The 57,455-nt window shown below is 70.6% G+C and carries 47 protein-coding genes (1 of these 47 only partly in view); 26 read left to right on the forward strand and 21 right to left on the reverse strand.

Annotated elements, in window-relative coordinates:
• Positions 1–41 precede the first annotated feature (41 nt).
• Positions 42–416 (reverse strand): VOC family protein, encoded by a 375-nt coding sequence (locus ACIBVN_RS25650; RefSeq protein WP_397140400.1) that lies wholly within the window; start codon positions 414–416, stop codon positions 42–44.
• Between the two features lie 77 nt (positions 417–493).
• Here ACIBVN_RS25650 and ACIBVN_RS25655 point away from each other — a divergent pair, with 77 nt between their 5' ends.
• The gene (locus ACIBVN_RS25655; protein WP_397140402.1) at positions 494–1,057 is read left to right on the forward strand and encodes a thioredoxin family protein; all 564 of its coding nucleotides are present in this window, start codon (positions 494–496) and stop codon (positions 1,055–1,057) included.
• 65 nt (positions 1,058–1,122) lie between these two features.
• Here the strand turns inward: ACIBVN_RS25655 and ACIBVN_RS25660 are convergent, their stop codons facing one another.
• Entirely contained in the window at positions 1,123–1,440 is a 318-nt protein-coding gene (locus ACIBVN_RS25660) for a hypothetical protein (protein ID WP_397140404.1), read from the reverse strand.
• A 139-nt stretch (positions 1,441–1,579) separates the two neighbouring features.
• Between ACIBVN_RS25660 and ACIBVN_RS25665 the strand changes: the two genes are divergently transcribed.
• Positions 1,580–2,074 (forward strand): beta-class carbonic anhydrase, encoded by a 495-nt coding sequence (locus ACIBVN_RS25665; protein ID WP_397140406.1) that lies wholly within the window; start codon positions 1,580–1,582, stop codon positions 2,072–2,074.
• Between the two features lie 298 nt (positions 2,075–2,372).
• Here ACIBVN_RS25665 and ACIBVN_RS25670 read toward each other — a convergent pair whose 3' ends face one another.
• Complete coding sequence (locus tag ACIBVN_RS25670) at positions 2,373–4,439, reverse strand: type IIA DNA topoisomerase subunit B (RefSeq protein WP_397140408.1); 2,067 nt, start codon at positions 4,437–4,439, stop codon at positions 2,373–2,375.
• 248 nt (positions 4,440–4,687) lie between these two features.
• Between ACIBVN_RS25670 and ACIBVN_RS25675 the strand changes: the two genes are divergently transcribed.
• Positions 4,688–4,918, forward strand: a complete 231-nt coding sequence (locus ACIBVN_RS25675) for a hypothetical protein (RefSeq protein ID WP_043614520.1) — start codon at positions 4,688–4,690, stop codon at positions 4,916–4,918.
• Between the two features lie 181 nt (positions 4,919–5,099).
• Here the strand turns inward: ACIBVN_RS25675 and ACIBVN_RS25680 are convergent, their stop codons facing one another.
• Positions 5,100–5,801, reverse strand: a complete 702-nt coding sequence (locus tag ACIBVN_RS25680; protein WP_397140410.1) for a GNAT family N-acetyltransferase — start codon at positions 5,799–5,801, stop codon at positions 5,100–5,102.
• Between the two features lie 72 nt (positions 5,802–5,873).
• On the opposite strand from ACIBVN_RS25680, the gene ACIBVN_RS25685 reads away from it, so the two are divergent.
• On the forward strand, positions 5,874–6,479 hold the full coding sequence (locus ACIBVN_RS25685) for a hypothetical protein (protein WP_397140412.1): 606 nt from the start codon (positions 5,874–5,876) through the stop codon (positions 6,477–6,479).
• Positions 6,476–7,054, forward strand: a complete 579-nt coding sequence (locus ACIBVN_RS25690) for a hypothetical protein (protein WP_397140414.1) — start codon at positions 6,476–6,478, stop codon at positions 7,052–7,054. The genes ACIBVN_RS25685 and ACIBVN_RS25690 overlap by 4 nt, the downstream gene beginning before the upstream one ends.
• 435 nt (positions 7,055–7,489) lie before the next feature.
• Here ACIBVN_RS25690 and ACIBVN_RS25695 read toward each other — a convergent pair whose 3' ends face one another.
• Positions 7,490–8,737 (reverse strand): hypothetical protein, encoded by a 1,248-nt coding sequence (locus ACIBVN_RS25695; RefSeq protein ID WP_397140416.1) that lies wholly within the window; start codon positions 8,735–8,737, stop codon positions 7,490–7,492.
• Between the two features lie 53 nt (positions 8,738–8,790).
• Here ACIBVN_RS25695 and ACIBVN_RS25700 point away from each other — a divergent pair, with 53 nt between their 5' ends.
• Positions 8,791–9,528 (forward strand): YaaA family protein, encoded by a 738-nt coding sequence (locus ACIBVN_RS25700; RefSeq protein ID WP_397140418.1) that lies wholly within the window; start codon positions 8,791–8,793, stop codon positions 9,526–9,528.
• Positions 9,529–9,837: 309 nt separating this feature from the next.
• On the opposite strand, the gene ACIBVN_RS25705 is transcribed toward ACIBVN_RS25700, so the two are convergent.
• The 3 genes from ACIBVN_RS25705 to ACIBVN_RS25715 all read right to left on the reverse strand — a co-directional run bounded on the left by ACIBVN_RS25705 (position 9,838) and on the right by ACIBVN_RS25715 (position 14,640).
• Positions 9,838–11,493: an RNA polymerase sigma factor gene (locus ACIBVN_RS25705; protein ID WP_397140420.1), complete on the reverse strand. Its 1,656-nt coding sequence runs from the start codon at positions 11,491–11,493 to the stop codon at positions 9,838–9,840.
• A gap of 242 nt (positions 11,494–11,735) precedes the next feature.
• Positions 11,736–13,829, reverse strand: coding sequence for a SpoIIE family protein phosphatase (locus tag ACIBVN_RS25710; RefSeq protein ID WP_397140422.1), 2,094 nt, complete (start codon positions 13,827–13,829; stop codon positions 11,736–11,738).
• 247 nt (positions 13,830–14,076) lie between these two features.
• On the reverse strand, positions 14,077–14,640 hold the full coding sequence (locus ACIBVN_RS25715) for an HhH-GPD-type base excision DNA repair protein (protein WP_397140424.1): 564 nt from the start codon (positions 14,638–14,640) through the stop codon (positions 14,077–14,079).
• A gap of 154 nt (positions 14,641–14,794) precedes the next feature.
• On the opposite strand from ACIBVN_RS25715, the gene ACIBVN_RS25720 reads away from it, so the two are divergent.
• The 5 genes from ACIBVN_RS25720 to ACIBVN_RS25740 all read left to right on the forward strand — a co-directional run bounded on the left by ACIBVN_RS25720 (position 14,795) and on the right by ACIBVN_RS25740 (position 19,001).
• Complete coding sequence (locus tag ACIBVN_RS25720) at positions 14,795–15,019, forward strand: hypothetical protein (protein ID WP_185078019.1); 225 nt, start codon at positions 14,795–14,797, stop codon at positions 15,017–15,019.
• Positions 15,020–15,193: 174 nt separating this feature from the next.
• Positions 15,194–16,684 carry a hypothetical protein gene (locus tag ACIBVN_RS25725; RefSeq protein WP_360709883.1) on the forward strand — a complete coding sequence of 497 codons (1,491 nt, stop codon included), beginning with the start codon at positions 15,194–15,196 and terminating at the stop codon, positions 16,682–16,684.
• A gap of 99 nt (positions 16,685–16,783) precedes the next feature.
• Complete coding sequence (locus ACIBVN_RS25730) at positions 16,784–17,539, forward strand: LamB/YcsF family protein (protein ID WP_397140426.1); 756 nt, start codon at positions 16,784–16,786, stop codon at positions 17,537–17,539.
• Complete coding sequence (locus tag ACIBVN_RS25735; protein WP_397140428.1) at positions 17,536–18,150, forward strand: allophanate hydrolase subunit 1; 615 nt, start codon at positions 17,536–17,538, stop codon at positions 18,148–18,150. Before ACIBVN_RS25730 ends, ACIBVN_RS25735 begins: the two co-directional genes overlap by 4 nt.
• Positions 18,147–19,001, forward strand: a complete 855-nt coding sequence (locus tag ACIBVN_RS25740; protein ID WP_397140430.1) for a biotin-dependent carboxyltransferase family protein — start codon at positions 18,147–18,149, stop codon at positions 18,999–19,001. Before ACIBVN_RS25735 ends, ACIBVN_RS25740 begins: the two co-directional genes overlap by 4 nt.
• Here ACIBVN_RS25740 and ACIBVN_RS25745 read toward each other — a convergent pair.
• Entirely contained in the window at positions 18,979–19,809 is an 831-nt protein-coding gene (locus tag ACIBVN_RS25745; protein WP_397140432.1) for a PhzF family phenazine biosynthesis protein, read from the reverse strand. The two genes, ACIBVN_RS25740 and ACIBVN_RS25745, sit on opposite strands and share 23 nt — an antisense overlap.
• 60 nt (positions 19,810–19,869) lie before the next feature.
• On the opposite strand from ACIBVN_RS25745, the gene sthA reads away from it, so the two are divergent.
• Positions 19,870–21,285, forward strand: coding sequence for a Si-specific NAD(P)(+) transhydrogenase (sthA, locus tag ACIBVN_RS25750; RefSeq protein WP_397140434.1), 1,416 nt, complete (start codon positions 19,870–19,872; stop codon positions 21,283–21,285).
• On the opposite strand, the gene ACIBVN_RS25755 is transcribed toward sthA, so the two are convergent.
• Genes ACIBVN_RS25755 through ACIBVN_RS25765 form a run of 3 tightly spaced genes read right to left on the reverse strand, consistent with a single transcriptional unit; the run spans position 21,286 to position 24,032 of the window.
• Positions 21,286–21,750: an RICIN domain-containing protein gene (locus tag ACIBVN_RS25755; RefSeq protein ID WP_397140436.1), complete on the reverse strand. Its 465-nt coding sequence runs from the start codon at positions 21,748–21,750 to the stop codon at positions 21,286–21,288. It abuts the gene before it with no gap.
• Positions 21,751–21,807: 57 nt separating this feature from the next.
• Positions 21,808–22,494 (reverse strand): DoxX family protein, encoded by a 687-nt coding sequence (locus ACIBVN_RS25760; protein WP_397140438.1) that lies wholly within the window; start codon positions 22,492–22,494, stop codon positions 21,808–21,810.
• A gap of 8 nt (positions 22,495–22,502) precedes the next feature.
• Complete coding sequence (locus ACIBVN_RS25765; protein ID WP_397140440.1) at positions 22,503–24,032, reverse strand: MFS transporter; 1,530 nt, start codon at positions 24,030–24,032, stop codon at positions 22,503–22,505.
• A 261-nt stretch (positions 24,033–24,293) separates the two neighbouring features.
• Here ACIBVN_RS25765 and ACIBVN_RS25770 point away from each other — a divergent pair, with 261 nt between their 5' ends.
• The 8 genes from ACIBVN_RS25770 (at position 24,294) to ACIBVN_RS25805 (ending at position 36,626) form a co-directional block, all read left to right on the forward strand.
• Positions 24,294–26,069: a hypothetical protein gene (locus ACIBVN_RS25770; RefSeq protein WP_397140442.1), complete on the forward strand. Its 1,776-nt coding sequence runs from the start codon at positions 24,294–24,296 to the stop codon at positions 26,067–26,069.
• Between the two features lie 11 nt (positions 26,070–26,080).
• Complete coding sequence (locus ACIBVN_RS25775) at positions 26,081–27,031, forward strand: haloalkane dehalogenase (protein WP_397140444.1); 951 nt, start codon at positions 26,081–26,083, stop codon at positions 27,029–27,031.
• 64 nt (positions 27,032–27,095) lie between these two features.
• On the forward strand, positions 27,096–29,447 hold the full coding sequence (locus tag ACIBVN_RS25780) for an AAA family ATPase (protein WP_397140446.1): 2,352 nt from the start codon (positions 27,096–27,098) through the stop codon (positions 29,445–29,447).
• Between the two features lie 205 nt (positions 29,448–29,652).
• Entirely contained in the window at positions 29,653–30,636 is a 984-nt protein-coding gene (locus tag ACIBVN_RS25785; RefSeq protein ID WP_397140448.1) for an ABC transporter permease, read from the forward strand.
• Positions 30,636–31,550 carry an ABC transporter permease gene (locus ACIBVN_RS25790; RefSeq protein ID WP_397140450.1) on the forward strand — a complete coding sequence of 305 codons (915 nt, stop codon included), beginning with the start codon at positions 30,636–30,638 and terminating at the stop codon, positions 31,548–31,550. Before ACIBVN_RS25785 ends, ACIBVN_RS25790 begins: the two co-directional genes overlap by 1 nt.
• Positions 31,547–33,559 carry a dipeptide ABC transporter ATP-binding protein gene (locus ACIBVN_RS25795; protein ID WP_397140452.1) on the forward strand — a complete coding sequence of 671 codons (2,013 nt, stop codon included), beginning with the start codon at positions 31,547–31,549 and terminating at the stop codon, positions 33,557–33,559. The genes ACIBVN_RS25790 and ACIBVN_RS25795 overlap by 4 nt, the downstream gene beginning before the upstream one ends.
• A gap of 30 nt (positions 33,560–33,589) precedes the next feature.
• Positions 33,590–35,284 carry an ABC transporter family substrate-binding protein gene (locus ACIBVN_RS25800; protein ID WP_397140454.1) on the forward strand — a complete coding sequence of 565 codons (1,695 nt, stop codon included), beginning with the start codon at positions 33,590–33,592 and terminating at the stop codon, positions 35,282–35,284.
• A gap of 55 nt (positions 35,285–35,339) precedes the next feature.
• Positions 35,340–36,626, forward strand: a complete 1,287-nt coding sequence (locus ACIBVN_RS25805; RefSeq protein ID WP_397140456.1) for a DNA glycosylase AlkZ-like family protein — start codon at positions 35,340–35,342, stop codon at positions 36,624–36,626.
• 240 nt (positions 36,627–36,866) lie between these two features.
• On the opposite strand, the gene ACIBVN_RS25810 is transcribed toward ACIBVN_RS25805, so the two are convergent.
• Positions 36,867–37,118, reverse strand: a complete 252-nt coding sequence (locus ACIBVN_RS25810; protein ID WP_397140458.1) for a hypothetical protein — start codon at positions 37,116–37,118, stop codon at positions 36,867–36,869.
• Between the two features lie 292 nt (positions 37,119–37,410).
• Between ACIBVN_RS25810 and ACIBVN_RS25815 the strand changes: the two genes are divergently transcribed.
• The 3 genes from ACIBVN_RS25815 to ACIBVN_RS25825 all read left to right on the forward strand — a co-directional run bounded on the left by ACIBVN_RS25815 (position 37,411) and on the right by ACIBVN_RS25825 (position 39,059).
• On the forward strand, positions 37,411–37,860 hold the full coding sequence (locus ACIBVN_RS25815) for a hypothetical protein (RefSeq protein ID WP_397140460.1): 450 nt from the start codon (positions 37,411–37,413) through the stop codon (positions 37,858–37,860).
• 285 nt (positions 37,861–38,145) lie between these two features.
• Entirely contained in the window at positions 38,146–38,589 is a 444-nt protein-coding gene (locus tag ACIBVN_RS25820; RefSeq protein ID WP_397140462.1) for a carboxymuconolactone decarboxylase family protein, read from the forward strand.
• A 302-nt stretch (positions 38,590–38,891) separates the two neighbouring features.
• A complete protein-coding gene (locus ACIBVN_RS25825; protein ID WP_397140464.1) occupies positions 38,892–39,059 on the forward strand; it encodes a hypothetical protein in 168 nt (55 codons plus the stop codon).
• 46 nt (positions 39,060–39,105) lie between these two features.
• On the opposite strand, the gene ACIBVN_RS25830 is transcribed toward ACIBVN_RS25825, so the two are convergent.
• The 3 genes from ACIBVN_RS25830 to ACIBVN_RS25840 all read right to left on the reverse strand — a co-directional run bounded on the left by ACIBVN_RS25830 (position 39,106) and on the right by ACIBVN_RS25840 (position 42,172).
• The gene (locus tag ACIBVN_RS25830; protein WP_397140466.1) at positions 39,106–39,726 is read right to left on the reverse strand and encodes a pyridoxamine 5'-phosphate oxidase family protein; all 621 of its coding nucleotides are present in this window, start codon (positions 39,724–39,726) and stop codon (positions 39,106–39,108) included.
• Between the two features lie 102 nt (positions 39,727–39,828).
• On the reverse strand, positions 39,829–40,881 hold the full coding sequence (locus tag ACIBVN_RS25835; RefSeq protein WP_397140468.1) for a PrsW family intramembrane metalloprotease: 1,053 nt from the start codon (positions 40,879–40,881) through the stop codon (positions 39,829–39,831).
• A 79-nt stretch (positions 40,882–40,960) separates the two neighbouring features.
• On the reverse strand, positions 40,961–42,172 hold the full coding sequence (locus ACIBVN_RS25840; protein ID WP_397140469.1) for an amidohydrolase: 1,212 nt from the start codon (positions 42,170–42,172) through the stop codon (positions 40,961–40,963).
• Between the two features lie 122 nt (positions 42,173–42,294).
• On the opposite strand from ACIBVN_RS25840, the gene ACIBVN_RS25845 reads away from it, so the two are divergent.
• The gene (locus ACIBVN_RS25845; RefSeq protein WP_397140471.1) at positions 42,295–42,762 is read left to right on the forward strand and encodes a PPOX class F420-dependent oxidoreductase; all 468 of its coding nucleotides are present in this window, start codon (positions 42,295–42,297) and stop codon (positions 42,760–42,762) included.
• On the opposite strand, the gene ACIBVN_RS25850 is transcribed toward ACIBVN_RS25845, so the two are convergent.
• The 3 genes from ACIBVN_RS25850 to ACIBVN_RS25860 form a co-directional block, all read right to left on the reverse strand.
• Positions 42,710–43,768 carry an MFS transporter gene (locus ACIBVN_RS25850; protein ID WP_397140473.1) on the reverse strand — a complete coding sequence of 353 codons (1,059 nt, stop codon included), beginning with the start codon at positions 43,766–43,768 and terminating at the stop codon, positions 42,710–42,712. The two genes, ACIBVN_RS25845 and ACIBVN_RS25850, sit on opposite strands and share 53 nt — an antisense overlap.
• 23 nt (positions 43,769–43,791) lie before the next feature.
• The gene (locus ACIBVN_RS25855) at positions 43,792–44,052 is read right to left on the reverse strand and encodes a hypothetical protein (RefSeq protein ID WP_397140475.1); all 261 of its coding nucleotides are present in this window, start codon (positions 44,050–44,052) and stop codon (positions 43,792–43,794) included.
• Positions 44,053–44,196: 144 nt separating this feature from the next.
• Positions 44,197–46,344, reverse strand: coding sequence for an MMPL family transporter (locus tag ACIBVN_RS25860; protein WP_397140477.1), 2,148 nt, complete (start codon positions 46,342–46,344; stop codon positions 44,197–44,199).
• A 190-nt stretch (positions 46,345–46,534) separates the two neighbouring features.
• On the opposite strand from ACIBVN_RS25860, the gene ACIBVN_RS25865 reads away from it, so the two are divergent.
• Positions 46,535–47,740: a sensor histidine kinase gene (locus ACIBVN_RS25865; protein WP_397140479.1), complete on the forward strand. Its 1,206-nt coding sequence runs from the start codon at positions 46,535–46,537 to the stop codon at positions 47,738–47,740.
• Complete coding sequence (locus tag ACIBVN_RS25870) at positions 47,737–48,384, forward strand: response regulator (RefSeq protein WP_397140481.1); 648 nt, start codon at positions 47,737–47,739, stop codon at positions 48,382–48,384. Before ACIBVN_RS25865 ends, ACIBVN_RS25870 begins: the two co-directional genes overlap by 4 nt.
• Here the strand turns inward: ACIBVN_RS25870 and ACIBVN_RS25875 are convergent.
• Both ACIBVN_RS25875 and ACIBVN_RS25880 read right to left on the reverse strand, forming a co-directional pair.
• Entirely contained in the window at positions 48,370–49,188 is an 819-nt protein-coding gene (locus tag ACIBVN_RS25875) for a glycerophosphodiester phosphodiesterase (protein ID WP_397140483.1), read from the reverse strand. The two genes, ACIBVN_RS25870 and ACIBVN_RS25875, sit on opposite strands and share 15 nt — an antisense overlap.
• A 172-nt stretch (positions 49,189–49,360) precedes the next feature.
• On the reverse strand, positions 49,361–57,455 hold the 3' portion of the coding sequence (locus ACIBVN_RS25880) for an amino acid adenylation domain-containing protein (RefSeq protein ID WP_397140485.1). The gene runs 1,436 nt beyond the window's last position; the window shows 8,095 of its 9,531 coding nt (coding positions 1,437–9,531); its start codon lies off the right edge, out of view; its stop codon occupies positions 49,361–49,363.

Here is a 57,455-nt window from a genome sequence, read left to right on the forward strand (position 1 = left end):
TACGCGGGCAGTCCCCTCGCGCCCGGGGAAGCCGGAAATTACTACCCGTCCTTGCAGAGGCAGAACGGGTGCCCCGCCGGATCCAGGAACACCCGGAAGGTGTCGTCCTCGCTCGGCTGGTGCTCGTGCTTGGTCGCGCCGATCTCGATCACCTGCTTCTCCGCCTCGTCCATGTCGGTGACCGTCACGTCGATGTGCAGTTGCTGGGGGCGTTCCGGATCCGGCCAGGTCGGCGACCGGAAGTCGGGCGCGAGCTGGAACGCCAGTCGCTTGGGAGACCCGCCGTCGCTCACCACCACCCACTCGTCATCCGCGGACGTGATGGGCCACCCCAGCAACCGGGAGTAGAACTCGGCCAGCCTCTTCGGGTCGGGACAGTCGAGCACGGTGGTACGGAACTCCGCGATGCCGCTCACTCATTTCACCTTTCACAGTCGTTTCTGCCGGGACGTCCTCAGACAAGATGGGACGTCCTCCGACAAGAATGGATGCCATGGCTGCCAACTCGTTCATGGTCCCACTGGGGACTCCAGCGCCCGCCTTCGATCTGACCGCCATCAACGGCGGCAGCGTCTCGCTCGAAGACCTCAAAGGCTCACCCGCCACCCTCGTGGTTTTCCTGTCCAACCACTGTCCGTACGTGCGGCACATCGAGAAGGGCCTCGGCGCCCTTGCCGCCGGCTACGGCGCCAGGCTGTCGATCGTCGCGATCTCCAGCAACGACAGCGTGAACTACCCGGACGACGACCCGACACACCTCGCGGAGCAGGCCGCTCGTGCCGGATTCACGTTTCCGTACCTGCTGGACGACACCCAGGAGGTGGCCAAGGCCTATCGGGCGGCGTGCACGCCGGACTTCTTCCTGTACGACGGGCAGCTCCAGCTCGTCTACCGGGGCGAGTTCGACGGCGCGAGGCCGGGCAACTCGGTGCCGGTGACCGGCGAGTCGTTGCGTGCGGCCATCGACGCCCTGCTCGACGGCCGGCCGGTGCCGGAGGAGCAGCAACCGTCGCTCGGCTGCGGCATCAAGTGGAAGCCGGGCAACGCGCCCGCCTGATCCACGGGCGGGCCGACCCGGGCCGGCCGCGCGATGGCCTGCGCTGCCGGCCCTGGCCGTGGCGGCTACGGGCTTGCGGCGGCGATGGCGGACGGGAGCGCGAGCAGCAGTTCGTGCGGCTCGCCGCCCTGCCAGTGGCGGATCAGCCGGTTGCCCGCCTCCCCTGGGTCGAAGCTCTCACAGCCCAGAGGCCCGAAGCAGCCCGCCTGGTCCAGCATGAGGATCAACGGGTCGTCATCGGGGAGGCGGGCGGCGTAGGCGGCGGTGTCGAGGAGGGCCAGGGCCGTCTTGGCGTTGCGGCCCCCGTCCTTGGCCTCCACGCGGTCGAGGCGGCGCCATGCCTGGGCACGGAGATACGCGGCGAGCGATTCGGACCTACTCACGACAAACCTTCTTCGATCACGTACAAAGGGCTACGACATCATCACGCAAAGTGACGCGCTTTCGTGGGATGTTTGCCAACTCTGGCCAGTCGCGACCCCGTTCACCACCAGCTATGAGGCACGGTGCATCATTTGTGGCATGAGTGCGTTCGACGACCTGTATGCCGCCAACGCGAAATTCGCCAAGAAGTTCGGCAACTCCGGGCTCACCGGCCGGGCCGCCCGCGGGCTGGCCGTGGTGACCTGCATGGACTCCCGCATCGACCCGCTCGGCCTGCTCGGCCTGAAAGCCGGCGACGCCAAGATCCTCCGTAACGCCGGCGCCCGGGTGACGGACGACGTCCTGCGTACCCTGGTGCTGGCCGTTTACCTGCTCGGGGTGGACCGCGTCCTCGTCATGCCCCATACGGACTGCGGCATGGCCAAGGTGACGGACTCCGACGTGCACGCCCTGACCCAGGAGCGCGGGGTGGACACTCGGAGCCTGGAGTTCCACACGGTGCCCGACCAGATCGAGGCGCTCCGCCACGACCTCACCCGCATCGCATCCACGCCGTTCCTGCCGGAGGGCATGCCGGTGGCGGGCGCCATCTACGACGTCCACACCGGGCGCCTGACGCCTGCGCCGTTCTGAGAGCACATTCCTGGTGCCCGGTTGTGCCGGTCGTACGGCACGACCGGGCACGCGAACCCCGCACACCGCCCTGTAGCGTCAGAGCCCCCACGACGACCTGCGGGGCTCCGCCCGGCTTCCCAGCCCAGACGACCGCCCGCAGAGCCCTACGGACGCCTCAGAGACGCGCCTGCGTGTCCGGCAAGCATCCCCACCCGATGCCCACACCCCGCAGCGGCCCTTCAGGAACGCCTTGAACCACCGACGCGTGGAGCGGCAGCCGAAACCGTCTGAAGAGACAGCCGCCGCTCAGCCCTCGCTAGGCGTCGATGTGGTCGCGGTCCACCTCGGCGGCGCTCTTGACGATGAACTCCCGCCGAGGCGCCACGTCGCTGCCCATCAGCAGGTTGAAGATGGCCTCGGCCTCCTGGACGTCCTCGATGCGGACCCGGCGCAGGATGCGGTGCCGCGGGTCCATGGTCGTCTCGGCCAGCTGGTCGGCGTCCATCTCGCCCAGACCCTTGTAACGCTGCACCGGGTCCTTCCACCGCTTGCCGCGCCGCTCGAGATCCCGCAGCACCTTCTGCAGCTCGGCGTCGGAGTAGCAGTAGATGTACTTCTCCTTGCCCCGCCCGGGGTTGGTCAGCTCGATGCGGTGCAGCGGCGGCACCGCGGCGAACACGCGCCCCGCCTCCACCATCGGCCGCATGTAGCGGTGGAAGAGCGTCAGGAGCAGGCAGCGGATGTGGGCGCCGTCCACGTCGGCGTCGGCCATCAGGATGATCTTGCCGTAGCGGGCGGCCTCGATGTCGAACGAGCGCCCGGACCCGGCCCCGACCACCTGGATGATGGCGGCGCACTCGGCGTTCTTGAGCATGTCGCTCACGGACGCCTTCTGCACGTTGAGGATCTTGCCGCGGATGGGCAGCAGCGCCTGGAACTCCGAGTCGCGAGCCAGCTTGGCCGTGCCGAGCGCGGAGTCACCCTCGACGATGAACAGCTCGCTGCGGTCCACCGCGTCGTTGCGGCAGTCGACCAGCTTGGCCGGGAGCGCGGAGTTTTCCAACGCGCTCTTGCGCCGCTGATTGTCGCGGTGCTCGCGGGCCGCGATGCGGGCCTTGGCGGCGGCGACGATCTTCTCGAGGACGGCGCGGAGCGGCTGCTTGTAGCCGCGCGGCGGGTTGGTGAACAGCTCCCTGAGCTCGCGGGAGACCACATGGGAGACGATGCGGGTGGCCGCCGAGGTGCCGAGCACCTCCTTGGTCTGGCCCTCGAACTGCGGCTCCGGCACCCGGACCGTGACCACGCCGGTCAGGCCCTCGGAGATGTCGTCCTTGGTGACGGGATCGTCGCCGTTCTTCAGCAGGCGGGTCTCGCGCAGCAGCTCGTTGATCGTGCGGACCAGGCCGCGCTCGAACCCGGTCAGGTGAGTGCCGCCCTTGGGGGTGGAGATCACGTTGACGAACGAGCGAACGGTCGACTCGTATCCCTTGCCCCAGCGGACCGCCACGTCGACGGTGAGCTCGCGCTGCACCTCGGTGGGCGTCATGTGGCCCTGGTCGTCGAGGACCGGCACGGTCTCGTGGAAGTGGCCCTCGCCCTGCAGGCGCAGCACGTCGCAGACGGGCTCGTCGCGGGCCAGGAACTCGGTGAACTCGGAGATGCCGCCGTCGAAGCGGAACTCCTCCTCGATGCGCTCCTCGTGCCTGCTGTCGTAGACGGCCAGGGTCAGGCCGGGCACCAGGAACGCGGTCTGCCGCAGCCGCACGTGGATCTCGTCGAGCGAGACCTCGGCGTCGGGCAGGAAGATCTGCTTGTCGGCCCAGAAGCGCACGCGCGTGCCGGTGGGGTTCTTGGGGCGCTTGTCGCCGATCCGGAGCCCGGACTTCTTCTTGAACTTCGCGCTGGGCCCGGGGCCGTCGAAGATGCCGGGGACGCCGCGGCGGAAGCTGATCTCGTGCACGCGGCCGTCACGGTCGACCTCCACGTCCACCCGCGAGGACAGGGCGTTGACCACGGAGGCGCCCACGCCGTGCAGGCCGCCGGAGGCGCCGTAGGAGCCGCCGCCGAACTTGCCGCCCGCGTGCAGCTTGGTGTAAACCAGCTCGACCCCGGCCAGTCCGGTCTTGGGCTCGATGTCGACGGGGATGCCCCGGCCGTTGTCGCGCACCTCGATCGAGCCGTCGGCGTAGAGCTCGACCTCGATCCGGTCGCAGTGACCCGCGAGCGCCTCGTCGACGCCGTTGTCCACGATCTCCCAGAGGCAGTGCATGAGCCCGCGACTGTCGGTGGACCCGATATACATGCCCGGGCGCTTGCGGACTGCTTCCAGGCCCTCAAGCACCGACAGGTGACGAGCCGTGTAACCCGCCTCCACTAGCGTCACTCCAGCTCCCCTGGTCTAGGCATCGAACACGTGTGCGTAGCCTACCGTTCTTCCCACACGCGCGCGTACAAGCTTGCCACGCCGTCACGTTTGCCGTTACCAACCGGCTGATCGTCATTACTTTGGGACACATTCCGCTCTGGGCGTAGAGACCGGGCGGTTGGGAACGTCCACGTCCGGTTAGATGTTGTTCCAAGTGACTGACGCCCAGATCCTCGCTTCGGCGGGGGTGACCCGAAAGGCGATACGTGACTGGAGCTCTCGCCCCCGTTAAGCCGCTGACGGCCCTCGACCGCTGCGACCGCTGCGGCGCCCAGGCCTACATTCGCGCGACCCTGCCCGTGGGTGGGGAGTTGCTGTTCTGCGCCCACCACGGGCGTCAGCACATCGCAGCGCTGCGCGAAAAGGGCGCCGACATCCTGGACGAGTCGGCTCGACTCAGCGAAACCCCTTCAATTGCCCCTAACGACGAGCGCTGACGCAGCGCTGGTCGTGCTGAGATAACCACATATCGCATTACACAGAACGGCGACCCCGGCCCGTCCGGGGCCGCCGTTCTGTGTTCAAGAACCCCCTTCGATGCCGCTGTGCCACAGCCCTGCGCGCCCGTGGCAGGGCCTCGTGCGCCGCTCAGGCCCCAGATGGTGACGGCGCCCCCAGTCAGCGGACCCGGTAGTGGTACCGGCCCGCGACCTCGAAGCCCGCGCCGCGATACAGCGCCTGCGCGGCCAGGTTGGGCGCGGTGGTGACCAGGTAGGCGGATCCGGCGTCCGCGTGCCGCACCAACGCCTGCAGGACCGCGCGGGCCAGCCCTCGACGGCGGGCCTCGGGCAGCGTGGCCATGCAGTAGATCCCGGCCGTGTCCCCCTGCGGGACGGCCCGGCCGACGGCGAGCGCCACGCCGTCTTCCTCGTACGCGCCGTACCAGGCCGGCACGCCGGTGCAGATGCGCTCCGCCGCCTCCAGACCGCTGCCGTACCGCCCGTCCACGGCCCACCACGTCCGGAGCCATCCCGGCCAGGGCCGATCCTCGATCCTGACCTCGTGCAGACCGGGAACGGGCGCGAGCGCGCCGGCGGCCATGACGACCGTCGGGTCGACCAGCTCATACCCTCTGGCCTCGAGCTCCTCGTCCAGCCCGGGCAGGGCCTGGGTCCCCACCGAGAAGACGCACCGCTGCCCGCGCTCGCGGTAGAACGCCTCGGCCGCCTCGATGGCCCCGTTCAGATCGGCAGGTCGCTCCAGGGCCAGCACCGAGTTGGCCCGTTTGGTCACGCCGCCGGCGTAACGCAGCACCCAGCCGTCGTGCCGCCGCTGTTCGTAGGCGGGCCAGGCCTCGTGGACGAGCAGGTCGAAGCGCATCGGAGGATTCTAGCCAAGCGAACACCGACAAACAGCATCAGACATCACACCGTGCACATTAGGATGCCCCGGGTGAACCCCTCATCGTCCGGAAAGCGGTGGCGGAGCCGCGCATGGGTCTGGTTCGCCGTCATCACCGGCGCGATCGTGCTGCCCTTCGTCATCTCCTGGCCGTTCGGCGGGCTGGCCGAGGCGAAGCACGAGCCGCCCCGGCTGAGTCTCGGCCAGACCGTGACCGGTCACCGGTTCCAGTTCACCCTCCGCAGGGCGTACTTCACCACCAAGAACCCGGAATACACCCAGGGTCCCCCGGGCCGCTACCTGGTCCTCGTCCTGGACGTCAAGAACGTCAGCAAGCAGCCGACCGACCTGCTCCAGGCGTTCATAGACCTGCAGGTGAAGGTCGACGGCAAGGAGCTCGGCGCTTTCAACGTCAACAGGTACCGGGCACTGCGCCAGGACGAGATCGGCACCCTGCTCAACCCGGGCCTGCCCGAGCAGGCGCGCTTCTCGTGGGAGGTGCCCGGCGAGGTGGGCGACCCGAAGAAGCTCACCATGTCGATCATGGACGAGGTGTACGAGCCGAGCTGGTCACTGCGCGGCTACAGCTCTGGCACCTCGCTCTGGTACAAGGACAAGGTCATGGGGACATTCGAGACCGTCCTGGAGCATGCGTGAGAAGGGTCACCTCAATAGTCACGGGAACACTGCTCCTGGCCGCCTTGGGAGGCCTCCAGCGGCTCGTCCCCGACGCCGATCGCATCTACGAGCCCATCGCCTCGACCGGCGGCCTCAGGCAGGACGTGGCCACCCAGCCGTACACCTTGCGCGTGGACGGCGTCGAGATCGGCCGCCGGCTGATGATCACGAACACCTCCAGCACGCCCGCGCGGGACACCCGCGGCCTGTGGGTGGTGCTGAGGACCACCGCCACCGCGACCAAGGAGCGGGTCGGGCTGGGTAAGGCGGTCCTCCGCGCACAGGACGGCACCGAGTACGGCGCCACCGACCGCTTCTTCGGCTTCGCCAACTCCAACCTGGAGGCCGGGATCCCGAGCTCGGGCCCGCTCGCTTTCGAGCTCCCGCCCGCGGCCCTCCCCGGCGCCGTCCTGGTCATCACCGCGCCCCCGTACCGCGGCGGCATCCAGCGGCTCAGCGGCGCGCTCGGCCCCGCCGTGCACGTCGACCTGGGCATCACCGCGGCTCAGGCCGCCGCGCCCGCCCCCACCGTGAACGTCGAGCAGGTGTCCTGATGAAGCAGCTCACCGCTACACGCCTGCGCTACGGCCTCGGCCTGGTCGTCGCGGCCGCGGCGCTGGTCGCGGTCCAGGTCGTGCCGAAGCTGGAGGACTACAAGCTGACCATGGGCGGCGACCCCGTCGAGGCAGCGCCGGGCGCCGCCGCCCGCTTCGGCGGCTCGCAGTGGCGCCTCATCAGCCTGGCGCCCAGCACCAGCGAGGACCCGCTGCCCAGCGGCACCCAGGCGGTGACCGCCGTCATCGGGGTCACCCCGGCCGACGAGGCCGCGGGCAAGGCCATGGCCAAGGGGTGCGAGGCGGCCGTGCGTGACGCCGCCGACCGGGTCTGGGATCGGCACGAACGCCTGCCGGGCGTGCCCGACGTGCAGAGCGTCTGCTTCCGCGTGGACAAGAAGTACCGGCCGCTCCCGGTGCGGCCGGGCGAAGAGATCAGGTGGCAGGCGTCCTTCGTGGTTCCGGCGGAAGCGGTCGGCTCTCTGCAGGTTGAGGTCCGTCTGAGTCGCGTGACCGGTTTCGTACGGCTGGCGCCGCCCCCAGCGCCAGGCCAAGCGCGGCCGCAAGCAGGCTGATCCTGAGCACCTCGTAGACCACCGTCACCAGGTACTGGATCGGGCCGTGCCAGAGGGTCCACCAGGCGGATTCGTGCGGCCCGACAAGCTGCAGCACACCGATGAACACCCACTTCCTGGCCACCTCCAGCACGAGGTAGCACAGGCACAAGGTCAGGTAGAAGATCGCACCCGCGCGCAGGGCCACGCGCAGCCCGTCGATCATGGGCAGGTACTTGCCGCGCAGGTCGCGCGAGACGAACTCGGCGACGTTGCGCACCGGTGCCGGCGCGGCCGTCCACATCCGGCCGGCCCGCTGCTCCACCCGGGTGCCGGCGACGGCGGCGTCGACGTCGCCCGCCTCGCGGCCGAACACCACCGCGGCGATGGTCAGCCACACCAGCGGCAGCAGGAGCGCGTCCTTCGGCTCGGGCAGCACGGTGCCGACCACGTCCAGGACCGGGGAGAGCGCGCTCGTGACGGCCTCACGTGCCCCGGTCCACACCGTCCTGGAGGTCACCCAGTCGACGCCACCCGAGATGAGCTCCTCGACGCTGATGACCGCGAAGAACATCCACATCGCCTCGAACACGGTAGTGGCCAGGGCCAGCCGCGCCTTGCGCACCCGCTCGTAGGCCTTCTCGAACGCGACCCTGACCAGGAAGGCCGCCACGGCGATCGCGCACGTCACGAGCAGCGGGTTGAACTCAAGATTCTTGATCTGCTGGACGCCGAAGAGTTCCTGGGACAGGACGCTGTACTGGCGGACGTCCTCGCCGAACAACCCCCACGCGCCGTAGAAGGCCAGGAACGGCAGCAGCGTGTGCGCGATGAGCCTGGGCAGCCGGTCCTCCTCCGGCTCGCCCTCCATGACGGCCGGCTGTTCGCGCTTGAGCGTCCTCAACATGGCGACGTACGCGGCCAGGGTGGCGAGCACGGCGAGGCTCATCACGGCGAACCCGAGATACTTCCTGGGCGCGTCCACGTCGCCCACGTAGGCGGCGACCACCAGCACGAGATCGTGAACGACCCGCCCGGCGGTGTAGAAGAACGCCAGCGGCAGGAAGTGCCGTGCGGCCAGCGTGAGCGTCTCCAGAGGCAGCCGCGCCGAGGGGGATGTCCATTTCATCCCGGCGGATGTTACCGGGTGGGGCCACGGTGGGCAGGCATATCCTGTGCGACGTGCTGATTTTGTTGCCGCCCTCGGAGGGCAAGGCGTCCGAGGGAGACGGTCCTCCGCTGGCGGAGCTGTCGTTCCCGGCTCTCGAGAGGCCGCGCAAGCGCGTGCTGAACGCCCTCGTACGGGCCTCCAAACGTCGTGACGCTCTGGACGTGCTCGGCCTGACGCCGGGTCTGGCAGGCGAGCTGGCCAAGAACGCGGAGCTGAAGACCGCTCCCACGCTGCCGGCTGCCGATCTCTATACCGGGGTCCTGTACGACAACCTCGGTTTGAGGAGCTTGGAAGGCGATGCGAGGAGGCGGGCGGAGGAGTCAGTGCTGATCTTCTCCGGGCTGTGGGGCGTGTTGCGGATCACCGATCGGGTCCCGCCCTATCGCCTGTCGATGGGCGTGAACCTGCCGCCGATCGGCGGGCTGGCCGCGTTCTGGCGGCCACAGCTGTCCAAGCAGCTGGACCGTGAGTCCGGGCTGGTGGTGGATCTGCGCTCGGCCACGTACGCGGGCGCCTGGCAGCCCGGCGATCGTTCGGTGACGGTACGGGTGTTCCGCGACGGCAAGGTCGTCAGCCACATGGCCAAGGCGACCCGGGGCGAGATCGCCCGCGCCCTCCTGCTGCAGGACACCACCCCGTCGACCCCGGACGAGCTGGCCAAGCTGCTGACCGACCTGGGCCACGCCGTCGACCTGGCGCCCCCCACGCGCCCCCGCCGCCCCTGGACGCTGGACGTGCACACCACCTGACGCACCGCACGGGGGCAGGGCACACAGGCAGGCCACAGAACACGCACAAGGTCTCACAACACGCATGAGGCCTCGCGGCAACGCACGGCATGCACGCGCGGCACGCACCATGCGCGCAGCACGCGATCTTGTGACATGTGCGACTGCTGGTCAAGAGGCCATTTGTGACAGTTACGACTCCTGAGGCCTCAGGATGCGACTTTTGTGACGGCTGCAACTCCCGGGCGCAGGGCACGGCGGAGGGCGGTCGAGGCGGAAAAGCCGCCGCCCCGCCCTGATGATCCGGGCGGGGCGGCGGGTGAAACCGGGTCAGTCCAAGTAGTCCCGAAGGACCTGGGAGCGCGACGGGTGGCGCAGCTTGGACATGGTCTTCGACTCGATCTGGCGGATGCGCTCGCGCGTCACCCCGTAGACCTTGCCGATCTCGTCCAGCGTCTTGGGCTGCCCATCGGTGAGACCGAAGCGCATCGAGACGACGCCCGCCTCCCGCTCCGACAACGTGTCGAGAACGGAGTGCAGCTGCTCCTGGAGCAGCGTGAAGCTGACGGCGTCGGCGGGAACGATGGCCTCGGAGTCCTCGATGAGGTCGCCGAACTCGCTGTCGCCCTCCTCACCCAGCGGGGTGTGAAGGGAGATGGGCTCACGGCCGTACTTCTGGACCTCGACGACCTTCTCGGGCGTCATGTCCAGCTCGCGGGCCAGCTCTTCCGGCGTCGGCTCGCGGCCGAGGTCCTGCAGCATCTGCCGCTGGACCCGGGCCAGCTTGTTGATCACTTCGACCATGTGGACCGGGATGCGGATGGTCCGCGCCTGGTCGGCCATGGCACGCGTGATCGCCTGCCGGATCCACCACGTGGCGTAGGTGGAGAACTTGTAGCCCTTGGTGTAGTCGAACTTCTCGACCGCCCTGATCAGGCCCAGGTTGCCTTCCTGGATCAGGTCGAGGAAGAGCATGCCGCGGCCGGTGTAGCGCTTGGCCAGCGAGACCACGAGCCGGAGGTTGGCCTCCAGCAGGTGGTTCTTGGCCCGGCGGCCGTCCTCGGCGATCCACTCCAGCTCGGCCTTGACGTCGACCGGCAGCCCCTCGGTCTCCCCGCCGCCGAGCTGCTCCTCGGCGAACAGGCCCGCCTCGATGCGCTTGGCGAGCTCGACCTCCTGCTCGGCGTTGAGCAGGGGGACCTTGCCGATCTGCTTGAGGTAGTCCTTGACCGGGTCGGCCGTGGCGCCGGCGGCGGCGACCTGCGCGACCGGGGCGTCATCGTCGTCGTCAGAGAGGATGAGGACCTCGTCCTCGCTCTTCGCTGACGCCGCGACTTCGGCGGGCTTGGGCTCCTCCTCGGAGTCGTCGTCGGAGTCGGAGTCACCCTCGTCGGAGTCACCCTCGGCGACGATCTCCTCGTCGTCGACGTCGATGTCCTCGAGGTCCTCCAGCTCGACGTCGCCGTCGAGCTCGATGTCCTCGTCGTCCTCCGCGTCGGACCTGGGCTCGGATGTCTTCGGCTTGGTCTCGGCAGGCCCAGCGCTCTTCGGCTCGGCCTTCTTGGCGGCGGCGGGAGCCGCGGCCTTCTTGGCCGCCGGAGCGGCCTTCTTGGCTGGGGCCGCCTTCTTGGCGGCCGGCTCGGCTTCAGCGGTGCCCACGACCGCGGTCACGGTCTCGGGCTGCTGCTCTTTGGCGGCCGCCGCCGTCTTGGTCTTGACGGGGGCGGCGGTGCGGCGCTTTGCTGGACCACGAGACTTCTTCGGCGCAGCCGAATCCGCGGCGGTCACCACCACGGTCACGCCCTCTTTGCTGAGGTTCCGCAAGAACGCGGCGGCGTGCGACATGGGGATGTCCGCCTCCTCGAAGGCCTGACGAACATCCTCAGACTCGAGGAAACCCTGCGAGCGCCCACGCTCGAGCAGTCGCTGAATGACGGGCTCGTTCAGCTCTTGTGGCTTCGAGCGAGTCGAACTTGCAGGCGACACGAACACCTCTCGAACGAACGCGTGGCGACAATGGACCCAGATGCCCGCTGGGGGGCTGTTGCCTCTCTCGGAGATCGGTGAGGCCGTGCGGACCGCTACGGACCTGCACAGCATTGTGGCACGACCCTGCGCTCCATACGGCCACCTCCCGGCGGTTGCCCTCCACCCTAGGCCGACCGAGACAGTAGTGCGTACGGAAGCCGGGCACTGATACCCGAAAGCAACCGTTATGACTGTTTCATTCAGTCACTCTTCGTGGCTGGCGGGACGTGAATAGCTAGCGCGGTAACGTCATCATCCTGTTCATATCCAGACAACATCCGGTCAACCAGGAAGTCCAGCAACATATGCGGACTACTCACGACCTCAGGCGGCGCTTCGGTCACAACACTGCAAAGCTCTGCCAAACCCGCGTCCAATCCGCGCTTCCTGTTCTCCACGAGGCCGTCGGAGTAGAGCACAGCGGTATGGCCGGGCGGCACCACGAACCGGAACTGCCTTCGGCTGGTGGGCCAGCCTAGCGGAGTGCCGGGCTCGCCGTCGCTCAGGATCGCCGTGCCCTGAGGCGAGACCAGGACGGGTGGCGGATGACCGGCCAGGGCCAGCGTGCCCTCGCCGGTGACCGGCTCGACCACCATGTACGCCAGGGTCGTGACCTGCTCTTCCTCCTCCGTGGCCTCGAAGACCCGGTCGAGACCCGTGAGCACGGCCGCGGGCGGCGGGTTGGTCAGCGCCAGCGCCCGCATGGCGTTGCGGATGCGACCCATGCCCGCGGCGGCCTTGACGCCCTTGCCCATGACGTCGCCGACGACCGCCGCGACACGCCCGTCCTGCAGCACGAACGCGTCGTACCAGTCGCCGCCGACCTGGACGTGGCGGCTGCCCGAGCGGAAGCGCTGGGCCAGCACCAGGCCCTTGACCACGGGCAGGCGGTCGGGCAGCAGGCTGCGCTGGAGCGTCTCGGCGGTGCGGTGCTCACGCTCGAACAGCGTGGCCCGCTCGACCGCCAGCGCGCACTGGCCGGCCAGCGCCTCCAGGAAGACGCCGTCCTCCTGGGAGATCTTCTGTGGCCTGGTGAAGGAGAACCGGAGCGCGCCCAAGGCCCGCCCCGCGGCCAGCAGCGGCAGGCCCACCCAGGCGCGCTCGTCGCCGTGGGTGAGGAAGTTGGCCAGGACCTCCTCGTCGTCGCCCGCCTCGAGCAGCTGGGCCTTCAGCGACTCGGGCGACTCGGCGAAGACCGGCCTGCGGCTGTTGACCGCCATGGTCATCACGTTGGAGTGGGACAGCGGGATCTCGTCGCCGGTGACCCCGGAGGCTTCGAGGATGCCCTCGCCGTTGATCAGCTTGAGCGCCGCGCGGTCGGGGTCGAGCAGCGCCACGGCCGAGCGGTCGGCGGCCAGGGCGGTGCGGCCGACGTCGATGATGACCTGCACGACCTGCTCCACGGTCAGGGCCTCGGCCAGCTGGGCGGTGGCGCCCTGGAGCCGGGCCGTGCGCAGGGCGGCGGCGCCGAGCTGGTCGGTCAGCCTGCCGCGCATCTCCTCGGCCTCGCGCTGCGGCGTGACGTCGGTGTTGGCGCCGACCCACTCGACGACCCTGCCGTGCCTGATGATCGGCACGGCCCGCACCTCGAAGTGGCGGTAGCCGCTGGCGCGGGTGCGCACGCGGTAGTTCCACTCGAACATGGTCCGCCCGCGCAGCGCCTCCTTCCAGGCCTCCTCGGTCTGCTGGCGCTCCTCGGGGTGGACGACCTCCAGCCAGCCGCTGGCGAGGTATTCCTCCAGGCCCTGGCCGGTGATGGCGCGCCACTGAGGCGCGTCCTCCACGACGGCGCCGGTGGGCGAGGTGATCCAGACCAGCTGCGACTGGGCCTCGACCAGCGAGCGGTAGCGCTCCTCGCTGCGGCGCAGCGCCTCCTCGGTCTGGCGGCCCTCGGTGATGTCCTGCCCGATCAGGGCGACCGCGCCCAGCTCGCCCGCCTCGTTGTGGACCGGCGAGAACGACAGCGACCAGTGCCTGGTGTCGCCCTCCGCCGACCGCACCCGCACGCGGCTCTCGGTGACCGGCGCGTCGCTCTCGACGACGGCCTGCACGGCGTGGCTGATGATCTGGCTGAGGTCGGCGGCCAGCACCTCGGCGGGCAGACTGCCGATCATCCGCTCGGCGGGCACGTTGACGACGTCGCTGAACACGTCGTTGACCCGCTTGATGCGGCCTTCGCCGTCGAAGAACGCGAAGGCGAACTCGGCCTCCGACAGCATGCCCTGGAACAGGGCGGAGTCTGAGATGTCCACATCCGACTCCCGGGGACGGGGAACGGAGGTCTCGGCGCTCATGGTCGGCACCTCCGTCGCGTGCCAGGGTCTCCCACGCGGCACATCTCCATAACTTTGTATCGGCGTAGCGCAGCTCCGGGCGACCGGATCCTGCAGTACATCATCGGCGATGGGCACGGGCGGACGGAAGCCCCCGCCGCGGCCCGGTCGCCTTTAGGGTCTACGCATCCTGTCAAAGTCGCTCCACGTTGCGCAGCAAGATCAGGTTACAGCGCCAGATTGCCGGAGGCCGAGTCCCGGCCGCCAACTACTTGGCCGCGCGCTTGGCCTCCTGCTTGGCGGCCCGCACGCGGGCCAGGCTGTCGGCGTCGACCACGTCGGCGACCGACCGGTGTGATCCCTCCTCGCCATAGAGTCCGGCCGCCTCACGCCAGCCTGGCGGTTGGACCCCCAACTGCTTCCCCAGCAATGCCAGAAAAATCTGGGCCTTCTGCTTGCCGTATCCCGGAAGGGCCATCAGTCGTTTCAACAACTCTTTGCCGTCGGCCGCCTCGGCCCACATCTTCTCCGGCTGACCGTCGTAGTGTTCGACGAGGTAGGCCGCGAGCTGCTGGATCCTGGCCGCCATGGACTTGGGGTAGCGGTGCACGGCCGGCTTGCCCGCCAGCAGCTCGGCGAACGCCTCCGGGTCGTACGAGGCGATCTCCCCCGCGGTGAGGTCGTGCCCCAGCCGCTCGGATATCGTATACGGCCCCGTGAACGCCCACTCCATCGGAATCTGCTGGTCGAGAAGCATGCCGACGAGCAGGGCGAGCGGACTGCGGCCGAGGAGCTCGTCCGCCTCGCTCCGCTGGGCGAGCTGGATGCGCATGGAGACAGCTTCGCATGAATGGGCCCCTGGTGAAGGGAACACAACCATCGCGGAGCCTTGACACGCGCCGGAGAAAAGGTGAAATGAGAGCGCAAGTCGCCCTGCAGGCATTCCTGGGGGTTTGCCCCTGGGTCTCCAGAGGAATCTCACATCTATGCTCGCTCTGGCCACACGGTTCCTACGGGAACCGGTCAGCCTCAGGCTGGCCGAAGAGTTCCTGACCGTGCCCGTGGACACGATCGACCGCTGCGTGGCCGACGTGTGCGCGTGTGCGCAGCATCTCGGCGTCTCGGCGACGCCGGAGATCGTGGAGCGCATCGCTCGCGAGCACCTGCTCGCGATCGTGAACTCAGCGCCTCCGCCCCGAAGTTCCCGGTAGACAAAGAAGGCCCGCAAGTTCAGTAAAGTCCCATCCAGAAGTCCCCGATAACATCGGGGTCACCAGGCCGAGTTCTACGCACCGTTTGCGCCTGGAATACGAGAGAGTGAGGGTGTGCGCCGACACCGACGAGAGCCCCGGGAGAGCACCCCGCCAGACGACGTGTTCAAGGAGATGGTGCAGGCGGCTCGTGAGCTGCTGGCCGTGCGCACTCCGCTCGACGCGGAGCTGATGGTCTCCGACATGATCGGCGCCTGGTGGGGCAGGCGGGTCAGGGGCGGCGACGTGGAGCAGGTGCTCGGGGAGGGCCTGGTCGACTACGCCGCCAAGGCCGGCACGCCGGCCTCGTTGACGTTGCTGATCTGCCTGGCCTACCTCGGCACGGCCCGCCAGGGCGCCAAGGCCGAGGGCGCGGCGCTGGCGATGATGGAGTCGGGAGTGGCCAGGCCCGGCTGGGCCGACCGGGTGGGCGCGGTGAAGCCAGCCGGGTGCTACGTCTCCCGCGACGCCTACGGCGACCAGGACACGGTCATCTGCACCTTCGCCTACCGCTGGAACGAGGACTCGCTCCCCGCCGACCGCCACGCGCTGGTCATGGTCGTCGACTACAACATGAGCGGCATGGCCCGTGACGCCTGGGTGTCCTCGCAGGTCGACAAGCTGCTGGAGCAGGCCAGGGCCGAGGCGGCGGGCAATCCGCTGCTGCTGTTCGAGGAGATCGAGCCCGACCAGGCAAGGGCGCTGCTGGAGTCGGCCATGAAGGCCACGCGGGAGCCGAAGACGCCGCCGCCCGTCAGCGACAGCTACAGCGCCTACCACGCCTTCGCCCGGGCCAGGCTCAAGGCGCTGCCGCCGGGGCGCAAGAGGCCGGCGCCGCTGCACACCGAGGCCCCGTACAGCAGGGAGCGGCGGGCCATGCTGGCGGCGGAGTTCCTGGCGTCCGACGCGGCCGAGCACCTGTCCGACCCCTCGGCGGCCTCGCGCTGCGCCGACCACATCATCGACTACGGCTGCGACCAGGACTTCAACCGGCCGCTGCGGGTCAGCCCGACCAAGTGCGAGACGTTCCTGCTCGACTGGCTGCCGCGCAAGGTCATGCTGAGCGTGGCCGAGCAGGAGGCCATGCCGCACGTGCTGTCGGCGTGGGTCCGCTTTGCCGCCGCCCGTACGGGCCTGCCCGAGCAGGGGCTCAAGGCCACGCTGGACGCGGTGTGGGAGGCGATCGGCAAGTTCCCCGAGGCCTACCGCGACCCGACGTCGTTCGGGCTCGACCGGCCGCTGCTGGAGCGGCTGCTGCCGGACGGCGACCTGTCGGCGCTGGCCAGGCGGGCCTTCGCGTTCCCGTTCCTGCAGGGCACGCACAACGGGATCGAGCTCGACAAGCTCAACCCGGCAGACGAGGCAGACCGGCGCACGCTGCTCGAGATCGACCACGGCGGCACGATCGACCAGGAGCACCTGGCGTGGCACGAGGAGATCGCCACCCGGCTGTGGGAGGGCGACCCGCCGCAGCTCTGGGAGGCCGCGCAGCGCCTGCTCGACCTCGGCCACGACCGGCACGACGTGCTCCACGTGCTGATCGAGATCGCCGAGCGGATCGGCGACGACCCGGACGAGCTGGCGGCCGCGCTCGACGACATCGCCGACATTCCCGACGAAATCTAGATCCACGACGACCTCGTACGGCGAGACAGGCCAGGTGGGGGGCGGGAAGTCAGCCATTGTTCGCCACATCGGACAGGCGCCGAGATAGCCTCTACTGCCATGGTGATCGACCTCAACGCGGACCTGGGCGAGGGCTTCGGGATCTGGCGGCTCGGCGACGACGTCGCGCTGCTCGACATCGTCACGAGCGCCAACGTGGCCTGCGGGTTCCACGCGGGCGACCCCGTGACGATCAGGCGCACGTGCGCGGCGGCCGTCGACCGCGGGGTGACGATCGGGGCGCAGGTGTCCTACCGCGACCTGGCGCACTTCGGGCGCCGGGAGATGGACGTCGAGCCGGAGGAGCTGTGCGCCGAGGTGCTCTACCAGATCGCGGCGGTCGACGGCATCGCCAGGGCGATGGGCGGCCGGGTCTCCTACGTCAAGCCGCACGGCGCGCTCTACAACCGGATCTGCCGTGACGCGGTGCAGGCGGCGGCGTTGATCGACGCGGTGGCCGACTACGACCCCTCGTTGCCGGTGCTCACGCTGCCGGGCTCGGCGGTGCACGCGGTGGCGGCGGCCGAGGGCGTCCCGACGGTGAGTGAGGCGTTCGCTGACCGGGCGTACACGCCCGAGGGCATGCTGGTGCCGCGCAGGGAGGCGGGCGCCGTCATTCACGACGCCGCCGCGGTGGCCGCCCGTGCCCGCCAGATGGCCGTGGAAGGCTCTGTGACGGCCGTTGACGGGAGTTCCGTACCTATTTCCGCTCGTTCCATCTGCGTCCACGGAGACACGCCTGACGCCGTCAGGCTGGCGCAAGGGGTGCGGGACACGTTGCTGGCGGCCGGAGTGGTCCTGCAGGCGTTCGCGTGATCCGTACGGCCGGGGAGCACGGGCTGCTCGTGGAGACCGGGTCCCTGGAGCTGTCGCACCGGCTCGACGCGGCGTTGCGGGCCGACCGGCCCGAAGGGGTGGTCGAGATCGTGCCGGGGCCCGAGACCGTGCTCGTGGTGGCTCCCGCCGCGGATCAGGGGCGGTTGCGGGCGCGGCTGGCGGACGTCGTCGAGCGAGAGCGCGGCAAGGGCGGTGTTCAGGCGGCCGAGGGGGCGGTCGTGACGATTCCCGTCGTCTATGACGGCGCGGATCTCGATTCCGTCGCGGCGCTGGCGGGGATCAGCGTGGACGAGGTGATCTCCCGGCATTCGGGGCGCGAGCTGGTGGTGGGGTGGCTGGGGTTCGCGCCCGGGTTCGCCTATCTGACCGGGCTCGATCCGGTGCTGGAGATGCCAAGGCTGGACACGCCGCGCACGTCGGTGCCCGCCGGGTCGGTGGCGGTGGCGGGGCCGTACTCGGCGGTCTACCCGACCGCCTCGCCGGGCGGGTGGCGGCTGCTCGGGCGCACGTCCGTGCGGGTGTGGGACGTGGCGGCCGAGCCACCCTCGCTGTTCAGGCCGGGCATGCGCGTGCGGTTCCAGGCGACATGATCGAGGTGCTGGCGCCCGGTCCGTACGCGACCGTCCAGGATCTGGGGCGGCCCGGTTTCGCCCATTTGGGGGTGCCCCGCTCTGGGGCGGCCGACGCGAGGAGTCTGCGGCTGGCCAACAGGCTCGTGGGCAACGCGGAGGGGCTGGCGGGCATCGAGCTGACGTTGGGCATGGCGCGGCTGCTGTTCCACGACGGCGCGTGGGTGGCGCTGGCGGGCGCGCCCGTGGACGCCAGCGCCACCCATGCGCCGTCGGCGGGGATGGGCGCGCCGTTCTGGGTGCCGCCGGGTGCGGAGCTGCGGCTCGGCATGCCCGCCTGGGGCCTGCGCACCTATCTGGCCGTGCGCGGCGGGATCGCGGTCGAGCCCGTGCTCGGCAGCCGGTCCACCGACTCGCTGTCCGGGCTCGGGCCCGAGCCGCTGCGGGCGGGCACGCTGCTGCCCGTCGGCCCGCCGGAAGGCGGGATCGCCGTCGATCTGGCGCCGCCGCCCGAGCCCCGGCCCGCCGTGCTCCGGGTGACGCCCGGGCCGCGTGACGACTGGTTCGCGCCGGACGCGCTGGGCGTGCTGTGCGCCCGGCCGTACACCGTGAGCCAGGACAGCAACCGCGTCGGGGTGCGCCTGAACGGCGCCGAGCTGGTCAGGGCCAGGGAGGGTGAGCTGCCGAGCGAGGGCATGGTCACCGGGGCGATCCAGGTGCCGCCGAGCGGGCAGCCGATCGTCTTCCTCGCCGACCACCCGCCGACCGGCGGCTATCCGGTGATCGGTGTCGTACGCGAGGCCGACCTGCCGGTCGCCGCCCAGCTGCGGCCGGGCGACGAGGTGCGGTTCACAGTTCGGCCTGGCCGGTGACGCAGGTCACGACTGAGCCGCTCACCCACACGTTCCCCTCCTCGTCGGTGGAGATGTGCACCCGTCCTGAACGGTCGAGCACCGTGCCCTGGCTCGCCACGTACGGGGCCTTGGCCCGGCCGGTGCGCAGCAGCCACTGCGCGAGCGAGGCGTTGAAGCTGCCGGTCACGGGGTCCTCGATGGTGGAGCCGTGCGCGTGCGTGAACGCCCGCACCTCGAAGTCGTACGGCGCCCCCTCGGGGTACGGGCCCGCCACGCCCAGGAAGCACGGGACGAGCCCGGGACGCAGCGCGAGCACCGACTCGGCGTCCGCCAGCAGCACCGCCACCCAGCCTGGGCCGTTGTCCGCCCACTCCGCGTCCACGATGTCCGCGCGCCCGATCCCAAGCGCGTCGGCGATCTTCTGGATGAGCGGCTCCTCCACGGGCCCGGACCTCAGCAGAGGCGGCGCCTGGAACGCCAGCCCGTCGCCGGTCCTGCGCACCCGCACCAGCCCGGCTCCGCACTCCTGGACGATCTCACCCTCCGTCCGCGGCACTCCCCCGGCCTCCAGCCAGGCGTGACAGGTGCCCAGGGTCGGGTGCCCCGCGAACGGCAGTTCCTCGGTCGCGGTGAAGATCCGCACGCGGTAGTCCGCCTCGGGCGTGCTCGGGGGCAGCAGGAAGGTGGTCTCTGCCAGGTTCGTCCATGAGGCGAACCGCTGCATCTCCTTGGGGGTCAAGCCCTCGCCGTCGAGCACGACCGCGAGCGCGTTTCCGTGGTACGGGGTGGCGGTGAAGACGTCCACCTCGGTAAATGGGCGCAACATACCTGGAGTCTCGCAGACAGGGTCTTTTCCCGTTGACACAGCGCCCCCAGACTGGACGGTGTGGCGGACTTCGATGTGGTGGTGCTGGGTTCCGGACCGGGCGGGCAGAAGGCCGCGATCGCGGCGGCCAAGCTCGGCAGGCGTGTCGCGGTGGTCGAGAAACGGCACATGATCGGCGGCGTGTGCATCAACACGGGCACGATCCCGTCGAAGACCCTGCGCGAGGCCGTCCTCTACCTCACAGGGCTCAACCAGCGGGAGCTGTACGGCGCGAGCTACCGCGTCAAGGACGAGATCACGGTCACCGACCTCGGGATGCGCACGCAGCACGTGATCGGCCGGGAGATCCAGGTGATCCGCAGCCAGCTCGCCCGCAACCACGTCACCGTGTTACAGGGCACCGGCCGCTTCCTGGACCCGCACACGATCGGGATCACCCACGAGGAGGGCAAGACCGAGGAGACGAAGATCTCCGCCGAGAAGATCGTGATCGCCACCGGCACGTCGCCCGCCCGTCCCGGCACAGTCGAGTTCGACGACAGGACGATCATCGACTCCGACGCGATCCTCCATCTCGACCGGATCCCCGAGACGCTCGTCGTGGTGGGGGCCGGGGTCATCGGCATCGAGTACGCCTCCATGTTCGCCGCGCTCGGCACCAAGGTCACGGTGGTGGAGCGGCGCGAGCGCATGCTGGAGTTCTGCGACCTGGAGATCGTGGAGGCGCTGAAGTACCACCTGCGCGACCTGGCCGTGACGTTCCGCTTCGGGGAGAACGTGGCCGCGGTCGAGCGCCGCCCGGGCGGGGCGCTGACTCTGCTGGAGAGCGGCAAGAAGATCCCCGCCGACTGCGTCATGTACTCCGCCGGGCGGCAGGGCAAGACCGCCGAGCTGTGCCTGGAGGCCGCAGGACTGGCCGCCGACGACCGCGGGCGGATCGCGGTGGACGCCAACTACGCCACCGAGGTGCCGCACATCTACGCCGTGGGCGACGTGATCGGCTTCCCCGCGCTGGCGGCCACCTCCATGGAGCAGGGCAGGCTGGCCGCGCAGCACGCGTGCGGGGAGCCGGTCGACGACATGCACGAGCTGCCGCCCATCGGGATCTACACCATTCCCGAGATCAGCTTCGTCGGCCGGTCGGAGGACGAGCTGACCCGGGACAAGGTGCCGTTCGAGGTGGGCATCTCGCGCTACCGCGAGCTGGCCAGGGGCCAGATCATCGGCGACTCGTACGGGATGCTCAAGCTGCTCGTCTCCCCCGAGGACCGGCGGCTGCTGGGCGTCCACGTGTTCGGTACGGGGGCGACGGAGCTCGTGCACATCGGGCAGACGGTCATGGGGTGCGGCGGGACGGTCGACTACCTGGTCAACGCCGTGTTCAACTATCCGACGCTGGCCGAGTCGTACAAGGTGGCCGCGCTGGACGCGATGAACAAGATGCGGGTGGTCGCCCGGCTCACCGCCGGCATGTGATCACGACAGCGTCCACTTCTGGTTGGCGGCGCCCGTGCAGGTCCAGATCTGCAGGCGGGTGCCGTCCGCGCTGGAGTTGCCGGTGACGTCGAGGCACTTGTTCGCGGCGGGGTCCGGAACTGTTCGGTGAGGAAGGGGTTCCTGTGTGCATGAGCTCGCTTGAGTAAGCACCTGGTTGACGTATTGGAATGGATCACCTACGCTTCGTAGCGATCTGGACGGCTGGCGCGGTGTCGGTTTCCGGGGCCCCTGTTCCACCGGAGCGATGGTCCGGGGCCTCCCCGGTTGCCTCTGACCGCGTCGGCACGACCAGGTCGCAAAGGGAACCCGCCGCTCCGGATCGGACCGCGCGCGGGACGTGCGTCGCCGCCCGGGGTTGTACGCGGGGGACCAGTGCGCCCAAGACCGTTCGGGGCGCGCCGCTGCACGGGATTCACTCCTGCTCAGTGTCGAGGAACGGTTCACCAGGTCCCTGCCCGAGATGGCAGGCGTGCCAGGGCGCAAGGGACGCCCCGGCCAAGGTCAGTCGGCGGCGGGGCGGCGGGTGCGGGGCGAGGGCTTCTTGCGGCCCGCCACCAGCGTGTCGCCCGGCGCGGGAGCAGGGCTCTCCGCCGCCGTGGCGTCCTTGTCCTTGCTCTGGGTGCGCGGCCGCGGGTGTGGGGCCGTGTCCTCCGTGGCCGATGCCGGGGGCTCCTCCGGGTCCTGGGCCGGCGGTTTGTCGGGCTCTCGGAGTGAGGCGATGACGCGGTCCGCCTCGGTGTCGGCGGCGAACTCGTTCGCGGCCTCCGACTCCCTCCGCCGGATCACCACCATGTGGTCCACCGACACCCGCCCCGCGCCCACCACGGCGAGCAGGAGGGAGGCGGCCCCGAGGAGGATGAGCTCGTTCATGCTGATCGGATTGAGCGGCGGCGCCACCAGGAAGACCGCCAGCGCCTCGGCGAACAGGATCAGCCCGGTGATCGAGACGGCCAGACCGGCGATCAGGAGCGCGCCGCCGATGAGCTCGGTGAGCATGGTGACCGTGGCCCACGCGCCGGGTGCGGGGGCGCCCTGCTCGAGGAACTTCGCTCCGGTGGCCTTCAGGCCGTCTTCCAGCTTGGTCCAGCCGTTGGCGAAGAAAATGCCGCCCACGCCGACGCGGGCGACTAAAGCAGCAAGATCACGGAGGGCCTGTTTCACGGTAGTTGTCTGCCCTAATCGGGACATGGCACACCTCAATCACGGCGGAGCAGCATGGCCACCGCGACGGCGGTCAGGCTGAGCAGGACGACGCTGACGACCACGGTCGTGTGCAGAGCGTTCACGAAGGCCCAGCGCGCGGCGTCCATGAGCGCGCCGCCCGCGCTGCCGCCGACCTGTTGGGCGACGTGCGCGGCACCCGCGAGCGACTGCCGGGCCTGGTCCATGCCGCTCGCGGACACCCCTGGCACGGAGGGCAGGCCGGGGGCGTACACGATCGTGGTGATGGTGCCGAGCACGGCCACGCCCAGCCCGGCGCCCAGCTCGTACGCGGTCTCCTCGATGGCCGCGGCCCCGCCCGCCTGGGACTCCGACGCCGACGACATGATCGTGTCGGAGGCGGCGAGCAGCGCCACCTGCACCCCGAACCCGATGCCCACGAAGCAGAGCGCCAGCATGACGGGATGGCCCTCGACCCCCCAGGTCAAGGTGGGGGTCATGGAGAGCGCGACGAGCCCGAGCCCCCCGCTCATCGTGGCCCGCATGCCGATCCTCGGCAGGATGTGGGCGGCGGCGAGCCCGCCGGAGATCGCCGAGATCACCAGCGGCAACATCCTGACCGCCGCGCGCAACGGCGAGTCGCCGAGCACGAGCTGCAGGTATTGGGCGAGCATGAGCTGCAGGCCCACCAGCGAGAACACACCGAGCAGCACACCGGCCACCCCGGTCGCGAACTCGCGCCGTCTGAACAGCTCGACCTCCAGCAGCGGCGCGCGCAAGCGCAGCTGGCGGCGTACGAACAGGCCCAGCAGGCCGAGACCGCCCAGGAACACCAGCACCGAGGCCCACAGCGGCATCAGGCTGCCCGCGCCCGCCTCCTTCAGCCCGAACGCCAGCGCCAGGATGCCGAACACGGACAGCACCGCGCTCACGCCGTCCCATGGGCGGCCCTTGCGTACGGGCGACTCGGGGAGCAGGCGTACGGCGGCGGGCAGCAGCACCAGCAGGATCGGCACGTTGATCAGGAAGACGGCGCCCCACCACATGCCGACGAGCACGCCGCCGATGAGCGGACCGACCGCCGCCCCGGCCGCCGCGACCGCGCTCCAGACGCCGAGCGCGATGGCGCGCTCACGCCTGTCGGTGAACACCTGGCGGATCAGCGAGAGCGTGGCCGGCATGATCATCGCTCCGCCCACACCGAGCAGCGCCCTGGCCAGGATGAGCGTCAGCGGCGTCGGGGCGAACGCGGCCCCGGCCGAGGCCAGGCCGAACAGCACGTAGCCGAACAGGACCAGCCGCTTGCGCCCGTACCGGTCGCCGAGCGTGCCGAACATGATCAGTAGTGGCGCGACCACCAGGGAATAGGTGTCGATGATCCACAGCAGCTCCACCGCGGAGGGCTCGAGCGCGGCGGTCAGCGCGGGCACCGCGATGTGCAGCACCGTGGCGTCGACCGTGATCAGCAACAAGCTCACGCACAGCAGCACGAGAATGGACCAACGGCGGTCCCGGTGGTCCTGATCGGCGGTCCGTATGAAAGGTGCGGCCTGTGTGACGGTCATGGGCCTCCTTGCAGGCCGATCCGTTGACAGGGCCCGCACGTGCTCTTGGTCGGTGGCGCGGGAAGCCCGGCTCGACACTCGCTCCTCCCGAGCTCCTCGGCCTCGACTCCCACCGCTCCGGCTTGCGTCGCAGCTTAGGGCATGTCAGGCACTAGTCATAGCGGTATCGGATGATCCGCCGGTGCCCGTAACCTCTCTAGAGAGATACAGCCATATGTCGGTATCTATCCAACATCGGGCCTGTCAGCCGATCATGGACTCGTGGGGACCGACGCAAGTGGCAGAAATGACAACATTTCCAACCGGTCCTCACGTGAATGGTGTGACGAGGCTCTTGCCAGGCTGAACGCCGGCCGCCCCGAGTCCGCACTCGACGCCGCCCGCCGCGCGGCCGACCTGGATCCGGGCGCGGAATGGGCGTACCGGCTCATCAGCCTCGCCCACGAACGGCTGGGCCGCGACGCCGACGCAGCGCCCGCCGCCGAGCGGGCCGTGGAGCTGGCCCGCGGCTCCTGGCCGGCCCGGCTGCGCCTGGCGGCGGTCCTGCGCCGCGTCCCCGGCCGTTGGCAGGAGGCGGTGGAGCACGCCACGCTCGCCGGGAAGTTCGCGCCCGAGGAGCCCGGCCCCGAGGTCATGCGGGGCGACCTGGCCCTGCTGCGCGGCGAGCACACCGGCGCCGAGCAGTCGTACCGGACCGCGCTCGCCATCGACCCCGGCCATCCCCAGGCGCGCGTGAACCTCGGCCTGTCCCTGCTGCGCTGGGACCGGCCCCGCCCGCACCACGATCCCGCCTGGCCGGTCGACCCGCGCGACACGGGCCGGGCCAGGCGGGCGCTGGAAGTCTGGTCCCGTCAGGCCCGCCTCCTGGTCGCCGCCGCCACGCTCGCGATCGCGGGGGCGGCGCTCCTCCTCGACTGGGGCGCGCAGGCGGTGCTCGGCGGGTTCGCGGTGCTGGTGCTGCTGGCGCCGCTGACGGTCAGGCAGGCACGGCGGGTGGCCGTCTGGTCGTACGTGCCCGCGATGCTCCGCGGGGACCCCTGGCTCGGCGCGGCGCTCGTGTCGACGGCGGTGTCGGTGCTCGCGTTCGCCGCCTGGCTGTTACTGGGTGCGATGCCGTCCGTGCCGTTCGCGTTCGATCCGGTATGGGCGGGGCTGGCGGGCATCGTGGTGCTGGGCTGGCCGGCGCTGGCGGCCGTACGGGCGCTGGCCGAGGCGTGGCGCGGCCACCCTCTCCTGGCGCTGGCCGAAACCGTCCATGCCCGGACGAACCAGGCGCTGGCACAAGCTGAGCGCACTGCCCGGAGGAACGCCGGCGTGCTGCTCTGGATCGTCCTCGCCCGGACCTGGTCCGTGCTGGTCCCGCTGGTGGGCGGGGCTCTCGCGGTGGAGCCGAGGGCGGCTGTCGCGGCGGTGGTGGTGCCGTACCCGATGATCCGCGGCTACCTGCGCGCCCGCCATCGCGACGACCGGTGGCTGCCGGTCGCCATGGCACTCGTCGTCCTGTCCGCCACGGCCTGCGCGGCGGGCGGCCTGCTGGGAGCGTGGCGGATCGAGCCGGCCGCGGCATGGGCGTGGCGTGCCGGGCTGGGCGCGATGGCGGCGGCAGCGGTGGTGTTCGCCGCGAGGGCCTCGCGCGCCTGGTGGCGGGGCGGGCCGGGTCCGTGGCGGGCATCCTTGATCATGTGCGACCTGCCCGTGGGCGCGGAGCCCTCCTTCGCGCTCGACCCGGAGGTGCGCCAGACCTTCTCGTACGCCCGCGGCATCGTCCTGTCCTTCGGCGACTCCCTCGGCCCCAGGGTCGCGGGCGCGGTCGCGTCCGTCACCTCGTCCGGCGAGCTCCGGGTGATCACGGAGACGGAGGCGTGGGACGCCATCGAGGCCGATCCCCGGGTGGCGGTGTTCGCGGCGGACCCGCTGCAGCGCAGGTTCTGGGTCGAGGTGCGCGGGATCGCCATGGCCGACTCGGACGTGCTGCGCGTCACCCCCAAGCAAGTGCTCGTTGGCGAGTTCCCCGGGCGGCACCAGCGACGCCAGTAGAATCTTGTTCTATGCGTACCTTGCGCACACCGGACGAGCGCTTCGCAAACCTGCCCGGCTTCCCGTACGAGCCCCGCTACGCCGAGGTCGCCGACGGCCTGCGCATGGCGTACGTCGAGGCGGGCCCCGCCGACGGCGAGCCCGTCGTGCTCCTGCACGGCGAGCCGACCTGGTCGTTCCTCTACCGGCACGTCATGGGCGAACTGGCCGCGGCCGGGCTGCGCGCGATAGCGGTGGACCTGGTCGGGTTCGGCCGCTCGGACAAGCCGGTCGACCAGGCCGAGCACACCTATGCCAGGCACGTCGAGTGGACCCGTGCGCTGCTGCTTGACGTGCTTCGCATGGATCCGCAGCGAAGCGAGGACATCCATCGAAGCTCGGCCAAAGAGCAGGGCCTGAGCTCCATCACCATGGTCGGCCAGGACTGGGGCGGTCTGATCGGGCTGCGGATCGCCGCCGAGCATCCCGCGAGCGTGGCCAGGATCGTGGCGGCCAACACGGGCTTGCCCACGGGTGACATTCCCATGCCCGAGGTGTGGCACCGGTTCAAGGAGGCCGTGCTCAAGGCCCCGGTGCTGGACATCGCCAGGCTGGTTCAGGCGGGCTGCAAGACGGAGCTGTCCGGGGAGATCCGCGCGGCGTACGACGCGCCGTTCCCCGACGAGTCGTACAAAGCGGGCCCCCGCGCCATGCCGGGCCTCGTCCCGATCACGCCCGACGACCCCGCCGCGCCCGCCAACCGTGCTGCCTGGCAGGTTCTCACGACGCTCGACCGGCCGTTCCTGGTGGCGTTCTCCGACGGCGACCCGATCACCGGCGGCATGGCGCCCATCCTGCTCAAATCGATCTCCGGCACGTCCGGCCTGCGGCATCCCGTGATCCGCGGCGCCGGGCACTTCTTGCAAGAGGACGCGGGCGCGGAGCTCGGGCGGCAGATCGCCGCTTTCGTGACCTCCACCTAGCGTGTCAGGAGCGCCCAATCGTCGGTCCGGTGCGGTATAACCGGGGGCGGACCGGGGAGGCGTGATGCAGGAGTCCGGCAGGGCCCAGGCCGCGGGGCGGGCCGCGGCGCGGGATCTGTTCGAGAAGGTTCGGCTGCGTTATTACCAGATTCCCCCGGCCGTGCGCCGGGTGCTCTACGTGGTCGTGCTGGTCGCCGCCATGGGCGTGGGCGCGGCACTCGGGTGGGACCTGCTCAAGACCTTCCCCGTCGTCCTGCTGCTGCTCGGCTTCATCGCGCTGACCATGCGCTTCCCCCGCGCCGCGGCCACCGTCCTGGTGGTCGCGGGGTGGGTCGTGCTGGCGCTGCCGCTCTTCTCCTGGCGCTTCCCCCCGGGCTCCGGCACGGTGCACCTGATGGTCGCCCTGGCCCTGCCCGTCGCCGCGGGCGCCCACCTCATCCGCTGGGTGACGCCGTGGGTCACCACGCTGCTGGCGCTCGTCCCCGCGGGCGTGCTCGCCGTGCCCTTCTCCTTCGTCGCCCCCGGCGTGGCAGTCTGGGTGGCGTACGCCGTGGCTGCCGCGGTGCTGGTCTACCGGTTCCTGCTGGCCCGCAAGGTGCGGGCGCAGCGTGCCGCGGCCGAGGAGCAGCAGGTACGCGTCAGGGTGCGCGAGGGCAGGCTCGAGCCGTCGCACGACAAGCCAGGCGGCCCGCCGCAGATCTCCGTCGAGGAGGCGCTCGGCGAGCTGGAGAGCATGGTGGGCCTGGCCCCGGTCAAGGAGCAGGTGCGTTCGATCGCCGCCTCCATCGAGGCGTCCAGGCTCCGCGCCGAGGCGGGCTACACCACCGAGCGGCCCACCAGGCACTTCGTCTTCGTCGGCCCGCCCGGCACCGGCAAGACCAGCGTGGCCCGCACGCTGGCCAAGATCTTCTACGCGTTCGGCCTGCTGGAGACCCCCTACGTGGTCGAGGCGCAGCGGGCCGACCTGGTGGGCGAGTTCCTGGGCGCGACGGCGATCAAGACCAACGAGCTGGTCGACCGGGCGCTCGGCGGCGTGCTCTTCATCGACGAGGCGTACGGGCTGGTCAACTCCTCCGACGGGCAGCCCGACAGGTTCGGCGCCGAGGCCGTGCAGACGCTGCTCAAGCGGGCCGAGGACGACCGGGAGCGGCTGATCATCATCCTGGCCGGCTACGAGCAGGAGATGAGCTCGTTCCTGTCCAGCAACCCCGGCCTGGCCAGCAGGTTCGCCACCCGGGTGCGGTTCCCCGGCTACTCCCCCGCCGAGCTGGTCCAGGTCACCGAGCTGCTCCAGCGGCGCAGGGGCGACACGATGGACGGCGAGACCGGGCGGGTGCTGCTCGGCTTGTTCGAGGACGTGCACCGGCGCGGACTGGTCGACGAGCTGGGCAACGCCAGGTTCGCACGCAGCCTGGTCGAGGCCGCCGCGCAGGCCCGCGACGTACGCGTGGTGGGCGCGGGCGGCACCCCGACCACGCAGGACCTGGTGACCACCACGACACCCGACGTGACCAAGGCGTTCGAGGAGCTGACCGCGCGTTTCCGCGGCTACGTCGCCACGCCCACGCTGGAGGAGGCGCTGGCCGACCTCGACAGGATGGCCGGCCTGGCGCCGGTCAAGCGCCAGGTGCACGCCATCGCGGCCCAGCTCCAGGTGGCGCGGATGCGGCAGGAGCGCGGGCTGCCCACGCCGCCGCAGATGCGGCACTTCGTGTTCGTCGGCCCGCCCGGCACCGGCAAGACCACGGTCGCCAGAGTCGTGGGCCGCATCTTCGCCGCGCTCGGCCTGCTGGCCAAGCCCGACGTCGTCGAGGCACACCGGGCCGACCTGGTCGGCCAGCACCTCGGCGCCACCGCGATCAAGACCAACGAGCTGGTCGACCGGGCGCTCGGCGGCGTGCTCTTCATCGACGAGGCCTACAGCCTGGTCAACCCCGGATACCAGGGCGGCGACGCGTTCGGCGCCGAGGCCGTGCAGACGCTGCTCAAACGGGCCGAGGACGACCGCGACCGCCTCGTGATCGTGCTGGCCGGCTACGAGCGTGAGATGGACTCGTTCCTGGCCACCAACCCGGGCCTGGCCAGCCGGTTCAACCAGCGCGTGGCCTTCCCCAGCTACTCACCGCGCGAGCTGTCCGAGATCGCGGTGCTCCTGGCGGAGAAGTCCGGCGACACCTTCGACGACGAGGCGCTGCGCGACCTCGACGAGGTGTTCGCCTGGGTGTGCGAGGAGCGGCTGATCGACGGCCTCGGCAACGGCCGCTTCGCCAGGTCGCTGTTCGAGCGCGCCGCCATGCGCCGCGACGTGCGGCTGGCCGCCCACGCCTCACGCGGCGGATCCGCCAGCTCGGCCGATCTGACGACGATCACCAGCGAGGACGTGCGCACCGCGGTGGACGAGCTCTCCGGACGTTGACCGTCTTCGGCGCGTGCCCGCATGACAGACGTCGACCGTCTTCGGCCAAGTGCCCGCATGACGGACGTTGACCGTCTTCGGCAAGTGCCTGCATGGCGGAGTCCCGGTCCGCGTCATGTTCCCCCACAGTGACGGGGCGATGTCGTAGAGTGAGCGGCGTCGGCGATGACCAAGCCGATGTGCGGTGCGCGGCGGAGGGGGAGCGATGGCGGGGTTCTTGGCCCGCAGGCTGCTCAACTACGTCGTGCTGGTCGTTGTGGCCGCCAGCCTCGCCTACCTTCTGGCGGCCACGGCCCTCGATCCCCGTTCCAACTACGCGGACCGCACCCCCAAGCCTCCGCCTGCCGTCGTGGACGCGCAGCTCACGGCGCTCAACCTCAACGACAAGACACCGCTGCTGCAGCGTTACGCCACGTGGGCGAGCGGGGTGCTGCACGGCGACTTCGGCAAGTCCGTCGGAGGCTCTCCGGTCAACGACGATCTCAAGCGGCGCATGGGTGTGACGTTCCGGCTGGTCATGCTGGGGCTGGTGTTCGGGAGCCTGTTCGGGGTGCTGGTGGGCGCCTTCGCGGCGGTCAGGCAGTACGGGTGGTTCGACCGGCTCTCGACAGGATTGTCCTTCGTGGTGCTCGCCGTGCCGGTCGTCGTGCTGGCCAACACGCTGATCCTGGTCGGCTCCTGGGCCAACGAGCACGTCTTCGGCCGCTCGGTGTTCCTGGTGAGCGGCGAATACAGCGTCGGGCTGGAGGCAGGGTTCTGGGGGCAGCTGCTCGACCGGCTGCAGCACCTGATCCTGCCGACGATCTCGCTGTCGCTGGGCCTCATCGCGGTCTTCAGCCGCTACCAGCGCAACATGATGCTCGACGTGTTCGGCGCCGACTTCGTCCGCACGGCCAGGGCCAAGGGGCTGAGCAGGCGCCAGGCGCTCATCAAGCACGCGCTGCGGACCGCGCTCATCCCGGTGGCGACGTATTTCGCGTTCACGTTCGGGGCGCTGCTGATGGGGGCCACGTTCACCGAGAAGATCTTCGGCTGGCACGGGCTCGGCGAGCAGCTGATCAACTCCATCTTCAGCAACGACGTCAACACCGTCGCGGCCATCTCCTTCCTGGCGGCAGTCGCCGTGCTGTGCGCCTCGCTCGCCTCCGACCTGCTGCAGGCCGCGCTCGACCCGAGGGTGCGGGCGTGATGACGCTTTCCGACGAGGAACTGGCCGAGGAACTGTCGGGCGGCGCGCTCGCCAGGGCGCCGTCCAGGGTGCGGGTGGTCTCCGGGCGCTTCTTCCGCTCCAGGCAGGGGCAGGTCGGGTTCGCGGTGCTGGCGCTGATGTTCCTGCTGGCCTTCGCCGGGCCGCTGTTCAGCCGGTGGACGTACACCGACAAGGACTTCACCGCGTTCATGCAGCCGCCGTCGGCCACCCATTGGTTCGGAACGCTCCAAACCGGGTCAGACGTGTACGCGGTGACGCTGCGCGGCATGCAGAAGTCCCTGGTCGTGGGGCTACTCGCGGCCCTGATCTCCACGGCGCTGGCGGCCGTGGTCGGGGCGTTCGGCGGCTACTTCCTGGGGTGGACGGACCGGGCGCTGAGCTGGGCGACGGATCTGCTGCTCGTGCTGCCCGGCTTCCTGATCCTGGCGATCATGTCGCCGCTGTTCGGCGCCGGGCAGTGGTGGCTGTTCGTGGTCATGCTGGCGCTGTTCCTGTGGATGGTCACCTCGAAGATCGTCAGGGGGATGACGATCTCGGTGAAGGAGCGGGAGTTCATCCAGGCCGCCCGCTACATGGGCGTCTCCCCCGTACGGATCATCTTCCGCCATGTGCTCCCCAACCTGTCGTCGCTGCTGATCGTGGACGCCACGCTCAACGTCAGCAGCGCCATCCTCACCGAGACCTCGCTCTCCTACTTCGGCTTCGGCATCCAGCCACCCGACGTGTCGTTCGGGACGCTCATCGCCGACGGGTCCAGGACGGCCGTCTACGCGCCGTGGACGTTCTGGTTCGTGGCGGGGCTGCTGGTGGTCACCGTGCTCGCGGTCAACCTCGTCGGCGACGCGCTGCGTGACGCGTTCGACCCCTCGGCCTCGCGGAAGGCGCGGCGGTGAGCCCGGTCCTCGAGGTCAGCGATCTGCACGTGTCGTTCGACGGCGTCCCGGCGGTGCGCGGGGTGAGCCTCGACGTACGGCCCGGCGAGGTCCTCGGCATCGTCGGCGAGTCCGGCTCGGGCAAGTCGATCACCTCGGCGGCCATCATGGGGCTGCTGCCACCGGGAGCGCGCGTCACCGGGTCCGTGCGGCTGCACGGCAAGGAGCTGATCGGGGCCTCTGACCGGCAGCTGACGTCCTTCCGCGGCAAGTCCATCTCGATGGTGTTCCAGGACCCGCTGTCCGCGCTGACCCCCGTCTACCGGGTGGGCGACCAGATCGCCGAGGCGGTGCGCGTGCACCAGCGGGTGAGCAAGGAGACGGCCCTGGTCAAGGCCGTCGAGCTGCTCGAGCTCGTGGGCATCCCGCATCCCGCCGAGCGGGCGCTGGCCTTCCCGCACGAGTTCTCCGGCGGCATGCGGCAGCGCGTCGTGATCGCGATGGCCATCGCCAACGACCCCGACGTGATCATCTGTGACGAGCCGACCACGGCGCTCGACGTGACCATCCAGGCGCAGGTGCTGGAGGTGCTGAAGAAGGCGCAGCGCAAGACCGGCGCCGCGATCATCATGATCACGCACGATCTCGGGGTGGTGGCGGGGTTCGCCGACCGGGTGCTGGTCATGTACGCCGGGCGGCCCGTCGAGGTGGGCGACGTGGACGACATCTTCTACGGGACGCGGATGCCGTACACGGTGGGGTTGCTCGGCTCGATCCCGCGCGTGGACCGGGGCGGGCGGCAGCCGCTGGCCCCCATCGAGGGCAGCCCGCCCGCTCCGCAGGCGCTGCCGCCGGGGTGCCCGTTCGCGCCGCGCTGCCCGATGAAGATCGACGCGTGTGACGAGCGGGAGCCGCCGCTGTTCGAGGTGGGGGCGGGACACCGGGCGGCCTGCATCCGCTGGTCCGAGGTACGGCCGCGCGTCCCCACCCCCGTCCACGCCGAGCCGGGGCGGCGGGTGCGCGACCAGCGCGCGGTGCTGGAGGTCCGCGACCTGGTCAAGGAATATCCGCTGCTCAAGGGGGCGGTGTTCAAGCGCAGGGTCGGCACCGTGCACGCGGTGGCCGGGGTCAGCTTCGACCTCCGGCAGGGCGAGACGCTGGGGCTGGTGGGCGAGTCGGGCAGCGGCAAGACGACCACGCTGACGCAGATCCTGGAGCTGGCCCCGCCCCAGAGCGGCCGGATCGTCGTGCTCGGACACGACACCGCGCGGCTCGGCGGCTCCGAGCGCAGGTCGATCAGGCGCGACATGCAGGTGGTGTTCCAGGATCCGCTGGCCTCGCTCGACCCGCGCATGACGGTGCACGACATCCTGGCCGAGCCGCTGCGCACACACGGCAAGCGGCGGCCCGGGCGGCGGATCGGCGAGCTGCTCGCCCTGGTCGGGCTGGACGCCTCACACGCCGCCCGCTACCCGCAGGACTTCTCCGGCGGCCAGCGGCAGCGCATCGGCATCGCCCGGGCGCTGGCGCTGGAGCCCCGGTTGCTGGTCCTCGACGAGCCGGTCTCGGCGCTGGACGTGTCGATCCAGGCCGGGGTGATCAACCTGCTGGGCTCGCTCAAGGCCCGGCTGGGGCTGTCCTATTTGTTCGTGGCGCACGACCTGGCCGTCGTGCGCTACATCGCCGACCGGGTGGCGGTGATGTACCTGGGCAGGATCGCCGAGATCGGCCAGGTGGACGCCGTCTTCGACGGTCCGGCACACCCGTACACGCAGGCTCTGCTGTCGGCGATCCCGCTGCCCGATCCGGTACGCGAGCGCGCACGGGAGCGGATCCTGCTCGAGGGCGACCTGCCCAGCCCGGCCAACCCTCCGACGGGCTGCAGGTTCCGCACCAGGTGCCCGAAGTTCCGCGCCGAGCTCACCGACGAGGAGCGGCGGCTCTGCGTGGACGTCGAGCCCGAGGTACGCCCGCTGGGCGAGGACCAGGGGGCGGCCTGCCATTACGCCGAAAGGCGCGAAGTCGTATAGACCTCGCTCAGACCAGGAGGAATTCGCTCGATGAAAGCATCACGTCTTGTCGTGGCCGTCGCTGTGGCGGGCTCGCTGTGCCTGGCGGGCTGCGGCAGAGGCCCGGGGGGCGGCCCAGGGGGCCAGGCGAGCGAGGGGGACGAGCGTACGATCAAGGCCTTCGACATCAACCTGCAGCCGCGCGACAAGGTCAAGGACGGCGGGACGCTGCGGTGGGGGATCAACGAGTTCCCCTCACAGTGGAACAGGAACCACGTGGACGGCAACCTGGCCGTGGCCGCCGCGGTCAGCAACGCGCTGCTGCCCTCGCCGTTCCTGTCCAACGAGAAGGCGGAGATCTCGGTCAACCACGACTACGTGCTCGAGGCCGAGGTCACCCGGCAGCAGCCCAAGCAGGTGATCACGTACCGGCTGAACCCCAAGGCCAAGTGGTCCGACGGCAAGCCGATCACGTGGGCGGACTATCAGGCGCAGTGGCACGCGCTGAACGGGCGGAACCCCGCCTTCCACATCGCCTCGCCCACCGGCTACCAGGACATCGAGAAGGTGGCGCGGGGCAAGGACGACTTCGAGGTGGTGGTGACGTTCGACAAGCCGTTCGGGGACTGGCAGGCGCTGTTCGGGCCGCTGCTGCCGGCTGCCACCAACCGCACGCCCGACACCTTCGACCACGCCTGGCTGAACAAGATCCCGGTGACGGCGGGGCCGTTCAAGTTCGGGGGGTTCGACCAGACGGCCAAGACGATCACTCTCGTGCGGGACGACTCCTGGTGGGGGAACCGGGCCAAGCTCGACAAGATCATCTATCGGGCGTCGGAGCAGGACTCGCTGGTCGGGGCGTTCAGCAACGGGGAGCTCGACATCATCGACGTGGGGCCGTCGGCTCCCGACTACACGCGGGCGAAGGGCACGCCGGGGGCGCAGGTCCGGCAGGCAGCCGGACCCGATTTCCGGCATTTCACCTTTAACGGGTCCAGCGAGCTGCTCAAGGACCAGAGCGTGCGCCAGGCCATCCAGCTCGGCATCAACCGCCAGGCCATCGCGCAGTCGGACCTCCAGGGCCTGGACTGGCCGATCGCCCTGCTGAACAACCACTTCTTCATGAACACCCAGGAGGGTTACCAGGACAACGCCGGGAAACTCGGCGTGTACGACCCCGCTCGCGCGCGGCAGCTCCTGGACGCCGCCGGATGGAAGCTGAGCGGCACGGTCAGGCAGAAGAACGGCAAGGTGCTCGATCTGCGGTTCGTGGTGCCCTCGGGGGTTCAGGTGAGCAAGCAGGAAGGGGAGCTGGCACAGAGCATGCTGGCCCAGATCGGCGTGAAGCTGACGATCAAGGCCGTGCCCAGCGACGACTTCTTCACCAAGTACGTCATCCCCGGCAACTTCGACATCACGCCCTTCGCGTACATCGGGACGCCGTTCCCCGTCTCCAGCAGCTACGGGATCTACGCGAACTCTCCCGACGGCAAGACGTGGAACGCCAACTTCGGCCGCACCGGCTCGCCCGCCATCGACCAGGCCATGAGCCGCGCCGCGCAGTCCCTGGACCCGGCGCGGGCCCGTATGTTGACGAATCAGGCGGATGAGCAGATCTGGCAGCTGGTCAACGTGCTGCCGCTCTACCAGCGCCCGCAGAACGTCGCGACCCGCCAGACGCTGGCCAACCTGGGGGCACGCGGCTTCTACGACGTCCGCTACGAGGACATCGGCTTCACCCGCTGACCGCCCGGCTGCGGAGCGTGCCGGGTTGTCGGTGGCGAGGTGTAGATAAGTACGCGTGACGACGAAGGTGACCTGGCCCCAGATTCTCGCGTGGCGCCTGCGCAGACAGTTCGTGAGCGGGAGCGACGCGGCTGATGCCGTGGCGGTCGCCCGGCGGCTGTGCGGCGTCCAGACCCAGGTCGCCTCGTCGGCCCAGCTCGCGGTGGCGGTCAGGCGCGCCGGGCCCGACCACGGCGAGATCGACAGGGTTCTGTGGAGCGAGCGCACACTGGTCAAGACGTGGATCATGCGCGGCACGCTCCACCTCGTCCCGTCCGACACGCTGGCCGACTATTGCGCGGCCCTGAGCACGCTGCGCTTCTGGGAGAAGGGCTCGTGGCAGCGGAGCCACGGCGTCACGGCCGACGAGATCGCGGCGATCATCGACGCCGTCCCCCGCGCCCTGAGCCACGGAGCACCGGCCGAAGGGTCGTCCGGGGAAGCGGCGTCCCGCGAAGGGACGTCCAGAGAAGCGGCGCCCGGCAAAGCGGCGTCCCGCGAAGGGACGTCCAGAGAAGCGGCGCCCGAGGAAGCGGCGTCCGGCGAAGGGGCGTCAGGCGAGGGGACGTCCGGGGAAGCGGTGTCCAGGGAAAGGATGGCCGGCGAGCGGGCTCTCACCAGGGACGAGCTTGTCGATGCCGTGGTGGCGGTGACGGGGGACGTTCACCTCAGAGAGGCGCTCACGTCCGGCTGGGGTGCCTTACTGAAGCCGCTGAGCCGCCTGGGCGAGCTCTGCTACGGCCCGCCCCGCGACGGCAGGGTGACCTTCACCGCCCCGCGCGCCTGGCTCCCGGCCTGGCCCGCCGCGCTTCCGCCGTACGAGGAGGCCGGTGTGCGGGTGGCCCGGGCGTTCCTGGGCGCGCACGGGCCGGCGACGCCGGAGATGTTCGACACGTGGCTGTTCGGCGGCGTGGCGAAGAAGGCGGTGCTCAAGGGGTGGTTCCGTGACCTCGCGCCTCAGCTGACCGAGGTCGAGACGGACGACGGCCGGACGCTGCTGGCGTTGACCGAGCACCTCGACGACCTGGCCGGCACCAGCCCCTCGACCGAGGTTCACCTGCTGCCGGGCTTCGACCAGTACATCCTGGCGGCCCCACGCGCTCTCGCCCCGCTCATCCCGCCGCCACTCAAGCCCAAGGTGAGCCGCCAGGCGGGGTGGATCTCCCCCGTTGTGATCCACGAGGGCCGGGTCGCGGGCGTCTGGGAGGCCAAGAGGGGCGACATCACCGTCGACCTCGCGTCCCCGGTCCCCCAGGGGCCTCTCGACGAGGCCATCGCCCGCGTCCGCTCCCTGCTGCCGTAGCCCGAGAGCCCCCGGACCCGGCCTGACGAGCGGGTTTCGAAGGCCGCGCCACCCAGCGGCGTCGGCGCGCGGCGGCTGGGGGCGTGTGATGACCGCAAGTAAGTACGCGTGACGACGGGAGGCGCGTCACGTGGACGTGACGCGTCGGCGCGCCGACGACCGTAGACGCGCGTGACGACCGTAGGCGTGTGGCGGCCGTTGGCCTACGTGACGGCCATGGGCGCCTCCCGGCAGGGGCGGTCAGGTGCCGGTGGTGGCCATTACGCGGTCGACGATGCCCTTGGTGCCCTCCTCGCGCGCGCAATGCGCGCAGCAGTACCAGTGCTCGCCCGACTGCACCCCATGTCCGATGACCTTGGTGCCGCAGTGCTCGCAGATGGGCGCCATTCCCTCGATCGCGCACTGGAAGCAGTCGAAGGTGTGCACCGCTCCCTGCGCATGCACCTCGAACGCCATGTCGTAGTCGTTTCCACAGGTCTCGCAGACAGCCATGGTGATCCCCTTCACAGTCGATCCGCCGGGGGGATACCCGGTTACGTGGTCTCTCTTCCTCAAAGAACCACCAATTTCCCCAAATGGGCCACCGTACTCACCTCAGGGCCGATCCACCACGAACCGGGGTCCTCAGGGGCAGATCACAGGCCGAGCCGGCCGCAGGACCCCAGAAGACGGCACAGGCCGCACAGAACGCAATAAGCGACATTCATCAGAACTCCCAGCGGCTTTTCGGTAATGTCGCAGTAAAGATCAACGACGTCCTTATTGCCTTGCCGAAGGGAAGATCGTGTTCATCCGATCGGTCATCGCTGCCGCCCTGGTCGCGGCCGGTGTCGTCGCCGTCCCCTCCGCCTCCTACGCCGCCACCGCCTCCTACACCCCCGAGCGCATCTGCGGCCCCGGCTTCCACCGCGTCAAGGACGGCCACCGGGCGATGGTGACGAAGAAGGGAGCGGTCTTCGGGCACGTGTACCTGATGTACAACAAGCGCAGCGGCAAGAACTGCGTGGCCGCCATCAAGACCAGGTACACGGGCGTCCGCACGCTCACCGGCGCCTACCTGGAGGTGAAGAAGGGCGGCAAGTCGATGGATCAGCAGAAGTACAAGTACTACGCCGAGACCGGCCACATCGACGGCGCCTGGAAGTGCGTGAAGTACGGAGGCTGGACCACGAACCCGAGCGGAGACGTGGCGGCATCGGGCGGCCGCACTCTGTGGGGCAACTGCGCCGGCTGAACGAGCCACGAAGGACTGGGGACCGGCACCCGTTCGCGGCGTGCGCCCGCGCCGTCCGCGCTGAACGCCGGCGACGACGTGCCTTCCCCCCAGCTGGTAGGCCCCCCGAGCCGCCGCCTGGCCGCGACGTCCAAGAGCTGGAGCAGAGCCAGTAATCCCCTGTGCGCTGGGCATCCCCCGCGCTCAGCGCCTCCATCGCGGGTTAGATGTCGCCTTTTTCGCGGAAGTTGTCACAACAAGGGGGCCTGTCCCGTCCTCCTCTCGTAAGCACATGAGGAGGCTCAAATGACCCAGCGGATCAACGTCGCCAAGAACGTCCCCGAGGCGTACCACCACTTCATCGCCGTGGAGAAGCTGCTCCACGACAGCGAGCTGCCGACCACCACCATCGAGCTCGTCAAGCTGCGCGCCAGCCAGATCAACGGCTGCGGCTACTGCGTGGACATGCACAGCCGCGACATGAAGAAGGCCGGTGAGAGCGACGAGCGGCTCTGGTCGGTGGTCACCTGGCGGGAGGCCACCGTGTTCACCCCCGCCGAGCGGGCCGCGCTGGCGCTGACGGAGGAGGCGACCAGGCTGGCCGACCGCGCGGCGGTGCCGGACGAGGTGTGGGAGGAGGCCGCACAGCACTACAGCGAGAAGCAGCTGGGGCTGCTCATCGTGGCCATCGCGATGATCAACGCCTGGAACCGAATCGGGGTCACGGCCCGGCTCACCCCCGGAACCTGACCATTCGTGGAAATGCGTTGAGTGATCAGGCCATAGCCGGTTAGGTTGGCGGGCGGCAAACGCCCACCATGCCGCCGCCAAGTGGCGTGGCGGCCGGTGGTGAGCCGGCTTCTGGAGGGGGAGACCATGAGACGCGTCAGGGTCACGAAGTCGGCGGCCAAGCGGCGCACGCGGCTGACCATGGAGCTGGACCTGCGGACACCGGCGGGTCGCACCCTTCCCTACTGACTTGTTCCTTACACCGAATTTATCGTGGGTTCTGTAGATAACAGAGGTAACAAAGTCATCACGGGGGGCTCACGATGAAGAGGCTTGTGGCGGTGCCGCCACGCATTGCCAGGCACAAGGTCCGCGACATTCGTTCCGCCGACCGCCGCAGGCTGCCCGCCGACCCCAAGGTGATCGACCTGCGTGCCTACACCGGCCGCAACGTCATCCTCTTTCCCGGCGGTCCCGCCCCCGCCGCCTGACCGCTCCCGCCGCCCGGTTCCTTGACTGGGCGGCGGGCTCTCGCGGTCAGCCGTACAAACGCTTGGTGTAGGCCTCGCCGTAGTACGTCTCCAGCTCTTCGATGGTCTCCTCGACCACTTGCACGTCCTTGACGAGCTTGGCGTGCGAGGGCAGGACCTCGGGGGTCCAGGAGTCCGGCTTCCAGAGCGAGGAGCGCAGGAACGCCTTGGCGCAGTGGAAGAAGATCTGCTCGATCTCCACCACGAGCGCGAGGTGCGGGCGGTGGCCCTTGACGATCATCTCGTCGAAGAACGGGGCCTCGCGGACGAGCCTGGCCCGGCCGTTGACGCGCAGGGTCTCGTTGCGGCCGGGGATGAGGAAGATCAGCCCCACACGCGGATTTTTGAGGATATTCAGGAATCCGTCCGCTCTGCGGTTACCCGGGCGGTCCGGGATGGCGATCGTCGTGTCGTCGATGACGTGGACGAACCCGGCGGGGTCGCCCTTGGGCGAGACGTCGCAGTTTCCGGCGGCGTCGGACGTGGCGATCAGGCAGAACGGGGAGGCCGCCAGCCACTGCCGGTCGCGCTCGTGCAGCCGTACGCGCTCTTTGGTCGCCGCCCTCGGCATGACCTCACCGAGCAGCTCACGCAGCTCCGCCTCGGACCCGATCTCCGTCCAGCTCATCTGCTCTCCCTTCGGGGTTTCCCCCATTTTGTCAGGACCCGTGGCTCGGCATCCGTGACGTTTCGCACAGCGAGACTCCTGCGCCCACCTCGCGGGACGGCGTCACCAGCGGCGGGCGTGGGACATCGCGGTCAGGTACGTGTCGCGTTCCGCCGCGAACCTGGCCGGGTCCATGCCCTGGCGTTCGGCACGCAGGTGCAGCATGGTCAGCTCGGTCGCCGCATGCTGGTAGTCGCTCATGGCCCGGCCGAGTCCCACTCCCCTGGCCCACTTGCGGGCCGCCTTGCGCGCCGGCAGGGTGCTCAGCATGCGGACGTCGGCCGCGGTGACCAGCCCGGTCTGCTCATAGCCGGGCAGGTAGACGCCCATCTTGGCGACGAGGTGTCGGCGCTCGACGACGGTCACGACGATCAGGAGCACAAGCGCCGCCATGATCACGAGGTACGCGGCGCCCAGCCAGGCCAGCGAGCCCGTGGTGGCGGCGCCGTTCCAGAGGCCGTGCAGGAAGACCGCGCCCAGGTAGCCGAGCGGGATGGCGGCGAGCCTGACCGGGGTGCGCCGGGTGAGCGCGTACGCGACGCCGAGGCCGATCAAGGACGTGTAGATGGGGTGGCCGAGCGGGTCGATGAGCCCTCGCAGCACGAACAGCTGGACCGCCCCGCCGGCGCCGTCCGTGTCGTACGCGAGCAGGTAGTAGCCGACGTTCTCCACGGCGGCGAAGCCCAGGCCGGCCATGGACGCGTACACGATGCCGTCGGTCAGCCCGTCGATCTCCTGCCGCCTGCGCAGGAGCAGCAGCAGCGCCGAGGCCTTGAGCGCCTCCTCGATCACGGGGGCCAGCAGCACCTTGCCCACGTCGTCGACGACCGCGGCGCCGAGCCCGGCTCTGGTGAACAGCGCCTGCCCCGCCATGGTCAGCGCGACGCCCAGCACGATCGCCACTCCCCCGCCCCACGCGAACGCGAACGCCAGGTGCAGCTTGGGCTCGGGCTCCAGCCGGTCGAGCGAGAGCACGGCCGCCAGCAGCACCGGCAGCGGCGCCACGGCCAGCAGCGCCGACAGGGCGAACCCGAGGGGCCCGCCCGACAGCAGCATGAGGACCAGCACGATCAGCGCCAGGGCACTGGAGACCACCAGGCCGATCAGAAGTGCCACGCTGGGACGCTGCGCTGTCATCGTGATGCCTCTCTTCTCCGCGGTGCGACCACTATGCGCGTCGCCGATCTACGGGTGCTTAACAGTCACTTGATTCCCGGTAATACGGATCCGCCACGACGGGCTCGCCGTCGGCGTACGTGTACACCTCCCGGCCGGAGACGAACACCCGCAGCGCCCGGCTCATGACGTCCAGCGGGTCCCCCGACCAGATCACCACGTCGGCGTCGAGCCCGGGCTTCAGCGCGCCCACCCGGTCGTCGAGGCCCATGATCCGGGCCGGGTTCAACGTGATCGAGCGCAGCGCCTCGGCCGGGTCGAGGCCCTCCTTGACCGCCAGCGTGGCCTGGTGGACGAGGAAGTGGATCGGCACGACGGGATGGTCGGTGGTGATGGCCAGCGCCACCCCGGCCCGGGCGAGGATGCCCGGGTTGCGCAGCGAGCGCTGCCGCAGCTCGACCTTGGAACGGGCGGTGAAGAGCGGGCCGATGATGACGGGGACGTTCCTGGCGGCCAGGGTGTCGGCCAGCAGGTGGCCCTCGGTGCCATGGTTGATGATCAGGCGGTACCCGAACTCGTCGGCCAGCCTGAGCGCGGTGGCGATGTCGTCGGCCCGGTGCGTGTGCTGGCACCACGGCAGCTCGCCGTCCAGCACGCGGGCCAGGATCTCCAGCGTGCCGTCGCGGTCGAACTGCTTGCCCTCCGCCGCGGCCGCCGCCCGCCTGGCCTGGTAGTCCTGTGCCTTCATGAACGCGTCCCTGATCACCGCGGCCACGCCCTGCCGGGTGGAGGGCAGCTTCTTCTGGTCGCCGTACACGCGCTTGGGGTTCTCACCGAGCGCGCTCTTGACGCTCGCCGGCTCCTTGATCAACATCTCGTCCACGGTCCGGCCCCAGCACTTGACCGCGACCGTCTGCCCGCCGATCGGGTTGCCGGAGCCGGGCTTGATCACGGCGGTCGTGACGCCGCCCGACAGCGCGTCGGCGAAGGCCAGGTCGGCGGGGTTGATGGCGTCGAGCGCGCGCAGGCGGGCGCCGTTCGGGTCGGTCATCTCGTTGGTGTCCTGGCCGGCCCAGCCCTCGGCCTCCTCGTGCACCCCGAGGTGGCCGTGGGCCTCGACGAAGCCGGGCAGCACCCAGCCGCCCGCGGCGTCCACGACGGGGATCCCCTCGGGCACGGCCACGCCCCGGCCAACCGCGACGATCTTCCCGTTCTGTACGAGCACAGTGCCGCCGTCGATGGGGTCGCCGTCAATCGGCACAACATATCCACTGGTAATGGCAAAATTCATGGCCTGTAACTTATCGGGCGGCGGATAGCAGCCCCAGATGGCACAGGCTCGTCGAGACGCTGCACAGCTGGGGATAGGCTGACATATCCGCATCTGCATGGGTTGCGCAGGGAGTACGGCGAATGTCGCAGGAGTACGGGCCAGGCACGGGCCCGGCCCCCCGGTCGCTCAGCGACGAGGAGCTCTCCGGCCTGCTGTCCGGCCAGCGGTTCGGCTCGCTGGCCACGAACAAGGGCAGCGGGGACCCTCACCTGTCCACCGTCATCTACACGTGGGACCCGAACCAGCGCGTGGCACGTATCTCGACCATCGCCGACCGGCTCAAGGTCCGCCAACTCCACAAGGACCCGCGCTGCGCCCTCTACGTGGCCAGCGACGACTTCTGGTCGTATGCCGTGGCCGAGGGCGAGGCGGAGCTGTCGCCGGTCAGCGCGGAGCCGGGCGACGAGGTGGGCATGGAGCTGCTCGCCATGCAGGAGGGCATCGAGGATTCGTACGCCTTCCTGCGCCAGATGGTCGAGGACCGGCGGTTGGTGATCAGGATCCGGGCGTCGCGGCTGTACGGGACGGCTCTGTCCGTGCCTTCCTGATGGCGCGGTGCCGGTTGTAGGCCACCGACGCGATCACGACCAGGACGAGCGCCAGGTCGATGCCCGCCGACCAGCTCATGGCGTGGACGTGGTCGCCGCCCTCGGCGGCGGCGAAGAAGACCGCGCCGATCACGGCCACGCCGCCCGCGCCCGCGAACTGCTGCGCCGTGCTGAGGATGCCGGACCCGATGCCGGCCTGGTGCGGCGCGACCTCGACCAGCGCCGCCCCGATGAGCTGCGGCAGGACCAGCCCGTTGCCCGAGCCGACGAGCATGAGCGCGGCCATGACGTACGGCAGGCCGAGACCGGCCGTGACCACCAGCAGGGTGAGGCCGAGCCCGGTGATCGTGCCACCGATCATGACGACGATCAGACCGTACCTCCTGACCAGCCGCGTCCCCAGGATCGAGGTCACCGAGAACAGCACCCCCATCGGCGCGAACGCCAGCCCGGCCTGGAAGGCCGTCAGCCCGAGCCCGCCCTGGAGCAGCAGCGTCAGCGTGAACATGAACGACGCGAAGTACGCCATGAACGCGACGATCGACCCCACGCCCGCCAGGTAGGAGTGGACCTTCAGCAGCGCCAGGTCGAGCACCGGCCGGCCGTCGCGCGCCCCGAGCACCCGCTGCCAGCGCCAGGTCAGCGCGAACACGGGAACGGCCGCCGCCATGCTGACCCAGGTCCAGGCGGGCCAGCCCAGGCTGTTGCCGAGGCCGAGCGGCACCAGCACCAGGGCCAGCCCGGCCGCGCCCGGCAGGTCGAGCCTGGCGCGCCGGGCGGTCTCGACCTCGGGCAGCAGCCAGACGGCCAGCGGCACCACGATCAGGCCGACGGGCAGGTTGACCAGGAAGATGATCCGCCAGCCGAGCCCCAGCACGTCGGTGGTCAGCAGCAGGCCGCCCAGCACCTGCCCGGCGATCGAGCCGAGGCCGCCCGCGACGCCGTACCAGCCGAGGGCGCGCGCCCGCTCCTCCGGCGGGAACACCGCCGAGATCGTGGCCAGCACCTGCGGCACCATCGCCGCGCCCGTCAGGCCCTGGAGCGGCGAGCCGGGCCGGAGAGCGGCAGGGCATCCAGCCCGTAACCAGCGACGGCCCGAGGGAGCGCGACCATAAACACGCGCAGGCGGGCGGCCACCAGCTGGGCCGGGTTCAGGGCGATCCCGCACAGGACCGACGCGACCGTGAACGCGGCCACACCCCAGATGAACAGCCGCCGGTAGCCGTGGCGGTCACCCAGCCGCCCTCCGGTGATCATGCCGGCCGCGTAGGTGAAGGCGTAGCCGGCCACGATCAGCTCGAGGGCGGCCGGACCCGCGTTCAGGTCGTGTTCGATGGAGGGGCGGCCACGTTGACCACGAAGAAGTCGAACTGAGCCATGAACCAGGCCGACAGCAACACAGCCAACGTAGCGCCATATTTCACACCATTCAGGCTAGAACTTCACGAACACCTCGGCCCCACGAGGGTTCTCAGGTCCAGGCGCGGCCGGGGAGGTCTCCCGCAGGCCGTGCCGCGACCACCAGCGCGACAGCGGCGCCGGAGCCCACCAGGCCCAGCGGCCGAGCAGGCGCATGGTGGCGGGCACCAGCAGGCCGCGGACGATCGTCGCGTCCACGCCGATCGCGATCACCAGGCCAACGCCGATCATCTTCATCAGCGTGACCTGCCCCAGCGTGAAGCCGCCGACCACCACGAGCAGCAGCAGGGCCGCGCTGGAGATCACACCGGACGAGCGCTGGGCGCCCACCGCGACAGACTCCGCGCTGTCATGCGTCCTGTCCCATTCCTCCCGGATCCTGGAGACCAGGAACACCTCGTAGTCCAGCGCCAGCCCGAACGCCATCACCAGGATGATGACCGGGAACACCACGTCCAGCCATCCGGCGGGATCGAAGCCCAGGAGCCCGGACAGGAACCCGTTCTGGAAGATCAGCGTGATCGCGCCGAACGAGGCCGACAGCGACAACATGTTCATGACGATCGACTTCAGCGGCAGCACGACCGAGCCGAACGCCCAGAACAGCAGCACCCCGCAGGCCACCGCCACGAACAGGGCGAACCACGGCATCCGGTCCGCGACTGCCTCGCGCACGTCGAGGAGGGTCGCCGGGCGGCCGGTCACCAGGGCCGTGGCGCCGGACGGTGCCGGGACGGCGCGCAGCTCGCGGGCCATCCGGGCGGCGGCGTCACTGGTGGGCTCCGCGCGGTAGGCCATCGTCAGCCGGGCCACGTCACCCTGCTGCCCGGTCACCGTCACGCCGTCCACGCCGTCGACCTGGCCGAGGCGCGCGGCGTACTCCTGGGCCTGCCGGGGCGTGACCGGGGTGACGACGGCCGTCATGACGCGGTCGGGCGCGCGGTCGAAACGGCCGCCGAGCTGCTCGGCCACGATCCGGCTGCTCGCGTCCGCGGGCAGCAGCGCCGGGTCGGGGATGCCCCACCGCACGCCGAGGAAGGGCGCGCCGAGCGCGATGAGCAGGCCCCCGACGGTCACCGTGGTCACGACCGGGCGGCGCATGGCGCCGTGCGCGAGCCGGTACCACCAGCCGCGCTCGGAACGCCGCGGCAGCGGGACACGCAGGGAGTTCACCCGGTGCCCGGCGATGCCGAGCAGCGCGGGCAGCACGGTGAGCGTGGCTCCGACGGCGAACAGCACCACGGCGGCGCCCGCGTACCCGATCGAGCGGTAGATGAGCTGCGGGAAGATCAGCAGTCCGAGGAAGCAGGTGGCCAGCGTCAGCCCGGAGAAGACCACCGCACGTCCGGCGGTGGCCATCGTGCGGGCCACCGCGTCCTCGACGTCACGCGCCGTCTCGAGCTCCTCGCGGAAGCGGGTGACCAGGAGGAGGGCGTAGTCGATGGCCAGGCCGAGGCCCAGGACGGTGACGATCTGGAAGGCGTACGTCGAGACGTCCACCAGCGAGGTGAGCAGGCGCAGAAGCGTCAGCGACCCGAACATGGTGATCAACCCGATGGCCAGCGGCAGCCCCGCCGCGACCGCGCTCCTGAACACCAGCACCAGCAGGAGCATGAGGATCGGCAGCGAGATGACCTCCGCGCGCACGACGTCGCCCATGCTGAGCCGGTTGATCTCCATCGGGAAGACCAGGGGGCCACCGTGGGTCGCCGTCAGCCCGGGGGCCGCCAGGCTGTCCTTGATCGCGGTGTAGCTCGCCGCGCGGTCCTCGCCCGCCATCGTGAGCGTCACGTAGGTGGCGTGGCGATCCTTGGAGACGTACTGCGGGGATTTCGTCGACCAGTACGTGTGCGCGGCGCCGACCTTGGCAGCCGGCAGTCGGCCGACGACTGTCGCGATGGCGCTCGCGAACGCGGGGTCGTCGACCGTCCGCGTCCTGCTCTCGTACACGACGATCACGTCCACGCCGTCGTGCGCGAACGTGCTCTCCAGCAGCTCGTCGGCGCGGTTGCTCTCGCTGCGCGGGTCGACGAAGCCCGCGCCGCCCGTGAACAGGCCCATCGCCGTGCTGCCGAACAGCCCGCCGACCACCGTGACGACCAGCGCCGCCGCCACGACCCACCACCTCCGGCGGACAGCGAACCGGCCTATTGCTGCGAACATCTCAATTCCTTTCAGAAACGGGCCCTGGCGACGGCTGTGTCGGCCAGGGCGCGCGGAAGCGGTGCCCACTGTGGTCGCCGGGCGGGGGCGGGCGCTTCCGTCCCTCGTCTCGGCCCGGCGGCCACTTGGCGGAGCGGACCCGGCCACTTGAGGGAGCCACGGCCGCCTGCCGCCCGCCTAGCATCTGGACGTGCTCACCCGCTGGACAGAACGCCTCTTCGACGACCAGACGGCCGCCGCGCGCCTGGCGGCGCTGTCGGTGCTGGCCCTGGGCGACCTGCAGCTGCTGCACCCCCCGGAAGGGGTGGCCGACTGGGCGCTGGCGCTCGCGGGGCTGGCCGCGTGCCTGGCGGGCATCCGCGCGCCGACGGCCGCCACCGCCACGGTGTCCGGGCTGCTCGTCGCGGGCGACGCGATCGGCACCCACGTGGGCATACCGCTCAAGGCGATGGTGGCGGTGGCGCTGTTCGAGCTGGCGCTGCGAGGGCGCGGGCGGCGGATCGCCGTCGGGGCGGGGGTGGCGGCGTTCTTCCTGACCGTGCACGCCATGTCGGCGCCGTCGGCCGAGGTGCTGCCGGTCCTCTTCCGGCTCGCCATCCTGGCGGGGGTGCCGCTGCTGTTCGGGGCCTATCTGCGGCTCACGCGCGAGAACGCCCGCCAGGCCAGGGAGCGGGCCGACGCCGAGGAGCGGCGCCGCCGTTCGGAGACGCTGGCCGCGCGGGCCGCCGAGCGCACCGCCATCGCCCGTGAGCTGCACGACCTGGTGGCCCATCACGTGTCGTCCATGGTACTCAGGGTCGGGGTCGCCCGGCACGTGCTGCCTGCCGCCGATGCCCGGGTGAGGCAGGTGCTCGACGACCTGCACGACTCGGGCAGCGCGGCCCTGGTGGACCTGCGCCGGCTGGTCGCGGTGCTGCGTGATCCCGCGCAGGTGGGCGGCGGGCCGTTCTTCTCCCTGGTCGATCGTGCGGACCTGCCGGGGGCGCTGGAGGAGGCCGCGGCCCGGGTCCGGCAGACCGGGCTCACGGTGCGGACGGAGATCGACCAGGCGGTGGCCGGGCTCGACTCCGTACGCGGACTGACGGTGCTGCGGCTGGCTCAGGAGGGGCTGGCGAACGCGGCCAAGCACGCGGGAGAGAAGGCAGAGGTACGGATGCGGGCGCGGGTGGCGGAGGGAACGGCCTTGCTGGAGATCGTGGACGACGGCGGCACCGCGCGGCACGGGCACGAGCGCGGGGACGGGCATGGGCTGATCGGGATGGCCGAGCGGGTGGAGCTGCTCGGCGGCCGGTTGGCGGCGGGGCCGTCGGGGCGCGGGTGGCGGCTGTACGCGGAGCTGCCAGCCCCGGACGTGCCCGCGGCCGGCGACGTGGTGGCCGGGGCGGTGCCGGCATGATCAGGGTGCTGCTCGCCGACGATCAGAAGCTCGTGCGCGTGGGCCTGCGCATGCTCTGCGAGTCGGACCCGGAGATCGAGGTGGTCGGCGAGGCGGGCGACGGGCGTGAGGCGGTGCACCTGGCCGCCGAGTCGCTGCCTGACGTGATCCTCATGGACCTGCGGATGCCCGGCGTGGACGGCATCACCGCGACCGGGCGCATCATGGCGGCCCGCCCGTCCAGCCGGGTCGTCGTGCTGACCACGTTCGACGACGACGACCATCTCTATCCGGCGCTGGCCGCGGGCGCGTTCGGGTTCCTGGTGAAGGACTCGCCGCCGGGCGATCTGCTCGCCGCGCTGCGCAGGGCGGTGGCCGGCGAGCCGCCGTTCAGCCAGTCCGTGCTGGGGCGGCTGGTCGAGCAGGCCGTACGCGCGCGTGGGCCCAGGCCACAGGCGACACCGGAGGTCCCCGAGCTGAGCCCGCGCGAGCGGGACGTGCTGGCCATGGTGGGCGCCGGGCTGTCGAACCGGGAGATCGCCGAGCGCCTGCACCTGGGGGTTTCGACGGTCAAGACGTACGTGGCGAGCCTGATGCGCAAGACCGGCGCGCCGAACCGGATCCGGCTGGCCGTGCTCGCCGCGCAGTCGTCAGGAGCTCAGTAGGTCGTCCAGGACGTCGGGCTTGTTGGTGATGATCCCGTCCACCTTGTAGGTCAGCATCCGGCGCATGACGTCCGGGTCGTCCACCGTCCAGGCGAGCACCTGCATGCCGAGTGCGTGCACGCGCCGTACGTACGAGGAGGTCAGCGAGGTGTACGGCGGGTTGATCTGGTCGGCGAACTTGGCCAGCCCCGGCAGCTGGGCCATGGACGGCGTGCCGAGCAGCCCGATCGGCACGTCGGGCAGCAACCGGTGGAAGGTCCGCATCGACTGCCAGCTGAAGGACTGCACCACCAGCCGCCCGGGCTCGAGCCAGCCTGAATGGCGGCGCAGCTCGGCGGCGACGCGGGCCTCGATGCCCGGGTAGAGCTCCGGCTTCTTGATCTCCAGCAGCAGGCCCATGCCCGACCCGCTCATCTCACGCAGCGCCTCGCCGAGCGTGGGCACCTTCTCGTCCTCGTACTTCCCGGAGAACCACGAGCCCGCGTCGAGCCGGCGGATCTGGTCGAGCGTCAGGTCGCCGACCCGCCACGGAGCCAGGTCGGGGAAGACCCGCTCGGCGTCGGTGGTGCGGGTCAGGGTCGTGTCGTGCATCAGGACCAGCTGGTGGTCCTTGGTCTCCTGGACGTCGAGCTCGAACATGTCGGCCCGCTGCTTGTCCGCCAGCTCGAAGGCGGCGATGGTGTTCTCGGGAGCGTACGCGGACGCGCCGCGGTGGGCGACGTTGGTGGCGGCGGTGGCCGCCTGGGCGGGGGTCGTCAGGACGGTGGTCGAGATCGCGAGGATGACGGCGAGTCGCCTGAACATGGGTCTCCTCGGGTGTGGAGAGATATACGACTCGACGATGACGAGAGATCATGACTGCCAGTTGAGGGCAGAGTAGCCGAGCGGTGCCCGAGCGGTGAGCATTCGACACGCGGGACGCGAAACGGCCGTGGAGGCGAGCCGGTTCGGCTCGCCTCCACGGCCGGGGGCGGGATCAGGCGACGAGTTGCTTGTCAGCCTTCCTCTGGATCAGATCCTTGTCAGTGATGATCACCGCGTCGGGGATCGCGTCGGGCAGGTCGTCCTCCAGGTAGCGGACCGGCCGGTAGCGGAAGGCCGCCAGGCCTATCAGCACGGTCACCGCGCCCGCGACGATGGCGAGCAGGGCGATCCCCCGGCCCTGCGCGGAGCCGGCGATGGGGTTGAAGACGTGCTCGACCAGCGGTCCGGCCAGCAGGAACCCGGCCGGGACCATGGCCCAGCTGAGCATCAGGTTGGTGGCGATGACCCGGCCCTGCAGGTCCAGCCCGACCTTCTGCTGCACGATCGAGAACCAGTGCGCGTTCAGCAGCGCGGTGAGCAGGCCGACGAAGAACAGCCCGATCGCGGGCAGCGCCGGGTGAGGCGCGAGCCCGATGACGGCGAAGGCGACGCCCAGTGCCATGAAGCAGCCCAGGACGCCGTGGGTGCGGCGCGCCAGACCGCCGGTCACCGTCATGATCACGCTGCCCGCCAGGAGCCCGACCCCGGTCATCGAGAGCGCCACGCCCAGACCGCCGGTGTCGGTGAGGCTGAGCAGCAGCGGCGTGGCCAGCACCTCGACCATGGCGAACGGGAAGTTCAGGAACGAGGTGAACAGGATGATCGCCAGGAGCCCGTGCCTGCGGCTGATGTAGCGCCAGCCGCCTGTCACCTCCCGCCAGAAGGGCTCCTCCCGCTTCTTGAAGAGCGTGTCCGGGAAGCGGACCGCCAAGGTCACGGTGACGGCGAAGGCGAAGGTCGACAGGTCGATCACGATGATGCCGTTCAGCCCGACGGCGGCCACGAGCGCGCCGCCGAGCAGCGGCGCCAGCACCGTCCCCGCTGCCTCGCCCAGCTGGGCCAGGCCGTTGGCTCTGCCGTAATAGCGTTTGGGCACCAGCTGGGCGACGGCCGCCATGTAGGCGGGCGTGTGGAAGGCCGTCGACACCGCGCCTATGGCGACGATGACGTAGACGTGCCAGAGCTGGAGCCCGCCCGTCCAGAGCAGGGTGGCCAGCGCGGCGGAGGCGACGCCTGCCGCCGAGTCCGCGGTGATCATGATGAGCCTGCGGTTCCAGCGGTCCGCCACCGCTCCGGCGATCGGCGCCAGCACGACGGCGGGCAGCAGCGCCATGACCGAGACGATGGCGAACATCGAGATCGACTGTGTCTGCTGGTAGATCCACAGGCCCAGGCCGAACGTGGTCAGCCCGGTGCCGATCAGCGACACCAGCTGGCCGAAGGCCACCAGGAAGAACGTCTTCAGGCTGGCCTGCTGGTAGCGGGGCGGCTGGGGCGCCTGGGTCGCCAGGGGCCGGTCGCCACCGCCAGTGTCGTCACCGGCATCCTCACCGGCGAGGATCTCGGCCAGCTCGGGCGCCTGATGCTTCTGGAAGTAGTGCCCGGCCTTGGGGATGACCTCCAGCGACACCGAGTCGGAGAAGGACTCCCACTCGCGGAAGCGCTCCTCGTACAGCTCGGTGGCGCGGTCGTTCTCGCCGACCACGCACACCAGCGGTGCGGTCAGCTTCTTGATGGGTGCCTGGTAGAGGTCGGTGTAGTAGTCCTCACCCTCCTGCGTGTCGTGCAGGAAGACGCCCATGATGAAGTCGCGCTCGCGGCGGTCCAGGTCCTCGGTGAAGAAGCCCATGGCCCGCAGGAACTCCAGAGCCTGCCGCTTGGAGGTCCACCGCTCCATCGGGAAGACCTTGCGGAACCAGGCGAAGGCCTTGCCCGGCAGGCGGGGCGCCGGGAAGTGCCCGCCGATGACCACCTTGACCAGGTCGACGCCTTCCTCCTCCAGCCTGCGCGCCAGCTCGACCGTGAGCGCGCCGCCCATGCAGTGGCCGTAGAGCGCGAGGGGACCGTCGGCCTTCTCCTTGATCTCCTTGACGCAGCCCTCGACGAGCTCGTGGAAGGGCAGCACGGGCTCGCCGGGGTTGCCGGTGTCGTGGCCCGGCGGCTCCAGCGCGAGCATGGTGATGTGCTCGGGCAGGGCCGCGGCCAGCGGCTGGTAGGTGATCGCGCCGCCGCCCGCGAACGGCACGCAGACCAGGGTCAGCGAGGCCGCGGAGCGCGGAGGCGTCAGCTCATGCAGTAGGCCGATATTTCCGGATGATCCGTCGAGTGCGGCGAATGCTCGGATTGTGGGGTTCTTGAAGAGGTCCAGCACGGTCGCCTGGATCCCCGAGTCCCGTACGGCACGCACGGCCTTGAAGGAGTCGCCGCCCAGCGCGAAGAAGTCGTCGTCGATGCCGATCCCCGTCACGCCCAGGATCGCCCCCCAGAGCTCGACCAGCTTGGCCTCGGCCGGCGTCCGCGGTGCCGTGCCCTCGGCGCGCGCCTCGCTCACCGGCTCGGGCAGCGCCTTGCGGTCCACCTTGCCGTTGGGAGTGAGCGGCAGCGCGTCCAGCAGCACGAACGCCGAGGGGATCATGTAGTCGGGCAGCTTGCGCCGCAGGTACTCGCGCCAGTCCTGATCGGATTCGGCGACGAGGTAGGCCGCGATGCTCTTGTCCTCCTCCGAGCCGCGTACCACCACGGCCGCCTCGCGGATCGCCGGATGCGCCAGCAGGAGCGACTCGATCTCGCCCAGCTCGATCCGGTAGCCGCGGACCTTCACCTGCCCGTCGGCCCGGCCGAGGAACTCGATCGAGTTGTCGCTCCGGCGGCGGGCCAGGTCACCGGTCCGGTACAGCCTGCTGCCGTCCCGCCAGGTGACGAAGCGCTCCGCCGTCAGCTCGGGCTGGTGGAGGTAGTCGCGGGCCAGTCCCTCGCCGCCGATGTAGAGCTCGCCGACCACGCCGGTGGGGACCAGCTGCATCGCGGCGTCGAGCAGGTGGATGCGGGTGTTGGCGATCGGGTGGCCGATCGTGATCGGCCCGTCGGTGACCCGGGTGAGGGTGGACCAGATGGTCGTCTCGGTCGGCCCGTACATGTTCCACAGCTCGCCCACCCGGCCGCGCAGGTCGGCGGCCAGGTCGGCGGGTAGCGCCTCGCCGCCGCAGAGCGCCTTCAGCTCCGGCTTGCCGTCCCATCCCGACGACAGCAGCAGCCGCCAGGTCGCCGGGGTGGCCTGCATGACGGTCGCGCCGTCCAGCAGGGCGGCCAGCCGTACCGGATCGTAGGCCGCCTCGCGGCTCGCGATCAGCACGCGGCCGCCGACCGTGAGCGGCAGGAACAGCTCGAGCACCGAGATGTCGAAGGCGAACGTGGTGACGGCCAGAAGCGTGTCCTGGCTGGTCAGGCCCGGCTCGCGGCTCATCGAGGCGAGGAAGTTGACCACCGAGGAGTGCTGGACGCGCACGCCCTTGGGCCGCCCGGTGGAGCCGGAGGTGTACAGGACGTAGCAGGGGTTCTCGCGGGTGACCGGCGCGGCCGCCCGTTCAGGGCTTTCCTGGGAGAAGCCGCTGTCGGCGAGGATGAGCTCGCCCTGGAAGCCGGAGTAGCGGCCGGCCAGCTCGCGCTCGGTGACCAGGACGCCGATCCCGGAGTGGTCCAGGATGTAGTCCTGGCGTTCCTGCGGGTACATCGGGTCGAGCGGCACGTACGCGCCGCCCGCCTTCAGCACGCCGAGCAGGGTGACCAGCATCGTGGCCGACCGCTCCATCGCGACGCCCACCAGCGTCTCGGGCGCCACGCCCGCCGCCCGCAGGCGCCGGGCGACCCGGTTGGCCTGCTCGTCCAGCTCCCGGTACGTCAGCGAGTCGCCCTCGAAGGTGACGGCCACGGCGTCGGGGGTCCGGTCGACCTGGGCTTCCACCAGCTCGTGGATGCACAGGTCGGGCACCTCGACGTCCTGACTGTCCAGCTGCTCGGCCAGCTCCTCACCGGTGAGGAGGGCCAGGTCGGACAGCGCGGTCTTGGGCGCCGCGACAATGGCGGAGAGCAGGGTCTCGTAGTGCCGGAGCAGACGCCGGGCGGTGCCGGCGTCGTAGAGCGCGGTGTTGTACTCCAACCTGCACGACAGCTCGTCGCCCTGCTCGTAGACGTAGAGCACCAGGTCCACCTGGGCGGTGCCGACCTCCACGGCCCGCTCCTCCACGGCCAGCCCGGCCATGCCGAGGTCGCTCTTGGGCAGGTTGAGCAGGTTGAACAGCACTTGGAAGAGCGGGTTGCGCGACAGGTCCCTGGGCGGGTTGAGCTCCTCCACCAGCCGTTCGAACGTCACGTCCTGGTGGGCGTACGCGCCCAGCGCGTACTCGCGCACCTGCGCCAGGAGCTCGGTGTACGGCAGGCCGCCGTCCATCGTGGCCCGCATGACCAGGGTGTTGATGAAGCAGCCCGCTATGCCTTCGAGCTCGGGGCGGGTGCGCCCCGCCACCGGCGAGCCGACGCAGATGTCCTCCTGGCCGCTGTAGCGGTACAGCAGCGTGTGGAGCGCGGCCAGCAGGGTCATGTAGAGCGTGGCGCCGCGCTCCTGGCTCAGCCTCCGCAGCCCCCCGGCCAGCTCCGCGGGGAGCACATGGGTGGCGACCGCCCCATCGAAGGTCTGCATCGGCGGGCGCGGCCGGTCCGTGGGCAGGTCCAGGCTGTGCGGGATGCCGCGCAGCCGTTCCTTCCAGAAGCCGAGGTCGGCGCTCTGCCCCCGCTGCCAGACCGCGTAGTCGCGGTACCTGACCTGCGGCTCGGGGAGTGTCTCCCCGTTGTAGAGAGCGGCCAGCTCGGTCCTCAGCAAGGTGATCGACCAGCCGTCCACGACGATGTGGTGGAAGCCGAGCGACAGCACGTGGTGATCCGGAGCCAGCCGCAGCAGCCGGGCGCGGAACAGCGGGCCGTGCTCCAGGTCGAAGGGCTCGGCCGCGGCCTCGCTCAGCGCCCGCTCGGCGTCGTCACAGTCCTCGACCGGCAGCGGCACCTCCCCCGCGGGCAGCACCACCTGCACCGGCTCGCCGTCCGGGGCGCGGAAGACGGTCCGCAGCGACTCGTGCCGCCGCACCAGCTCGCGCAGGGCGCCGTGCAGCCGCTCCACATCCAGCTCGCCCCGCAGGTCAAGCGCCGTGGCCACGACGTACGCGGCCGAGCCGTGCACCTGGTCGATGAACCACATGCGCCGCTGGATGAACGAGACGGGAGCAGGCCCGGGCTCCTCGACGACCGGGATCACCTCGCGGGCACCCGCCGGCATGACGGCCGGGACCACCTCGTGTGCGCCTGCCGAGGCGACGAGCGCCCGCTGGCCGTCCAGCGTGGGGTGCTCGAAGACCGCCTCGATGGGCAGGCCGAGGCGGGAGGCGAGCTGGGTGGCCACGAGGGAGTCGCCGCCCAGGTCGAAGAAGTCGTCCTGCGGGCCGGCGGGCACGAGGCCGAGCACGTCCCGCCAGGCGGCGGCGACCGTGTCGAGCTCCTGGACCGCCTGCGCCTCCCCCACCGGCGCCGCCGCTGTCAGAGGCGTCGGCGGAGCCGCGATCTCGAAGCGCCGGGTGCGCGGCTCGACCCAGTAGCGCCGCCGCTCGAACGGATACGTGGGCAGCGGCACCCGCCTGCCCGGCGGGCCGAACACCGTCCAGCCGACGGCGGCGCCGCTCACCCACAGCCGCCCGATGCTCTCCAGCAGGGCGGCCTGTCCGCTGTCCGGCTCGGCTAGCGGGGTGACCGTTGTCCGGCCTCCCTGGCGGCGCACCAGAGTGGCCAGCGTGCGGCCCGGCCCGATCTCCGCGACCGCGGCGCCGGCCGCCACCAGGGCGCCGGCGCAGTCGGCGAACCGCACGGTTTCCCGCAGGTGGCGCACCCAGTAGGCGGGGTCCTTGGTCTCGGCGCCGGACACCCAGCCGCCCGTGACGTTGGAGAGGTACGGCAGGCCGGGGGTGCCGAGCTCCACCGAGGCGACCTCGGCGGCGAAGGCGTCGAGCACCGGGTCCAGCATGGCGGAGTGGAAGGCGTGGGAGGTGCGCAGCGCGCGGCAGGCGACGCCCTGCCGTACCAGCCGCTGCTCCAGCTCGGCGATGGCCTGCTCAGGGCCGGCCAGCACGCACAGCTCGGGGGTGTTGACCGCCGCCAGTGAGACGTCCTCGCCGAGCAGGTCACCCACCTCGGACTCGGGCAGTGGCACGGCCAGCATCGAGCCGGCGGGCAGGCTCTGCACCAGGCGGCCGCGCGCGGCGACCAGGCGCAGGGCGTCCTCCAGGGTGAAGACGCCGGCCAGGCAGGCGGCGACGTACTCGCCGATGCTGTGCCCGGCCATCATCGCCGGCCGGACCCCGCGCTCGATCAGCGTGCGGGCGAGCGCGTACTCGGTGACGAAGAGCGCGGGCTGGGTGAGCCAGGTCTGGTCGAGGTCGCCGGCCTCGCCGTAGAGGGCCTGGCGCAGGTCGAGGCCGAGGTACGGCTGGAGGATGCCGGAGCAGGCGTCGACGGCCTCGCGGAAGACCTTCTCCGAGCGGTACAGGCCCGCGCCCATCCCCCTGCGCTGCGCGCCCTGGCCGGGGAAGACGAAGGCGACCTCGCGCGGGTGTGATTCGCCGGTGATGAGTTGGGCGTCCAGCGCCGACCGGTGGTCCTCGGCGACCAGGATGCCGCGGTGCCGCAGCTGGCGGCGGCCCTGGCGGAGGGTGGCGGCGACGTCGCCCAGGTCCGTGTCCGGATGCGCGCGCAGGTGGGCGCCGAGCCGGTTGGCCGCTTCCGCCAGCGCCGAGTCACTGGCGGCCGACAGGACGAGCAGGTGCGGGCCGGCCGCCGGTGCGGCGGAGGGCTGTGCGGGCGCTTCCTCCAGCACGACGTGGGCGTTGGTGCCGCCCATGCCGAAGGCGCTGACGCCCGCCCGGCGCGGTCCCTGCCCCTGCGGCCATTCCGCCCCTGCGGTGGGCACGTAGAACGGGCCGAAGTCCACGCGCGGGTTGGGCGTCTCGAAGTTGACCGAGGGCGGCAGCGTGCGGTGCTTGAGCGCCATCACGGTCTTGATCAGCCCGGCCATCCCGGCGGCGGCGTCCGCGTGGCCGATGTTGGACTTGACCGAGCCGAGCGCGATCCGCCGGTCCCCGGTGAAGATCTGGGAGAGCGCCGCGACCTCGATGGGATCGCCGAGCGCGGTGCCCGTGCCGTGCGCCTCGATGTAGCCGATGGTGCCGGGGTCGACGCCGGCCGCGGCCAGCGCCGCGGTGATGACCTCGGCCTGGCCGTCCACGGCGGGCGCGGCGTAGCCGACCTTCCTGGCGCCGTCGTTGTTGACCGCGGAGCCGCGTACGACGGCGTGGATGGGGTCGCCCGCGGCGACGGCGTCCTCCAGTCGCTTGAGCACGACGACGCCCACGCCGCTGGCCCCGATCGTGCCCTGGGCCTCGGCGTCGAAGGGACGGCAGTGGCCGTCCGGCGAGCCGATGCCGCCGCTCTGGTAGACGTAGCCGCGGCGGGTCCAGGCGTTGACCCGTACCGCACCGGCCAGCGCGATGTCGCAGTCGCCCGCGATCAGGCTCTGCCTGGCCAGGTGGAGCGCGACCAGCGAGGTGGAGCAGGCGCTGTTGACGCTGACGCTCGGCCCGCGCAGGTCGAGCTTGTACGAGGTCCGGGTGGGCAGCGAGTCCTTGTCGTTGCCGAGCATGACCTGGTACTCACCCACCGCCTTGAGCACGTCGGGCGCGGCCAGCAGGTTCTCGATGAAATAGCTGCTCATCGCCGAGCCGGCGAAGACGCCGATCTGCCCCGGGTGGCGGGCGGGGTCGCAGCCCGCGTCCTCCAGCGCCTCCCAGGCGGTCTCCAGGAACAGCCGCTGCTGCGGGTCGAGGATCTCGGCCTCGCGCGGGGTGAACTCGAACAGCGTGGCGTCGAACAGGTCGATGCCCTCCAGCACCGTCCCCGACCTGACGTACGCGGGATCCGCCAGCCGGTCGGGGTCCTCACCGTCGGCGAGCAGCTCCTCGTCGGTGAAGTCCTGTACGGCTTCCACGCCGTCGCGGATCGCCGCCCAGAACTCCTCGGGCCCCGTGGCGCCGGGGAAGCGGCAGGCCATGCCGACGATGGCGAGCGCGCCACTGGCGGGCGCGGTGGTCACGACCGCCTCCGGCGCCGGCCCGTCAGGGCTCAGGTACGCCGTCAGCGAGGCGATCGTCGGATACCTGAACAGGTCGGTGACC

It is taken from the genome of Nonomuraea sp. NPDC049400 (genome assembly GCF_044466425.1).
Lineage (GTDB): Bacteria > Actinomycetota > Actinomycetes > Streptosporangiales > Streptosporangiaceae > Nonomuraea.

What these genes read in the sequence shown, in the direction of transcription:
- ACIBVN_RS25800 (WP_397140454.1), top strand. Translation starts at nt 33,590, where the DNA reads ATGAAAGCATCACGTCTTGTCGTGGCCGTCGCTGTGGCGGGCTCGCTG.
- ACIBVN_RS25785 (WP_397140448.1), top strand. Translation starts at nt 29,653, where the DNA reads ATGGCGGGGTTCTTGGCCCGCAGGCTGCTCAACTACGTCGTGCTGGTC.
- ACIBVN_RS25875 (WP_397140483.1), bottom strand. Translation starts at nt 49,188, where the DNA reads ATGTTCAGGCGACTCGCCGTCATCCTCGCGATCTCGACCACCGTCCTG.
- ACIBVN_RS25775 (WP_397140444.1), top strand. Translation starts at nt 26,081, where the DNA reads ATGCGTACCTTGCGCACACCGGACGAGCGCTTCGCAAACCTGCCCGGC.
- ACIBVN_RS25715 (WP_397140424.1), bottom strand. Translation starts at nt 14,640, where the DNA reads ATGCGCATCCAGCTCGCCCAGCGGAGCGAGGCGGACGAGCTCCTCGGC.
- ACIBVN_RS25680 (WP_397140410.1), bottom strand. Translation starts at nt 5,801, where the DNA reads ATGCGCTTCGACCTGCTCGTCCACGAGGCCTGGCCCGCCTACGAACAG.
- ACIBVN_RS25730 (WP_397140426.1), top strand. Translation starts at nt 16,784, where the DNA reads ATGGTGATCGACCTCAACGCGGACCTGGGCGAGGGCTTCGGGATCTGG.
- ACIBVN_RS25745 (WP_397140432.1), bottom strand. Translation starts at nt 19,809, where the DNA reads ATGTTGCGCCCATTTACCGAGGTGGACGTCTTCACCGCCACCCCGTAC.
- ACIBVN_RS25790 (WP_397140450.1), top strand. Translation starts at nt 30,636, where the DNA reads ATGACGCTTTCCGACGAGGAACTGGCCGAGGAACTGTCGGGCGGCGCG.
- ACIBVN_RS25780 (WP_397140446.1), top strand. Translation starts at nt 27,096, where the DNA reads ATGCAGGAGTCCGGCAGGGCCCAGGCCGCGGGGCGGGCCGCGGCGCGG.
- ACIBVN_RS25830 (WP_397140466.1), bottom strand. Translation starts at nt 39,726, where the DNA reads ATGAGCTGGACGGAGATCGGGTCCGAGGCGGAGCTGCGTGAGCTGCTC.
- ACIBVN_RS25725 (WP_360709883.1), top strand. Translation starts at nt 15,194, where the DNA reads ATGGTGCAGGCGGCTCGTGAGCTGCTGGCCGTGCGCACTCCGCTCGAC.
- ACIBVN_RS25810 (WP_397140458.1), bottom strand. Translation starts at nt 37,118, where the DNA reads ATGGCTGTCTGCGAGACCTGTGGAAACGACTACGACATGGCGTTCGAG.
- ACIBVN_RS25845 (WP_397140471.1), top strand. Translation starts at nt 42,295, where the DNA reads ATGTCGCAGGAGTACGGGCCAGGCACGGGCCCGGCCCCCCGGTCGCTC.
- ACIBVN_RS25655 (WP_397140402.1), top strand. Translation starts at nt 494, where the DNA reads ATGGCTGCCAACTCGTTCATGGTCCCACTGGGGACTCCAGCGCCCGCC.
- ACIBVN_RS25840 (WP_397140469.1), bottom strand. Translation starts at nt 42,172, where the DNA reads ATGAATTTTGCCATTACCAGTGGATATGTTGTGCCGATTGACGGCGAC.
- ACIBVN_RS25825 (WP_397140464.1), top strand. Translation starts at nt 38,892, where the DNA reads ATGAAGAGGCTTGTGGCGGTGCCGCCACGCATTGCCAGGCACAAGGTC.
- ACIBVN_RS25860 (WP_397140477.1), bottom strand. Translation starts at nt 46,344, where the DNA reads ATGTTCGCAGCAATAGGCCGGTTCGCTGTCCGCCGGAGGTGGTGGGTC.
- ACIBVN_RS25710 (WP_397140422.1), bottom strand. Translation starts at nt 13,829, where the DNA reads ATGAGCGCCGAGACCTCCGTTCCCCGTCCCCGGGAGTCGGATGTGGAC.
- ACIBVN_RS25665 (WP_397140406.1), top strand. Translation starts at nt 1,580, where the DNA reads ATGAGTGCGTTCGACGACCTGTATGCCGCCAACGCGAAATTCGCCAAG.
- ACIBVN_RS25760 (WP_397140438.1), bottom strand. Translation starts at nt 22,494, where the DNA reads ATGTCCCGATTAGGGCAGACAACTACCGTGAAACAGGCCCTCCGTGAT.
- ACIBVN_RS25870 (WP_397140481.1), top strand. Translation starts at nt 47,737, where the DNA reads ATGATCAGGGTGCTGCTCGCCGACGATCAGAAGCTCGTGCGCGTGGGC.
- ACIBVN_RS25695 (WP_397140416.1), bottom strand. Translation starts at nt 8,737, where the DNA reads ATGAAATGGACATCCCCCTCGGCGCGGCTGCCTCTGGAGACGCTCACG.
- ACIBVN_RS25820 (WP_397140462.1), top strand. Translation starts at nt 38,146, where the DNA reads ATGACCCAGCGGATCAACGTCGCCAAGAACGTCCCCGAGGCGTACCAC.
- ACIBVN_RS25720 (WP_185078019.1), top strand. Translation starts at nt 14,795, where the DNA reads ATGCTCGCTCTGGCCACACGGTTCCTACGGGAACCGGTCAGCCTCAGG.
- ACIBVN_RS25765 (WP_397140440.1), bottom strand. Translation starts at nt 24,032, where the DNA reads ATGACCGTCACACAGGCCGCACCTTTCATACGGACCGCCGATCAGGAC.
- ACIBVN_RS25740 (WP_397140430.1), top strand. Translation starts at nt 18,147, where the DNA reads ATGATCGAGGTGCTGGCGCCCGGTCCGTACGCGACCGTCCAGGATCTG.